Origin of the sequence: Streptomyces sp. C1-1 (assembly GCF_050214755.1) — a bacterium.
Classification (GTDB): Bacteria; Actinomycetota; Actinomycetes; order Streptomycetales; family Streptomycetaceae; genus Streptomyces.
Map to the genome: position 1 here is coordinate 3,124,665 of NZ_CP189826.1, position 57,671 is coordinate 3,182,335.

Annotated in this window: 35 protein-coding genes, 1 tRNA gene and 3 rRNA genes (1 of these 39 only partly in view); 15 read left to right on the forward strand and 24 right to left on the reverse strand. The window is 68.6% G+C overall.

Annotation, left to right across the window (positions count from 1 at the left end):
- Positions 1 to 27: 27 nt before the first annotated feature.
- The 9 genes from ACQF4J_RS14090 to ACQF4J_RS14130 all read right to left on the reverse strand — a co-directional run bounded on the left by ACQF4J_RS14090 (position 28) and on the right by ACQF4J_RS14130 (position 14,260).
- The gene (locus ACQF4J_RS14090) at positions 28 to 498 is read right to left on the reverse strand and encodes a Dps family protein (protein WP_351577645.1); all 471 of its coding nucleotides are present in this window, start codon (positions 496 to 498) and stop codon (positions 28 to 30) included.
- A gap of 164 nt (positions 499 to 662) precedes the next feature.
- Positions 663 to 1,031: a helix-turn-helix domain-containing protein gene (locus ACQF4J_RS14095; protein ID WP_058922588.1), complete on the reverse strand. Its 369-nt coding sequence runs from the start codon at positions 1,029 to 1,031 to the stop codon at positions 663 to 665.
- 109 nt (positions 1,032 to 1,140) lie between these two features.
- On the reverse strand, positions 1,141 to 1,686 hold the full coding sequence (locus tag ACQF4J_RS14100) for a CinA family protein (RefSeq protein WP_351577648.1): 546 nt from the start codon (positions 1,684 to 1,686) through the stop codon (positions 1,141 to 1,143).
- The gene (gene pgsA / locus ACQF4J_RS14105; RefSeq protein WP_351577651.1) at positions 1,683 to 2,405 is read right to left on the reverse strand and encodes a CDP-diacylglycerol--glycerol-3-phosphate 3-phosphatidyltransferase; all 723 of its coding nucleotides are present in this window, start codon (positions 2,403 to 2,405) and stop codon (positions 1,683 to 1,685) included. The genes ACQF4J_RS14100 and pgsA overlap by 4 nt, the downstream gene beginning before the upstream one ends.
- Positions 2,402 to 3,871, reverse strand: coding sequence for a 30S ribosomal protein S12 methylthiotransferase RimO (gene rimO, locus ACQF4J_RS14110; RefSeq protein WP_351577659.1), 1,470 nt, complete (start codon positions 3,869 to 3,871; stop codon positions 2,402 to 2,404). The genes pgsA and rimO overlap by 4 nt, the downstream gene beginning before the upstream one ends.
- A gap of 84 nt (positions 3,872 to 3,955) precedes the next feature.
- Positions 3,956 to 4,795, reverse strand: coding sequence for a helix-turn-helix domain-containing protein (locus tag ACQF4J_RS14115; RefSeq protein ID WP_351799239.1), 840 nt, complete (start codon positions 4,793 to 4,795; stop codon positions 3,956 to 3,958).
- Between the two features lie 244 nt (positions 4,796 to 5,039).
- Positions 5,040 to 7,736, reverse strand: a complete 2,697-nt coding sequence (locus ACQF4J_RS14120; RefSeq protein WP_351577665.1) for a DNA translocase FtsK — start codon at positions 7,734 to 7,736, stop codon at positions 5,040 to 5,042.
- 124 nt (positions 7,737 to 7,860) lie between these two features.
- On the reverse strand, positions 7,861 to 8,544 hold the full coding sequence (locus tag ACQF4J_RS14125) for a response regulator (protein ID WP_427165734.1): 684 nt from the start codon (positions 8,542 to 8,544) through the stop codon (positions 7,861 to 7,863).
- A 244-nt stretch (positions 8,545 to 8,788) separates the two neighbouring features.
- Positions 8,789 to 14,260 (reverse strand): HAMP domain-containing protein, encoded by a 5,472-nt coding sequence (locus ACQF4J_RS14130; protein WP_351577671.1) that lies wholly within the window; start codon positions 14,258 to 14,260, stop codon positions 8,789 to 8,791.
- A 376-nt stretch (positions 14,261 to 14,636) separates the two neighbouring features.
- Here ACQF4J_RS14130 and ACQF4J_RS14135 point away from each other — a divergent pair, with 376 nt between their 5' ends.
- A complete protein-coding gene (locus tag ACQF4J_RS14135) occupies positions 14,637 to 17,390 on the forward strand; it encodes a SpoIIE family protein phosphatase (RefSeq protein ID WP_351577674.1) in 2,754 nt (917 codons plus the stop codon).
- A gap of 46 nt (positions 17,391 to 17,436) precedes the next feature.
- On the opposite strand, the gene ACQF4J_RS14140 is transcribed toward ACQF4J_RS14135, so the two are convergent.
- From ACQF4J_RS14140 to dapA, 7 genes are all read right to left on the reverse strand, one after another.
- Positions 17,437 to 17,509: transfer RNA gene (locus ACQF4J_RS14140), tRNA-Thr, on the reverse strand.
- A gap of 76 nt (positions 17,510 to 17,585) precedes the next feature.
- Positions 17,586 to 18,248 (reverse strand): DegT/DnrJ/EryC1/StrS family aminotransferase, encoded by a 663-nt coding sequence (locus ACQF4J_RS14145; RefSeq protein ID WP_351577687.1) that lies wholly within the window; start codon positions 18,246 to 18,248, stop codon positions 17,586 to 17,588.
- Between the two features lie 112 nt (positions 18,249 to 18,360).
- Positions 18,361 to 18,477: ribosomal RNA gene (rrf, locus tag ACQF4J_RS14150) — 5S ribosomal RNA — on the reverse strand.
- Positions 18,478 to 18,547: 70 nt separating this feature from the next.
- Positions 18,548 to 21,669 (reverse strand): 23S ribosomal RNA (locus tag ACQF4J_RS14155).
- Positions 21,670 to 21,971: 302 nt separating this feature from the next.
- A 16S ribosomal RNA gene (locus tag ACQF4J_RS14160) occupies positions 21,972 to 23,496 on the reverse strand.
- Together the 16S, 23S and 5S rRNA genes form the textbook arrangement of a ribosomal RNA operon.
- A 497-nt stretch (positions 23,497 to 23,993) precedes the next feature.
- The gene (locus ACQF4J_RS14165; protein WP_351585030.1) at positions 23,994 to 25,679 is read right to left on the reverse strand and encodes a ribonuclease J; all 1,686 of its coding nucleotides are present in this window, start codon (positions 25,677 to 25,679) and stop codon (positions 23,994 to 23,996) included.
- A gap of 145 nt (positions 25,680 to 25,824) precedes the next feature.
- A complete protein-coding gene (gene dapA, locus ACQF4J_RS14170; RefSeq protein WP_351585032.1) occupies positions 25,825 to 26,724 on the reverse strand; it encodes a 4-hydroxy-tetrahydrodipicolinate synthase in 900 nt (299 codons plus the stop codon).
- Positions 26,725 to 27,059: 335 nt separating this feature from the next.
- On the opposite strand from dapA, the gene thyX reads away from it, so the two are divergent.
- The 3 genes from thyX to ACQF4J_RS14185 all read left to right on the forward strand — a co-directional run bounded on the left by thyX (position 27,060) and on the right by ACQF4J_RS14185 (position 28,937).
- Positions 27,060 to 27,845, forward strand: a complete 786-nt coding sequence (gene thyX / locus ACQF4J_RS14175) for an FAD-dependent thymidylate synthase (RefSeq protein WP_200705311.1) — start codon at positions 27,060 to 27,062, stop codon at positions 27,843 to 27,845.
- 209 nt (positions 27,846 to 28,054) lie between these two features.
- Entirely contained in the window at positions 28,055 to 28,291 is a 237-nt protein-coding gene (locus ACQF4J_RS14180; RefSeq protein WP_351585035.1) for a hypothetical protein, read from the forward strand.
- A gap of 91 nt (positions 28,292 to 28,382) precedes the next feature.
- Positions 28,383 to 28,937, forward strand: a complete 555-nt coding sequence (locus ACQF4J_RS14185) for a PH domain-containing protein (protein WP_351585037.1) — start codon at positions 28,383 to 28,385, stop codon at positions 28,935 to 28,937.
- 71 nt (positions 28,938 to 29,008) lie between these two features.
- On the opposite strand, the gene ACQF4J_RS14190 is transcribed toward ACQF4J_RS14185, so the two are convergent.
- The 7 genes from ACQF4J_RS14190 to eccD form a co-directional block, all read right to left on the reverse strand.
- Complete coding sequence (locus ACQF4J_RS14190) at positions 29,009 to 29,461, reverse strand: hypothetical protein (protein WP_351578460.1); 453 nt, start codon at positions 29,459 to 29,461, stop codon at positions 29,009 to 29,011.
- 12 nt (positions 29,462 to 29,473) lie between these two features.
- On the reverse strand, positions 29,474 to 30,226 hold the full coding sequence (gene dapB / locus ACQF4J_RS14195) for a 4-hydroxy-tetrahydrodipicolinate reductase (RefSeq protein WP_427165735.1): 753 nt from the start codon (positions 30,224 to 30,226) through the stop codon (positions 29,474 to 29,476).
- Positions 30,227 to 30,263: 37 nt separating this feature from the next.
- Entirely contained in the window at positions 30,264 to 31,643 is a 1,380-nt protein-coding gene (locus ACQF4J_RS14200; protein ID WP_351578454.1) for a M16 family metallopeptidase, read from the reverse strand.
- Positions 31,640 to 33,856, reverse strand: coding sequence for a polyribonucleotide nucleotidyltransferase (locus ACQF4J_RS14205; RefSeq protein WP_351578452.1), 2,217 nt, complete (start codon positions 33,854 to 33,856; stop codon positions 31,640 to 31,642). Before ACQF4J_RS14205 ends, ACQF4J_RS14200 begins: the two co-directional genes overlap by 4 nt.
- A 325-nt stretch (positions 33,857 to 34,181) precedes the next feature.
- Positions 34,182 to 34,469, reverse strand: coding sequence for a 30S ribosomal protein S15 (gene rpsO / locus ACQF4J_RS14210; RefSeq protein WP_067301615.1), 288 nt, complete (start codon positions 34,467 to 34,469; stop codon positions 34,182 to 34,184).
- A 177-nt stretch (positions 34,470 to 34,646) separates the two neighbouring features.
- Positions 34,647 to 36,167, reverse strand: coding sequence for a PQQ-binding-like beta-propeller repeat protein (locus ACQF4J_RS14215; protein ID WP_427165736.1), 1,521 nt, complete (start codon positions 36,165 to 36,167; stop codon positions 34,647 to 34,649).
- Between the two features lie 179 nt (positions 36,168 to 36,346).
- On the reverse strand, positions 36,347 to 37,804 hold the full coding sequence (eccD, locus tag ACQF4J_RS14220; RefSeq protein WP_385237525.1) for a type VII secretion integral membrane protein EccD: 1,458 nt from the start codon (positions 37,802 to 37,804) through the stop codon (positions 36,347 to 36,349).
- Positions 37,805 to 38,116: 312 nt separating this feature from the next.
- Here eccD and eccCa point away from each other — a divergent pair, with 312 nt between their 5' ends.
- The 6 genes from eccCa (at position 38,117) to ACQF4J_RS14250 (ending at position 46,716) form a co-directional block, all read left to right on the forward strand.
- Entirely contained in the window at positions 38,117 to 42,061 is a 3,945-nt protein-coding gene (eccCa, locus tag ACQF4J_RS14225) for a type VII secretion protein EccCa (RefSeq protein WP_427165737.1), read from the forward strand.
- A gap of 137 nt (positions 42,062 to 42,198) precedes the next feature.
- Positions 42,199 to 42,585, forward strand: coding sequence for a hypothetical protein (locus ACQF4J_RS14230; protein ID WP_159104135.1), 387 nt, complete (start codon positions 42,199 to 42,201; stop codon positions 42,583 to 42,585).
- A 79-nt stretch (positions 42,586 to 42,664) separates the two neighbouring features.
- A complete protein-coding gene (locus ACQF4J_RS14235; RefSeq protein ID WP_351578439.1) occupies positions 42,665 to 42,958 on the forward strand; it encodes a DUF397 domain-containing protein in 294 nt (97 codons plus the stop codon).
- Positions 42,959 to 43,165: 207 nt separating this feature from the next.
- A complete protein-coding gene (locus ACQF4J_RS14240) occupies positions 43,166 to 45,241 on the forward strand; it encodes an ATP-binding protein (RefSeq protein ID WP_427165738.1) in 2,076 nt (691 codons plus the stop codon).
- 59 nt (positions 45,242 to 45,300) lie between these two features.
- Positions 45,301 to 46,365, forward strand: coding sequence for an SUKH-4 family immunity protein (locus ACQF4J_RS14245; RefSeq protein WP_351806068.1), 1,065 nt, complete (start codon positions 45,301 to 45,303; stop codon positions 46,363 to 46,365).
- A 48-nt stretch (positions 46,366 to 46,413) separates the two neighbouring features.
- Positions 46,414 to 46,716, forward strand: a complete 303-nt coding sequence (locus ACQF4J_RS14250; protein ID WP_351578431.1) for a hypothetical protein — start codon at positions 46,414 to 46,416, stop codon at positions 46,714 to 46,716.
- 21 nt (positions 46,717 to 46,737) lie between these two features.
- Here the strand turns inward: ACQF4J_RS14250 and ACQF4J_RS14255 are convergent, their stop codons facing one another.
- The gene (locus ACQF4J_RS14255) at positions 46,738 to 47,172 is read right to left on the reverse strand and encodes a hypothetical protein (RefSeq protein ID WP_351578428.1); all 435 of its coding nucleotides are present in this window, start codon (positions 47,170 to 47,172) and stop codon (positions 46,738 to 46,740) included.
- Between the two features lie 248 nt (positions 47,173 to 47,420).
- On the opposite strand from ACQF4J_RS14255, the gene ACQF4J_RS14260 reads away from it, so the two are divergent.
- From ACQF4J_RS14260 to ACQF4J_RS14280, 5 genes are all read left to right on the forward strand, one after another.
- A complete protein-coding gene (locus tag ACQF4J_RS14260) occupies positions 47,421 to 47,948 on the forward strand; it encodes a hypothetical protein (RefSeq protein ID WP_427165739.1) in 528 nt (175 codons plus the stop codon).
- 226 nt (positions 47,949 to 48,174) lie between these two features.
- Positions 48,175 to 48,531 carry an LppU/SCO3897 family protein gene (locus ACQF4J_RS14265; RefSeq protein ID WP_427165740.1) on the forward strand — a complete coding sequence of 119 codons (357 nt, stop codon included), beginning with the start codon at positions 48,175 to 48,177 and terminating at the stop codon, positions 48,529 to 48,531.
- A gap of 185 nt (positions 48,532 to 48,716) precedes the next feature.
- Entirely contained in the window at positions 48,717 to 54,230 is a 5,514-nt protein-coding gene (locus ACQF4J_RS14270) for a toxin glutamine deamidase domain-containing protein (RefSeq protein WP_427165741.1), read from the forward strand.
- A gap of 7 nt (positions 54,231 to 54,237) precedes the next feature.
- Positions 54,238 to 56,448, forward strand: coding sequence for an SUKH-4 family immunity protein (locus tag ACQF4J_RS14275; protein WP_427165742.1), 2,211 nt, complete (start codon positions 54,238 to 54,240; stop codon positions 56,446 to 56,448).
- Between the two features lie 259 nt (positions 56,449 to 56,707).
- On the forward strand, positions 56,708 to 57,671 hold the 5' end (the start) of the coding sequence (locus tag ACQF4J_RS14280; protein WP_427165743.1) for an NAD(P)/FAD-dependent oxidoreductase. It continues 1,037 nt past the right edge of the window; the window shows 964 of its 2,001 coding nt (coding positions 1-964); it begins with the start codon at positions 56,708 to 56,710; the stop codon falls past the right edge of the window.

Below are 57,671 nucleotides of genomic sequence, written 5' to 3' on the forward strand. Positions count from 1 at the left end.
GTGGTGTGCCGTCCGGGCGTCGGCTGCTCAGCCGTTCTCCGCCTGGAACATCCAGTGATGCTTCTCGAGATCCGCCGTGATCCCGATGAGAATGTCCTGGCTGACGGGATCCGCCTCCCCGGTGGCCGCCACCCGCTTCCGCATCCTGCCGATCACCGCGCCCAGGGCGTCCACGAGGGTCCTTACCGCGTCCGTGTCCTTGACCCACCCGTCGGACACCGCCCCGATCCCGCTGCCGGCGGCCACCGTGGCGGCGCGCCCGTCGGGCGGTACACCCAGTGCCGAGGCCCGTTCGGCCACCGTGTCGGAGTGGGTCCGCGCGACGTCCACGACCTCGTCGAGCTGGAGATGCACCGAGCGAAAGCGCGGCCCGACCACGTTCCAGTGGACCTGCTTCGCGACGAGGGAGAGGTCGAGGAGGTCGACGAGCGCCCCCTGCAACGCCTCGGAGACGGCCTTCAGGTCCGTGCCGGACAACGGGCTCTTCACGACGTACATCCGCGTGCTCCGATTCTGTGTGCGGCCCCGAGTCCCGTCCCCCGCCTCCCCACCATGCACGAAAGCCCCGTACCGCGCCTCTCCGGATCATCCGGAGAAGCCCCGGTCGGGGCCTCGCACACTTCGTGGTGCGTCGTCAGGTCAAGCGCACATCCGCGTGAACGTCACGCGGCGACCACGTCCACCGCCTCGGCGGGCGCCTTGATGGTCACCCTTTCCGGAGGCACACCGGTCACCGAAACGGAACCCAGCATCGGGCGAACCGGTGCCGGCGAGGCGGCCGCAGCGGACTGGGCCAGCTCGGCGAGTGCGAGTTCGTCGCTCACTTCCCGCATGAGTTCGGACATCCGTACGTCCAGCGCGTCGCAGATGGCGGCGAGCAGCTCGGAGGAAGCCTCCTTCTGCCCCCGCTCCACCTCGGAGAGATAGCCGAGTGAGACTCGGGCGGACGAGGAGACTTCGCGCAGAGTACGGCCCTGGCGTTGGCGCTGCCGACGCAGCACGTCACCCAGCAGGCGACGGAGCAGAATCATCGGTGGCTCCCTCCTCGGACCGCGTAGCCGCATCCTTCACGCCCCACCGTACCGCCTTGCGCCGCGGCCGTGCGGGGAGCGATGTCGTGTTCACTCAGGGCTGCAAACATCAAAACCCCCCGTTCTGTTCCGTATCCTGTGCCCGCTCATTCCCACTGTGTTCGCCCGCAAGCTCCGTCAGGAGCAGTGCGAGTACGCTCCGTACACTCTCTCTACGAATTTCCGCACGGTCGCCGTTCAACCGCAGGGCCTCTACTTTTCCGCCAGAGGCAGAACCGGAACCAGGGCCGAAGGGCCCGTCGACGGCCACGAAAACCGTCCCGACGGGCCGGCCGTCCTGCGGTTCCGGGCCCGCGACGCCGGTCGTCGAAACGCCCCAGTCGGCGCCGAGCGCCTTGCGTACTCCGGCCGCCATCTGGGCCGCGACCTGCGGATCCACGGCTCCGTGCTCGGCCAGCAGGCCGGCGTCCACACCCAGCAGCTCGTGCTTGAGTTCGGTGGCGTACGCCGTCACCGAGCCCCGGAACACCTTGGACGCCCCGGGGACGTCGGTGACCTCCGCCGCGACCAGCCCGCCCGTGAGGGACTCCGCGACGGCGAGGGTCTGCCCCTTCACTGTCAGTAGTCTCACCACGTCAGCGGCCTGGGAACTCACGCTTCCGTCTCCTCCAACGCGGCCTTGCGCTCGGCGATTCCCTGCCTGCGCAGCACAATGGCTTGTCTCACATAGTCGAGTCCGGTCACCACCGTCAGGACGACGGCCGCACCCATCACCCAGAACCTCAGGCTGGCCAGCCATCCCGTCAGCGCCAGGATGTACATCCCGACCGCCACGCCCTGCGTGAGCGTCTTGAGCTTGCCGCCGCGGCTCGCCGGGATGACGCCGTACCGGATGACCAGGAAACGCAGCAGCGTGATCCCGAGTTCCCGGCCGAGGATGACGATCGTCACCCACCACGGCAGGTCGCCCAGCCCGGACAGACAGATCAGCGCCGCCCCCATGATCGCCTTGTCGGCGATGGGGTCGGCGATCTTCCCGAAGTCGGTGACGAGGTTGTAGGTACGGGCGAGGTGGCCGTCGAACAGGTCGGTGATCATGGCGACGGCGAACGCGGCCCAGGCGACCGAGCGCCAGGCCGGGTCGTAGCCGCCGTCGGCGAGCATCAGGACGACGAAGGCGGGGACGAGCAGCAGCCGGAGCATGGTGAGCAGGTTGGCGATGTTCCAGACGCTCGCCTGGTTGACGGCCGCGGCCGCGATCTTCGCGCCCCGCGGCGGCTTCGTGCCGCCTTCCGCTTCGGAAGAGGTGGCCGCGGCCTGCGAGGGACCCGTCTTGGAGGAGCCGTTCGCCGCCGATGCCGGGACTCCGGTCATCTGCCCGCCTCCTCACTGGACCCGAGCGAGCCCGCGAGCGGCTCGGCCACCAGGTCGACACCCTCCGTACCGACCACCTTGGCCTCGACGATACGGCCGACGCGCAGACCCGCGCCGCTCGTGAGCAGCACCTGGCCGTCCGTCTCGGGCGCCTGGTGCGCGCCCCGGCCGTACACACCCTCCTCGTCCACGGACTCCACGAGGACGTGCGCGGTCTCGCCCACGCGCTCCTCGGCCCGCTGCGAGACCAGTTCCTCGGCCAGCCGGGAGATGTGGGCCAGCCGCTCGGCGACGACGTCCTCGTCCAGCTTGTTCTCGTACGTCGCCGCCTCGGTGCCCTCCTCGTCGGAGTAGCCGAAGACGCCGATGGCGTCCAGGCGCGCACCGTTGAGGAACCGCTCCAGCTCCGCGAGGTCGGCCTCGCTCTCGCCAGGGAAGCCGACGATGAAGTTGGAGCGCACGCCCGCCTGGGGGGCCTTGGCCCGGATGGTGTCGAGCAGTTCCAGGAAGCGGTCGGTGTCGCCGAAGCGGCGCATGGCGCGCAGCACGCCGGGCGCGGAGTGCTGGAAGGACAGGTCGAAGTACGGGGCGACCTTCGGGGTGGAGGTCAGGACGTCGATCAGCCCGGGACGCATCTCGGCCGGCTGGAGGTAGCTGACGCGCACCCGCTCGATGCCGTCGACCTCGGCGAGCTCGGACAGCAGGGACTCCAGCAGGCGGATGTCGCCCAGGTCCTTGCCGTAGGACGTGTTGTTCTCGGAGACCAGCATGATCTCCTTGACACCCTGCTCGGCCAGCCAGCGGGTCTCGTTCAGCACGTCGCTGGGGCGGCGGGAGATGAAGGAGCCACGGAAGGACGGGATGGCGCAGAAGGTGCAGCGCCGGTCGCACCCGGAGGCGAGCTTCACCGAGGCGACCGGGGAGCCGTCCAGCCGGCGGCGCAGGGGTGCCCGGGGGCCCGAGGCGGGCGCGAGGCCCTCCGGGAGGTCCACGGGGGCGTGCCCGGGCAGCGCGACCTCGGCCGCGGATTCCTGGCGCTCGGCGGGGCTGATCGGCAGCAGCTTGCGCCGGTCGCGGGGGGTGTGGGCGGCGTGGATGCCGCCGCTGAGGATGGTCTGCAGGCGGTCGGAGATGTCCGCGTAGTCGTCGAAGCCGAGCACACCGTCGGCCTCGGGGAGGGCCTCGGCGAGGTCCTTGCCGTAGCGCTCGGCCATGCAGCCCACCGCCACGACGGCCTGGGTTCTGCCGTGGCCCTTGAGGTCGTTGGCCTCCAGGAGGGCGTCGACGGAGTCCTTCTTGGCGGCCTCGACGAAGCCACAGGTGTTCACGACCGCGACGTCCGCGTCCGCGGCGTCCTCCACGAGGTCCCAGCCGTCCGCCTCCAAGCGGCCTGCGAGCTCCTCCGAGTCCACCTCGTTACGGGCGCAGCCAAGAGTGACGAGTGCGACGGTACGGCGTTCAGGCATGGGCTCAAGACTACTTTGTCCCGCTGACGGTCCACGTCGAAGGGCCCGGCCGATCCCGGCCGGGCCCCTCGGTGCTGTGTGCGGTCAGCCGACCTGGGGGTCGCCCTTCGTGTACGTCAGGCGCTCCACCGCGCCCGGCTGGAAGTCGTCCTCAATCTTCTTGCCGTTGACGTAGAGCTGGATGGCTCCGGCGTCACCGAGGACGAGATTGATCTTCTCGCTGTCCTGGAAGGTCTTGGAGTCGCCCTGGGCGAGGAGCCCGTCGAACAGGAGCCGGCCGTTGTGGTCCTTGGCGGAGATCCAGCTCTTTCCGTCGGGGGCCGTGACGCGGACGGTCACCTTGTCCTGGGGCGCGGCCGCGATGGCGCTGTCCGAGGGGTCGGACTTCGGGGTGGCGGACTTCTTGTCGTGCGGTGTCGGCGAGGCGGACTTGCTCTGCGTGGGCGTCGATCCCTCGGCGACCTGGGCCTTGGCGCCGCCGTCGTCGCCGCCCTTGAACGCCGTGAACCCGACGAAGCCGACCACGGCGACGATCGCGGCGACCATCGCCGCGGTCCAGTTCGGGCCGCGCCGCTCGGGGCGGATGCGTTCCGCCTCGAACAGCGGGGCCGCCGGGGTCGGGGCCGGGCGGCCGCCGTGATCGGCGTCGTACTGCGCGAGCAGCGGGGCCGGATCGAGGTGGACGGCCTTGGCCACGGTCCGGATGTGCCCGCGCGCGTAGACGTCCCCGCCGCAGGGGGCGAAGTCGTCCGCCTCGATGGCGTGCACGATGGCGATGCGGACCCGGGTGGCGTTGCTGACGTCGTCGACGGTCAGCCCGGCGTCGATGCGCGCCTGTTTGAGGGCGCGGCCGACGGAGAGGTGGGCTTGCTCGCGATCGTCTTCGAACGGACGCTCGTCTTCAGGGGAGTTGCCGATGGACACGGGGGCGCCTTTCGAGCGTTTTAGCCACCTGTGCTGGAGGTTCAGTCTATGGGGGGTGCGAAAGGGTGGGGCAACCGGACGGCCGAGGTTGTTAGCCCATCGGTATGGCCGGACACGCCGATGGTCGGGCAAGCGTTTGTCGCTTCCCTCAAGTTGACGTACGGGGAAGGGAAACGGTTGCTCAATGATCCCTTACGCGTGAGTCACGATCGGACATCGGTGGCGCACCCGCTCGGGTCCTTTCTCAAGCCTCCCCACGGATCACCGCGAGCACGCCGTCCAGTTCGTCAGCCTTCACAAGAACGTCACGAGCCTTGGACCCCTCACTCGGCCCAACGATGTTCCGGGACTCCATGAGGTCCATGAGCCGCCCGGCCTTGGCGAACCCGACGCGCAGCTTGCGCTGGAGCATGGACGTCGACCCGAACTGGGTGGACACCACCAGCTCGGCCGCCTGGCACAGCAGGTCGAGGTCGTCGCCGATCTCCTCGTCGATCTCCTTCTTCTGCTTGGTCCCGACGGTGACGTCGTCCCGGAAGACGGGCGCCATCTGGTCCTTGCAGTGCTGGACGATCGCCGCGACCTCCTCCTCGGTCACGAACGCGCCCTGCATACGGGTCGGCTTGCTGGCGCCCATCGGCAGGAAGAGTCCGTCGCCCTTGCCGATCAGCTTCTCGGCGCCGGGCTGGTCGAGGATGACGCGCGAGTCGGCGAGCGAGGAGGTGGCGAAGGCGAGCCGCGAGGGCACGTTCGCCTTGATCAGACCGGTGACGACGTCGACCGAGGGCCGCTGCGTGGCGAGGACCAGGTGGATGCCGGCCGCGCGCGCGAGCTGCGTGATGCGCACGATCGCGTCCTCCACGTCGCGCGGGGCGACCATCATCAGGTCGGCGAGCTCGTCGACGATCACCAGCAGGTACGGGTACGGCTGGAGCTCGCGCTCGCTGCCCTCCGGAGACTTCACCTTGCCGTTGCGGACGGCCTCGTTGAAGTCGTCGATGTGCCGGTAGCCGTACGCCGCAAGGTCGTCGTAGCGGAGGTCCATCTCGCGTACGACCCACTGGAGCGCCTCGGCGGCCCGCTTGGGGTTGGTGATGATCGGCGTGATCAGGTGCGGGATGCCCTCGTAGGCGGTCAGCTCCACGCGCTTGGGGTCGACGAGGACCATGCGCACGTCCTCGGGGGTCGCGCGGACCATGACCGACGTGATGAGGCAGTTGATGCACGACGACTTGCCGGAGCCGGTGGCACCGGCGACCAGGACGTGCGGCATCTTCGCGAGGTTGGCCATCACGTAGCCGCCCTCGACGTCCTTGCCGAGCGCGACCAGCATCGGGTGGTCGTCCTCGGCGGCCGCCGCGAGCCGCAGCACGTCGCCGAGGTTGACCATCTCGCGGTCGGTGTTGGGGATCTCGATGCCGACGGCGGACTTGCCGGGGATCGGGCTGATGATCCGCACGTCCGGGCTGGCGACGGCGTACGCGATGTTCTTCGTCAGCGCGGTGATCCGCTCGACCTTCACGGCCGGGCCGAGTTCGACCTCGTAGCGGGTGACCGTCGGCCCGCGCGTGAAGCCGGTGACGGCGGCGTCGACCTTGAACTCCGTGAAGACGTTCGTGAGGGAGGCGACGACCGCGTCGTTGGCGGCGCTGCGCGCCTTGCCGGGGCCGCCGCGCGTGAGGAGGTCGAGCGAGGGCAGCGCGTAGGTGATGTCCCCGGACAGCTGGAGCTGCTCCGCGCGCGCGGGCAGTTCGGAGGGCGCCTCCGGCGCGGGCTTGGTGAGGTCGGCGACCTCGACCTTGAGCTTCTCCTGCTTGGGGCGCGCGGCCGGGACCGGCGTCGGCGTGGGCAGCGTCTCCTCGCGGTCGCCCACGCTCACGCCCTGGGTGAGGTCCGCGACGACCGGCGACGGCGGCATCCCGTGCATGACGGCACCGTCCAGCGCGGCCGCGGCGGCCGCCGCGACGTCCACAGCGTCCATCTGACGGCCCATGTCGGGCTGGGGCACCGCGGAGCGCCTGGGGCGGCCCCGCCGCCGGGAGAGGGCCTCCTGCTCCGCGCTGTCGGGGTCGTACGGCTCGGGGGCGGATCCGCGCCGGCGCGCGCGGGCGGGAATCGCCTCGCGCCACTGCTCGTCGTAGCGCTGGTCCTCCTCGGTGGGTTCGCCCACGTACGGGTCGTGGACGATCCCGAGCCGCACCCCGAGCATCCGCAGCCGCTGCGGGATGGCGTTGACCGGGGTGGCCGTGACGACGAGCAGACCGAAGACCGTGAGCAGCACGAGCAGCGGTACGGCGAGTACCTCGCCCATGGTGTACGTCAGCGGGGTGGCCGCCGCCCAGCCGATGAGGCCGCCCGCGTCCCTTATGGCCTGCATGCCGTCGCTGCGGGCCGGCGAGCCGCAGGCGATGTGGACCTGGCCGAGCACGCCGATGGCGAGCGCGGACAGGCCGATGACGATGCGGCCGTTGGCCTCGGGCTTCTCGGGGTGCCGGATGAAGCGCGCGGCGATGACCGCCAGCAGTATCGGCACCAGCAGGTCGAGGCGGCCGAAGGAGCCGGTCACCAGGATCTCGACGAGGTCGCCGACGGGGCCGCGCAGGTCGGCCCAGGTGCCGGCGGCGACGATCAGGGCGAGGCCGAGGAGAAGGAGAGCCACGCCGTCCTTGCGGTGTGCGGGGTCGAGGTTCTTCGCTCCGTTCCCTATACCCCGAAAGACGGCGCCGACGGCGTGCGCGAGGCCGAGCCACAGCGCGCGCACCAGCCTGTAGATACCCCCGGTCGGGCTCGGCGCCGGCCTCGGCGGCGGCGCGGCCTTCTTCGCCGCGGCCTTCTTGGCGGGCGCCTTCTTCGCCGGGGCCCTTTTCGCGGCGGCCTTCTTCGCCGGAGCCGCCGCCTTCTTCGCGGGCTGCTTCTTGGCAGCGGAGGGACGTGAGGCCATAGGTGTGAGGTTACCGGTGGAGACGACGACGGACACGTGTGCCCACCGCTTCACCCGTTCGTGTCGCCCTTGACCGTGCGCGGAACTGACGCGTCCTCATGGGCAACTGCGCCTCACCCGGGCGTCAGTTCTGCGAGGGCACCGAGGGGGTGTTTCCGGCACCCGGCTCCAGCGCGTCCAGCGCCCGCCGCAAACCGGTGAGTTTGCGTTCGAGATGGGCCGCGGTGGCCACCGCCGCCGCGTCCGCCGAATCGTCGTCCAACTGCTTGGACAGCGCCTCGGCCTGCTCCTCGACGGCCGCGAGCCGCGCCGACAGCTCGGCGAGCAGCCCGGCCGGCTCCTTGGCGTCACCGACCGCGGACTTGCCTCCGCCGCCCTCCAACTGCAGGCGCAGCAGCGCCGCCTGCTCCCGCAGCTGGCAGTTCTTCATGTACAGCTCGACGAAGACCGAGACCTTCGCGCGCAGCACCCACGGGTCGAACGGCTTGGAGATGTAGTCCACCGCACCCGCCGCGTAGCCGCGGAACGTGTGGTGCGGGCCGTGGTTGATCGCGGTGAGGAAGATGATCGGGATGTCCCGGGTCCGCTCCCGCCGCTTGATGTGCGCGGCGGTCTCGAAACCGTCCATGCCCGGCATCTGGACGTCCAGCAGAATGACCGCGAAGTCGTCCGTGAGCAGTGCCTTGAGCGCTTCCTCCCCGGACGATGCCCGCACCAGTGTCTGATCGAGCGCGGAGAGGATGGCCTCCAGCGCCAGCAGATTCTCCGGCCGGTCATCGACCAGGAGGATCTTGGCCTTCTGCACCATGGCCCGCCCTCCTCGCCCCGGATGTGCACCGGGCGCCGCCCCTGGGGACGACTCCGTTTCGCCGCCCGTCCTTGTGCCGGTCATCGTAGCCGCACCCCGCCTGTCGCCACACCCTGTCACCGTGATGTCACTGTGCACGTAGCAGAAACGGACCGGGAGACCAGAAGGTTCCCCGTATCCCGTACTTCTACACGGCGTCGGCCACACTGCGTCAGCAACTCCGTGTGAACATCGATGATTCTCGTCACTCCCCCCGCATCCACTGCTCCATCACCGTCAGCAGGTGATCGGGGTCGACCGGCTTGGTCACGTAGTCGGAGGCGCCCGACTCGATCGCCTTCTCCCGGTCGCCCTTCATCGCCTTCGCCGTCAGCGCGATGATCGGCAGGCCCGCGAACTGGGGCATCCGGCGGATCGCGGTGGTCGTCGCGTACCCGTCCATCTCGGGCATCATGATGTCCATCAGGACGACCGCGACGTCGTCGTGCTGTTCCAGGACCTCGATGCCCTCGCGGCCGTTCTCGGCGTAGAGCACCGACAGACCGTGCTGCTCCAGGACGCTGGTCAGCGCGAACACGTTACGGATGTCGTCGTCGACGATCAGCACCTTCTGCCCACCGAAGCGGATGCCCCGGTGCACCTGCGGCTGCGCGGCCTGCTCGTCGGCCGGCCACTGCTCCGCCGCCACCGAGCCCTGGCCGGCGTCGAGCGCGTGCCTGCGGCGGCGCCTGAACAGGGCCGCGGCGCCGTTCTGGGCATGCTGGTACGACTTCACCTCCGCCGGCGTCTCGATCTCCACGTCGGAGAGCTGGGAGAGGTCCGACGCGGCCACCAGATCGCTCGCCCCGAGGGCCGCCACGGGCTGCTGGTAGCCCTGCGGCGGCAGTTCGCTGGGATGCAGGGGCAAATACAGCGTGAACGTCGAGCCGCGCCCCGGTTCGCTCTGCGCGTGGATCTCGCCGCCGAGCAGCTGGGCGATCTCCCGCGAGATCGAGAGCCCCAGGCCCGTACCGCCGTACTTGCGGCTGGTGGTGCCGTCGGCCTGCTTGAACGCCTCGAAGATCACTCGCATCTTGCTGGCCGCGATACCGATGCCGGTGTCGGTCACCGAGAAGGCGATCAGGCCGGCGTCCGGATTGCTGAGCGAGCCGGTCTCCAGCAGCTGCTCCCGGATGGCCATGGGCACGTCCGACCCGGCGGGCCGGATCACCAGCTCCACGGAGCCGGAGTCGGTGAACTTCACGGCGTTCGACAGCAGGTTGCGCAGCACCTGCAGGAGACGCTGCTCGTCCGTGTGCAGCGTGGCCGGCAGCTCCGGCGAGACCCGTACGGACAGGTCCAGCCCCTTCTCCGCGGTCAGCGGCCGGAAGGTGGCCTCCACGTAGTCGACGAGCTGGACGAGCGCGATGCGCGTCGGGGAGACGTCCATCTTGCCCGCCTCGACCTTCGACAGGTCCAGGATGTCGTTGATCAGCTGCAGCAGGTCCGAGCCGGCTCCGTGGATGGTCTCGGCGAACTCGACCTGCTTGGGCGTGAGGTTGGCGTCCGCGTTGTCGGCGAGCAGCTTGGCCAGGATCAGCAGCGAGTTCAGCGGCGTCCGCAGCTCGTGCGACATGTTGGCCAGGAACTCGCTCTTGTAGCGCATCGAGACGGCCAGCTGCTCGGCGCGCTCCTCCAGGACCTGCCGCGCCTCCTCGATCTCGGTGTTCTTCACCTCGATGTCGCGGTTCTGCTGGGCCAGCAGCTCGGCCTTCTCCTCCAGTTCGGCGTTGGACGCCTGCAGGGCCTTCTGCCGGTTCTCCAACTCGGCCGACCGCTCCCGCAGTTGCTCGGTGAGCTCCTGCGACTGCTTCAGCAGCTGCTCGGTCTTGGTGTTCACCGAGATGGTGTTGACGCTGGTCGCGATCATCTCGGCGATCTGGTTGAGGAAGTCCTTCTGGATCTGCGTGAAGGGCGTGAAGGAGGCCAGCTCGATGACGCCGAGGACCTTCCCCTCGAACAGCACCGGCAGGACGATCACCTGGGCGGGCGGTGCCTCGCCGAGACCGGAGGAGATCTTCAGGTAGCCGCTGGGCGCGTTCTCCACCAGGATCGTGCGCTTCTCCTGGGCGGCCGTCCCGATCAGCGCCTCGCCGGGCCGGAACGACGTCGGCATGGAGCCCATCGAGTAGCCGTACGAGCCCAGCATCCGCAGCTCGTACTGGTCCTCGGCGTCGGCGCTCAGGTCCTGGCCGTCCATGAGCGGCATCGTCAGGAAGAACGCGCCGTGCTGGGCGGAGACCACCGGCGTCAGCTCGCTCATGATCAGCGAGGCGACGTCCTGCAGGTCGCGGCGGCCCTGCATCAGCGCGGAGATACGGGCCAGGTTGCCCTTGAGCCAGTCCTGCTCCTTGTTGGCGATCGTGGTGTCGCGCAGGTTGGCGATCATCTTGTTGATGTAGTCCTGCAGTTCCTGGATCTCGCCGGAGGCGTCGACGTCGATCTTCAGGTTCAGGTCGCCCCTGGTCACCGCGGTGGCCACGCGCGCGATGGCACGCACCTGCCGGGTGAGGTTCCCGGCCATCTCGTTCACGGACTCGGTGAGGTCGCGCCAGGTGCCGTCGACGTCACGCACGCGTGCCTGACCGCCCAGCTGGCCCTCGGTGCCCACCTCGCGGGCGACTCGGGTGACCTCCTCCGCGAAGGACGACAGCTGGTCGACCATCGTGTTGATCGTCGTCTTCAGCTCCAGGATCTCGCCCCGGGCGTCGATGTCGATCTTCTTGGTCAGGTCGCCCTTGGCGATGGCCGTGGTAACCATGGCGATGTTGCGCACCTGACCGGTCAGGTTGGACGCCATCTGGTTCACGGACTCGGTCAGGTCCTTCCACGTACCGGCCACACCCGGTACGTGCGCCTGGCCGCCGAGGATGCCGTCCGTGCCCACCTCGCGGGCCACCTTGGTGACCTGGTCGGCGAACGAGCTCAGCGTCTTCACCATCGTGTTGAAGGTGTCGGCGAGCTGCGCGACCTCGCCGCGCGCCTCGATCGTCACCGTCCGCGTCAGGTCGCCGTTGGCGACCGCGTTGGCCACCTGGGAGATGTTGCGCACCTGCATGGTCAGGTTCTTGGCCATCAGGTTCACGTTGCCGCTGAGGTCCTTCCAGATGCCCGTGACACCCGGCACGTGCGCCTGGCCGCCCAGGATGCCCTCGGTGCCCACCTCACGGGCCACCCGGGTCACCTGCTCGGCGAAGGACGACAGCTGGTCCACCATCGTGTTGACGGTCGTGACGAGTTCGAGGATCTCGCCCTTGGCGTCGACGGTGATCTTCTTGGACAGGTCGCCCTTGGCGACCGCGGTCGTGACCTCGGCGATCTGGCGCACCTGGATGGTCAGGTTGTTCGCCATGAAGTTCACCGACTGCGTGAGGTCCTTCCAGGTGCCGGAGACGCCCTGCACCTCGGCCTGACCGCCGAGCTGGCCCTCCGTACCCACCTCGCGGGCGACCCTGGTGACCTCCTCCGCGAACGACGACAGCTGGTCCACCATCGTGTTCAGGGTGTTCTTCAGCTCCAGGATCTCCCCGCGCGCGTCCACGGTGATCTTCTGGGACAGGTCGCCTCGGGCCACCGCGGTGGCGACCTGGGCGATGTTGCGCACCTGGGCGGTGAGGTTGCCCGCCATGCCGTTCACGGAGTCGGTCAGGTCCCGCCACACGCCGGCCACGCCGGGCACCTGCGCCTGACCGCCGAGGCGGCCCTCGGTGCCCACCTCGCGGGCCACGCGGGTCACCTGGTCGGCGAATCCGGAAAGCTGGTCGACCATCGTGTTGATGGTGTTCTTGAGCTCCAGGATCTCCCCGCGCGCGTCCACGTCGATCTTCTGGGACAGGTCGCCCTGGGCGACCGCGGTCGTCACCTGGGCGATGTTGCGCACCTGGGCCGTCAGGTTGCCGGCCATGCCGTTGACGGAGTCGGTGAGCTCCTTCCACGTACCGGCCACACCCGGTACGACCGCCTGACCGCCCAGCCGGCCCTCGGTGCCCACGTCCCGGGCCATCCGCGTCACCTGGTCGGCGAAGGACGACAGCTGGTCCACCATCGTGTTCACGGTGTTCTTCAGCTGGAGCATCTCGCCGGAGACGTCCACGGTGACCTTCTGGGAGAGGTCGCCGTTGGCCACGGCCGTCGTCACCTGGGCGATGTTGCGCACCTGGCCGGTGAGGTTGCGGAACGCGGTGTTGACCGAGTCGGTCAGGTCCTTCCAGGTACCGGCCGCGCCCGGCACCTGGGCCTGGCCGCCCAGCTCACCCTCGACACCGACCTCGCGGGCCACGCGCGTGACCTCGGAACCGAAGGACTGCAGCTGGTCCACCATCCCGTTGACGGTGTTCTTCAGCTCCAGCATCTCGCCGGCCACGTTGACGGTGACCTTCTGGGAGAGGTCACCGTTGGCCACGGCCGTCGTCACCGCGGCGATGTCCCGCACCTGGATGGTGAGGTTCCGGAAGACCGTGTTGACGGAGTCGGTGAGGTCCTTCCAGGTACCGGCCGCGCCGGGAACGTTCGCCTGCCCGCCCAGCTGCCCCGCGGCACCGACCTCGTTGGCCACACGCGTGACCTCGTCCGCGAAGATCCGCAGCGTCTCGGTCATCTGGTTGATCGTGTCCGCGAGCTGCGCGACCTCGCCGCGCGCCGAGACGGTCACCTTCTGCGACAGGTCGCCGTTGGCGACCGCGGTGGTGACCTGGGAGATACCGCGCACCTGGGCCGTCAGGTTGCCGGCCATCAGGTTCACCGAATCGGTGAGGTCCTTCCACACGCCGGCCACACCGGGCACCTGCGCCTGACCGCCGAGCTCGCCCTCCGTGCCCACCTCGCGCGCGACCCGGGTCACCTCGGAGGAGAACGACGACAGCTGGTCCACCATCGTGTTGACGGTGTTCTTCAGCTCCAGCATCTCGCCCGCGACGTGAACGGTGACCTTGCGCGACAGATCGCCCTTGGCCACCGCCGTCGTCACCAGGGCGATGTCCCGCACCTGGGCCGTCAGCCGGTACGCCATCGTGTTGACGGAGTCCGTGAGGTCCTTCCACGAACCCGACATGCCACGCACGCGTGCCTGGCCGCCCAGCTTGCCCTCGGTGCCCACCTCGCTGGCCACGCGCGTGACCTCGTCGGTGAACGTCGACAGCTGGTCGACGAGGTTGTTCACCGTCCGCCCGACCTTCAGGAACTCGCCGCGCAGCGGATGCCCCGTCCCGTCCGGCGCCTGCGTCCGCAGCTCCATCCGGGGCGAGAGATCACCCTCGGCGACCGCGGAGAGCACCCGCCCGACCTCGGAGACGGGCCGTACGAGGTCGTCCACGAGGGCGTTGGAGGCCTCGATGGCGGCCGCCCAGGAACCCTCGTAGGCACCCGTCTCCAGGCGCTCGGTGAGCTTGCCCTCGCGGCCCACCATGCGCCGTACCCGGGACAGCTCGCCCGTCAGATGCAGATTGCGGTCGGCCACCTCGTTGAAGACGGCGGCGATCTCCGACATCACGCCGTCGCCGGACACGGTCAGCCGTTTCCGGAAGTTCCCGTCACGCATCGCCACGAGGGCCGCCAGCAGTCGGTTCAGGGCCGCCGTGTCCACCGCGGTGCTGCCACCGCGTGGTGAGCGCTGGTTGTCCAGGGACTGTCCGCCTTTCGCGCGCGTCTTAGTGCCCCGCGTCGCTGCGCCAGACTCCACTGTGTCCCTCCCGCAGGGGTCGACCGTTACTGCTGTGCTCCGCCACTACTGCTCGCGGTTCCCGTTACTGCTGCGTATTTCTGCCGGATATACCAGGCCGCACCCCGGGCTGCTGCCCACTGCATACGGAAGTCACTCGGCCTGCCCGGACCTTCACAAGAAGCTTGCCCAGTGTTTCACCCTGGCTGAACCCGGCCATAACAGTTCGGCAGCTTCGCACATCGTCCGCACACCCTCTGGGCGGAAACACTGCAGACCGGCATCCGCACGGCCGTCGAAGGTAAGTAACCTTGCATGCGGCTGTCCAGCCGCGCCGGTCCGTCCGGCCTGGGCGGTGGTACGAGAACGAGCGGGCATCGGAGGGACGGCCGGACACATGACCACCGGACTGATCCCCGGGGGACAGCCCCCGGAGCGGCCGACGGGCACGCGCATGCCGCATCAGCGGGGCGAGCCGGTCGGCCACGGAGCCCTGCACGTCGACAACAGGCCGAGGAGTTCTGTGATCACCGCGCGCGCGGCCGCCAGCTTCGAGCCCGTCGGGCGATCCGTAGCGACCGCCCGCTCCTTCGTCCGCGACACCTTGCAGGGCTGGGGGTTCGCCGACATCGTCGACGACGCCGTCGTCCTCACCAGTGAGCTGGTGACCAACGCGGTGGTGCACGCGGGCACTTCCGCCGACGTCCTGTGCCTGCGCACCGACGAAGGCGTACGGGTCGAGGTGGCCGACCACTACCCGGAACGCGAGATCCCCCTCCAGGGCTCCCCGGTCAACATGGGCAGCCCCGACCGCGAGGGCGGCCGCGGACTCCAGCTGTGCGCGGCGCTGGCGGGCCGCTGGGGCGTGGAGTACACGCCCACCCACAAGCAGGTCTGGTTCCAGCTCGACCTCCCCGAGCGCGCCGTGGGCACCCGCGCGGCGGGCCCCTCGCTCCCCGCCGACCTCCTCCCGCTCGCCGACGGCAGAGTCCGGGTCGCGGTCGTCCAGATCGACCGCACCGGCTCCATCTCGTCCTGGAACGAGGACGCGGAGGAGCTCTTCGGCTACCCCGCCGAACAGGTGATCGGAAAGCCTCTCACCGATCTCGCCGCCTGGCCGCACACCCCCGGCACCAGCACCGGCATCGCGGAAGCGCTCCAGCTCTCCCGCTGGGAGGGCAGCTACGGCATAAGGGGCGCCAACGGCCGTGTGACCCCGGTCTACGCCTCCCACCTCCGCGTCCGCGACACGGGCGGCGAACCCTCCACCGTCTGTCTCCTGGTCCGCGACCACGAGCGGGCCGTCCTGCAGACGCCGCTGCGCGTTCCCTCCTCCGACTCCGTCACCCACGCCGAGGGCCAGAGCACCGACCCCTTCGAGGTGTTCATCGGCTCCCCCGCCCCGGACGACCTCGACGGCCTCCTGCAGCGCACGGTCGAGCGGGCCCGCGACATGCTCGACGCGGACTCGGCCTTCCTGCTCCTCGCTACCGACGACGAGACGGAGCTGGAGGTCCGCGCCTCGACCGGCCTGCCCTCCGCCCGGCAGCGCTTCGCGCGCGTGCCCGTCGAGGCGGGCCCCGGCCGCTACGGCTCGGCCCGCATGCCGGCGGTCCACGACGACCTGACGGCCGTCCCCGGCGCCGTACCGCTGCTGAGCGGCACGGGCATGCGCTCGGTCGTCACGGTACCCCTGAAGGTCGAGGGCCGCCTGACCGGCTCCCTGGGCGTCGCGGCCGAGTCCCCCGGCAGATACTCCAACGAGGAGGCCCTGCGCCTGCAGTTCGCGGCCGACCGCATCGCGCTGGCCGTCGAGTCGGCGCGTCTGGGCGAGCTGGAGCGGCTGCGCAGGGGCTCGCTCAGCTTCCTGGTGGAGGCCTCCGACCTGCTGGCCGGCACCCTGGACCGCGACCAGACCCTGGCCCTGATGGCCCAGATGACGGTTCCCACCCTGGCCACCTGGTGCGCGGTCTACACGATCGCCGACCAGGCCTCCGAGCCGTACCTCTCCTACGTTCTGCACGAGGACGAGGAACTCATCGACGGCATCAAGTCGTTGCTCTCGAAGGTCCCCCCGCCGGACCCGGTGCCGACCCCGGGCGCACGCGTCTGGTCCGCCCCCGGCGAGGTCGCCCACCAGGCGGCCCTGCGCAGCTCCATGCGCAGCCTCGGCCTGTCCGGCGGCCCGACCCGCCAGGTCGCCTCCGGGATCGGCCCCACGCTCGCCACGGCGTCCGCCGTGGGCGGCGAGACGGTCGTCCTGCCGCTGGTGGCCCGCAACCGCGTCATCGGCATGCTGACGCTCGGCAAGCCCACCGACGAACACTTCCGCCAGGAAATCCTGGAACTGGCCGAGGACTTGAGCCGACGGGCCGCCCTGGCGCTGGACAACGCCCGCCTGTACTCGGAGCGCACGGCGATCAGCCAGTCCCTCCAGCGCAGCCTCCTGCCGCCCGAGCTCCCGGAGATCGACGGCGTCGAGGTCGAGGTCATCTACCGCGCGGCCGGCGAGGGCAACGAGGTCGGCGGCGACTTCTACGACCTCTTCCCGATCAGCGACGGCGCCTACGGCTTCGCCATCGGCGACGTCTGCGGTACGGGCCCGAACGCGGCGGCCGTCACGGGCCTGGCACGCCACGCCCTGCGGCTGCTCGCCAGAGAGGGTTTGAGCGGCCCGGCGGTCCTGGAGCGCCTCAACTCGGCGATCCTCGACGAGGGAGCCCGCAGCCGCTTCCTGACGCTGCTCTACGGCGAGCTGCGCCCCCAGGAGGACGGCAGCGCGGAACTGAAGGTGGTCTGCGCCGGCCACCCCCTGCCGCTCCGCCTGCGCCAGGACGGCACGGTCGAACCGGCCGCCGAGCCCCAGCCGCTGCTGGGCGTCATGGAGGACCTGGACCTGTACGAGGAGACCATCACCCTCGACCCCGGTGACGTCCTGCTGTGCGTCACGGACGGCGTCACGGAGCGCCGCGAAGGTACGCGCATGCTGGGCGACGACGGCCTCACCGACGTCCTCACGACCTGTACGGGTCTGACGGCGGGCGCGGTCGCCGCACGCATCATGCGCGCCGTCGAGCGCTTCGCGTCGGACGCCCCGTCCGACGACATGGCGATCCTGGCGATGCGGGTCCCGGGCCTCCACAAGGACTGAACGCGAAAGAACCCCCGCCCGAAAGGGCGGGGGTTCTTTTTGTCGGAGCCCCCTAACGGAATCGAACCGTTGACCTTCTCCTTACCATGGAGACGCTCTGCCGACTGAGCTAAGGGGGCCTGTTGCCTTTTCGGGGTCTCCCCCGCTGCAACGGAATAGATCATACCCCGAACACTCGCGTGCTCCCAACCACGCTCAGAAGGCCGGCTGCAGCAGCCCACCCAGCGCGTTGCACGCGCCCACGATGCGCTGCATGTCCCGCTTCGTCAGCGCGGCGTCCACGGGCAGCGCGAGTGTCTCGTCCGCGGCCCGCTCGGTCTCCGGCAAGGACACGCAGCGCCGGAACTCCGGCAGCCGGTGCACCGGTGTCTTCACCGGCACCCGGCACTCAACTCCGCGTGCCCGCAAGGCCCGTGCGAAGGCGTCCCGGTCCGGTCGCCCGTTTCCCGGCACCCGCACGACGTACTGCTGGTAGGTGTGCCCGTCACCGCCATCGGGCGTGCGCACTCCCCGCAACTTGGCGTCGAGATAGGCGGCCCGCTCCCGGCGCTGCGCGATCTCGTCGTACGGCGCCTCGGACTCGCCCTGCTCCAGCACCAGAAGACCGTGCCGCTGACCGACGGCGTGCAATCGCGTGATGTCGGCGGGCCGTCCGAAGCGGTGTACGACAACGACGGCCGCGGTACGCGGAGTTGTCGCCGCCTCCACCGCGGACGCGTCGAGGCAGTAGGTGACCGGATCTATGTCGGCGAACACCGGCAGCGCTCCGGCCATGGCAACGGCCTCGGCGACCTCGACGTTCCCGAAGGCCGGCACGACGACTTCGTCACCGAGTCCGACACCGGCGGCCCTGAGCATTGCAGCAGTACCCATGCTGTGGATGCTCGTTGCGCAACGTGAACTTCAAGTGACGTGAAACAAAAAAGGGTTGGTCCCGGAACGTAAGTTCCGGGACCAACCCTGAATGATTGTTCGGCGGCGTCCTACTCTCCCACAGGGTCCCCCCTGCAGTACCATCGGCGCTGTAAGGCTTAGCTTCCGGGTTCGGAATGTAACCGGGCGTTTCCCTCACGCTATAACCACCGAAACACTATGAAGTTAGACCGGAAAAAAACACGGTCGTTGCCTCAGAACTAACACAGTGGACGCGAGCAACTGAGGACAAGCCCTCGGCCTATTAGTACCGGTCACCTCCACACGTTACCGTGCTTCCAGATCCGGCCTATCAACCCAGTCGTCTACTGGGAGCCTTACCCCATCAAGTGGGTGGGAGTCCTCATCTCGAAGCAGGCTTCCCGCTTAGATGCTTTCAGCGGTTATCCCTCCCGAACGTAGCCAACCAGCCATGCCCTTGGCAGGACAACTGGCACACCAGAGGTTCGTCCGTCCCGGTCCTCTCGTACTAGGGACAGCCCTTCTCAAGACTCCTACGCGCACAGCGGATAGGGACCGAACTGTCTCACGACGTTCTAAACCCAGCTCGCGTACCGCTTTAATGGGCGAACAGCCCAACCCTTGGGACCGACTCCAGCCCCAGGATGCGACGAGCCGACATCGAGGTGCCAAACCATCCCGTCGATATGGACTCTTGGGGAAGATCAGCCTGTTATCCCCGGGGTACCTTTTATCCGTTGAGCGACGGCGCTTCCACAAGCCACCGCCGGATCACTAGTCCCGACTTTCGTCCCTGCTCGACCCGTCGGTCTCACAGTCAAGCTCCCTTGTGCACTTACACTCAACACCTGATTGCCAACCAGGCTGAGGGAACCTTTGGGCGCCTCCGTTACTCTTTAGGAGGCAACCGCCCCAGTTAAACTACCCATCAGACACTGTCCCTGATCCGGATCACGGACCCAGGTTAGACATCCAGCACGACCAGACTGGTATTTCAACGACGACTCACCGCGAACTGGCGTCCGCGTTTCAAAGTCTCCCAGCTATCCTACACAAGCCGAACCGAACACCAATATCAAACTGTAGTAAAGGTCCCGGGGTCTTTCCGTCCTGCTGCGCGAAACGAGCATCTTTACTCGTAGTGCAATTTCACCGGGCCTATGGTTGAGACAGTCGAGAAGTCGTTACGCCATTCGTGCAGGTCGGAACTTACCCGACAAGGAATTTCGCTACCTTAGGATGGTTATAGTTACCACCGCCGTTTACTGGCGCTTAAGTTCTCAGCTTCGCCCCACCGAAATGGAGCTAACCGGTCCCCTTAACGTTCCAGCACCGGGCAGGCGTCAGTCCGTATACATCGCCTTACGGCTTCGCACGGACCTGTGTTTTTAGTAAACAGTCGCTTCTCGCTGGTCTCTGCGGCCACCCCCAGCTCGAACAGCAAGTGTTCTCACCAGGTGTGGCCCCCCTTCTCCCGAAGTTACGGGGGCATTTTGCCGAGTTCCTTAACCATAGTTCACCCGAACGCCTCGGTATTCTCTACCTGACCACCTGAGTCGGTTTAGGGTACGGGCCGCCATGAAACTCGCTAGAGGCTTTTCTCGACAGCATAGGATCATCCACTTCACCACAATCGGCTCGGCATCAGGTCTCAGACACATGAGCGGCGGATTTGCCTACCACTCGTCCTACACCCTTACCCCGGGACAACCACCGCCCGGGATGGACTACCTTCCTGCGTCACCCCATCACTCACCTACTACCAGCTCGGGTCACCGGCTCCACCACTCCGACCTCGTCCGAAGACTCAGCCGGCGGCTTCACGGGCTTAGCATCACTGGATTCAATGTTTGACGCTTCACAGCGGGTACCGGAATATCAACCGGTTATCCATCGACTACGCCTGTCGGCCTCGCCTTAGGTCCCGACTTACCCTGGGCAGATCAGCTTGACCCAGGAACCCTTAGTCAATCGGCGCAAACGTTTCTCACGTTTGTATCGCTACTCATGCCTGCATTCTCACTCGTCAACCGTCCACAACTACCTTCCGGTGCTGCTTCACCCGGCAGACGACGCTCCCCTACCCATCACAGCGGGCGTTGGCCCTCATGCTGCAATGACACGACTTCGGCGGTACGCTTGAGCCCCGCTACATTGTCGGCGCGGAATCACTAGACCAGTGAGCTATTACGCACTCTTTCAAGGGTGGCTGCTTCTAAGCCAACCTCCTGGTTGTCTCTGCGACTCCACATCCTTTCCCACTTAGCGTACGCTTAGGGGCCTTAGTCGATGCTCTGGGCTGTTTCCCTCTCGACCATGGAGCTTATCCCCCACAGTCTCACTGCCGTGCTCTCACTTACCGGCATTCGGAGTTTGGCTAAGGTCAGTAACCCGGTAGGGCCCATCGCCTATCCAGTGCTCTACCTCCGGCAAGAAACACACGACGCTGCACCTAAATGCATTTCGGGGAGAACCAGCTATCACGGAGTTTGATTGGCCTTTCACCCCTAACCACAGGTCATCCCCCAGGTTTTCAACCCTGGTGGGTTCGGTCCTCCACGAAGTCTTACCTCCGCTTCAACCTGCCCATGGCTAGATCACTCCGCTTCGGGTCTTGAGCGTGCTACTAAAACGCCCTGTTCGGACTCGCTTTCGCTACGGCTACCCCACCCGGGTTAACCTCGCAACACACCGCAAACTCGCAGGCTCATTCTTCAAAAGGCACGCAGTCACGAGAACAAGGCAAGCCTTGTTCCGACGCTCCCACGGCTTGTAGGCACACGGTTTCAGGTACTATTTCACTCCGCTCCCGCGGTACTTTTCACCATTCCCTCACGGTACTATCCGCTATCGGTCACCAGGGAATATTTAGGCTTAGCGGGTGGTCCCGCCAGATTCACACGGGATTTCTCGGGCCCCGTGCTACTTGGGTGTCTCTCAAACGAGCCGCTGACGTTTCGACTACGGGGGTCTTACCCTCTACGCCGGACCTTTCGCATGTCCTTCGCCTACATCAACGGTTTCTGACTCGTCCTGCCGCCGGCAGACGACAGAAGAGAGATCCCACAACCCCCACGACGCAACCCCTGCCGGGTCTCACACGTCGTAGGTTTGGCCTCATCCGGTTTCGCTCGCCACTACTCCCGGAATCACGGTTGTTTTCTCTTCCTGCGGGTACTGAGATGTTTCACTTCCCCGCGTTCCCTCCACTTGCCCTATGTGTTCAGGCAAGGGTGACAGCCCATGACGACTGCCGGGTTTCCCCATTCGGACACCCCCGGATCAAAGCCTGGTTGACGACTCCCCGGGGCCTATCGTGGCCTCCCACGTCCTTCATCGGTTCCTGGTGCCAAGGCATCCACCGTGCGCCCTTAAAAACTTGGCCACAGATGCTCGCGTCCACTGTGCAGTTCTCAAACAACGACCAGCCACCCATCACCCCGAGCTTCCACTCGAGTTCACTGGGGCCGGCGACTGAGGAAAAACCATTCCCTCAGACACCCAACAGCGTGCCCGGCCGGCTCCCGCCCGGAGATCATGCGTTCCACGCTCTTGCGAGCAGTACTAGCAGCCTCCGACCCAGAACCCGGCCGAATAGTCAACGTTCCACCCATGAGCAACCAGCATCAGACATTCGCCGATGTACTGGCCTCTGACCGAGCGAACTCGGTAAGAAGTGCTCCTTAGAAAGGAGGTGATCCAGCCGCACCTTCCGGTACGGCTACCTTGTTACGACTTCGTCCCAATCGCCAGTCCCACCTTCGACAGCTCCCTCCCACAAGGGGTTGGGCCACCGGCTTCGGGTGTTACCGACTTTCGTGACGTGACGGGCGGTGTGTACAAGGCCCGGGAACGTATTCACCGCAGCAATGCTGATCTGCGATTACTAGCGACTCCGACTTCATGGGGTCGAGTTGCAGACCCCAATCCGAACTGAGACCGGCTTTTTGAGATTCGCTCCACCTCACGGTATCGCAGCTCATTGTACCGGCCATTGTAGCACGTGTGCAGCCCAAGACATAAGGGGCATGATGACTTGACGTCGTCCCCACCTTCCTCCGAGTTGACCCCGGCGGTCTCCCGTGAGTCCCCAGCACCACAAGGGCCTGCTGGCAACACGGGACAAGGGTTGCGCTCGTTGCGGGACTTAACCCAACATCTCACGACACGAGCTGACGACAGCCATGCACCACCTGTACACCGACCACAAGGGGGCGCCCATCTCTGGACGTTTCCGGTGTATGTCAAGCCTTGGTAAGGTTCTTCGCGTTGCGTCGAATTAAGCCACATGCTCCGCCGCTTGTGCGGGCCCCCGTCAATTCCTTTGAGTTTTAGCCTTGCGGCCGTACTCCCCAGGCGGGGAACTTAATGCGTTAGCTGCGGCACCGACGACGTGGAATGTCGCCAACACCTAGTTCCCACCGTTTACGGCGTGGACTACCAGGGTATCTAATCCTGTTCGCTCCCCACGCTTTCGCTCCTCAGCGTCAGTAATGGCCCAGAGATCCGCCTTCGCCACCGGTGTTCCTCCTGATATCTGCGCATTTCACCGCTACACCAGGAATTCCGATCTCCCCTACCACACTCTAGCTAGCCCGTATCGACTGCAGACCCGAGGTTAAGCCTCGGGCTTTCACAATCGACGTGACAAGCCGCCTACGAGCTCTTTACGCCCAATAATTCCGGACAACGCTTGCGCCCTACGTATTACCGCGGCTGCTGGCACGTAGTTAGCCGGCGCTTCTTCTGCAGGTACCGTCACTTTCGCTTCTTCCCTGCTGAAAGAGGTTTACAACCCGAAGGCCGTCATCCCTCACGCGGCGTCGCTGCATCAGGCTTTCGCCCATTGTGCAATATTCCCCACTGCTGCCTCCCGTAGGAGTCTGGGCCGTGTCTCAGTCCCAGTGTGGCCGGTCGCCCTCTCAGGCCGGCTACCCGTCGTCGCCTTGGTGAGCCATTACCTCACCAACAAGCTGATAGGCCGCGGGCTCATCCTTCACCGCCGGAGCTTTTAACCCTCACAGATGCCTGCGAGAGTGTTATCCGGTATTAGACCCCGTTTCCAGGGCTTGTCCCAGAGTGAAGGGCAGATTGCCCACGTGTTACTCACCCGTTCGCCACTAATCCCCACCGAAGTGGTTCATCGTTCGACTTGCATGTGTTAAGCACGCCGCCAGCGTTCGTCCTGAGCCAGGATCAAACTCTCCGTGAATGTTTTCCCGTAATCGGGATGAACACCACGAGAGCGGAACAGTCGAGCGGAATAGGCCCGACCGTTCACAGCGTCCTCGCTGTGTTTTCTTCAAAGGAACCTCGCCACCAGGAAATCCCGGTGTCGGGGTATCAACATATCTGGCGTTGACTTTTGGCACGCTGTTGAGTTCTCAAGGAACGGTCGCTTCCTTTGTACTCACCCTCTCGGGCTTTCCTCCGGGCGCTTCCCTTCGGTCTTGCGTTTCCGACTCTATCAGATCTTTTTCCGATCCGATTTCCTCGGTGCTTTCCAGGTTCCCGCTTTTGTTTCGCGGTTTCCTTTCCGGCGGATCCGACTTTATCAGAAGTTCTGAGTCGGTTTTCCCGCCCCTCCGGGTCTGCTCCGGACACACGAAGCGTCCGGGTTCCCTTGCTGGCGGAGCCGTAAACGTACTGGAGCGGGGCGCCCGGATGCAAATCGAGGCGCCCCGCTCCCAGTTCGTACCGGACGAGGTGTCAGACCTCCACCACGACCGGCAGGATCATCGGCCTGCGTCGATACGTGTCGGAGACCCACTTGCCGAGGGTCCGGCGGATGAGTTGCTGCAGCTGGTGCGGCTCCACCACGCCGTCCTGGGCCGAGCGTTCGAGGACTTCGGCGATCTTCGGGATCACCGCGCCGAAGGCCGAGTCCTCGATGCCCGAGCCACGGGCCTGGATGTGCGGACCGCCCGTGATCTTGCCGGTGGAGGAGTCCACGACGACGAAGACCGAGATGATGCCCTCGTCGCCCAGGATCTTCCGGTCCTTCAGGGCCGGCTCGCCCACGTCACCGACGGACAGGCCGTCGACGTAGACGTAACCCGCCTGGACCTTGCCCGAGATCTTGGCCTTGCCTTCGACGAGGTCGACGACGACGCCGTCCTCGGCGATGACGATCCGGTCGTGCGGGACGCCGGTGAGCGCGCCCAGCTCGGCGTTGGCCCGAAGGTGGCGCCATTCGCCGTGCACCGGCATCAGGTTCTTCGGGCGGCAGATGTTGTAGAAGTACAGGAGCTCGCCGGCGGACGCGTGGCCCGAGACGTGCACCTTGGCGTTGCCCTTGTGGACGACGTTGGCGCCCCAGCGGGTCAGGCCGTTGATCACGCGGTAGACCGCGTTCTCGTTGCCCGGGATCAGCGAGGAGGCGAGGATCACGGTGTCGCCGTCGACGATCCGGATCTGGTGGTCGCGGTTGGCCATCCTCGACAGCGCCGCCATCGGTTCGCCCTGCGAGCCCGTGCAGACCAGGACCACTTCGCTGTCCGGGAGGTCGTCGAGCGTCTTGACGTCGACCACCAGGCCCGGCGGGACCTTCAGATAGCCGAGGTCCCGCGCGATGCCCATGTTGCGGACCATCGAGCGTCCGACGAAGGCCACCCTGCGGCCGTACTCGTGGGCCGCGTCCAGGATCTGCTGGATGCGGTGGACGTGGCTGGCGAAGCTCGCCACGATGATCCGCTTGCGGGCGCTGCCGAAGACCTGGCGCAGGACGTTGGAGATGTCCCGCTCGGGCGGGACGAAGCCCGGCACCTCGGCATTCGTCGAGTCGGCGAGCAGGAGGTCGATGCCCTCCTCGCTCAGCCGGGCGAACGCATGCAGGTCCGTGAGGCGGTTGTCCAGCGGGAGCTGGTCCATCTTGAAGTCGCCGGTGTGGACGACCATGCCCGCCGGGGTGCGGATGGCGACCGCGAGGGCGTCCGGGATGGAGTGGTTGACCGCCACGAACTCGCAGTCGAAGGGGCCGACCCGTTCGCGGTTCCCTTCCGCCACCTCGAGGGTGTACGGGCGGATGCGGTGCTCCTGGAGCTTGGCCTCGATGAGCGCGAGGGTCAGCTTGGAGCCGATCAGCGGGATGTCCGGCTTCTCCCGGAGGAGGAAGGGGACACCGCCGATGTGGTCCTCGTGGCCGTGGGTGAGGACGATGCCCTCAATATCGTCGAGGCGGTCCCTGATGGACGAGAAGTCCGGCAGGATCAGGTCGATTCCGGGCTGCTCCTCCTCGGGGAAGAGCACGCCGCAGTCGACGATCAGCAGGCGGCCACCGTACTCGAAGACCGTCATGTTCCGGCCGATCTCGCCGAGGCCGCCGAGCGGGGTGACCCGTAGGCCGCCCTCGGGAAGCGGCGGGGGCGAGCCGAGTTCAGGATGCGGATGACTCAAAAGACTCTCCTCACCACGCGCGCCACGTACCGGTAGGCACGTGGCGCGCATGACGTTCGTGCGTGTAGCAGTTGTCGTTGTGGAGTGCAGGCGCGCGGTGGCCCTGCCTATTCAGTTGTGAAGCCCGGTGGTGCCAAGTCTGGTGTTAGAGCTGTACCCCGCCCGCGGCAAGATCGATCTTGAGCTGCTCGATCTCTTCCGGCGTGCACTCGACCATCGGTGCGCGCAGGGGGCCCGCCGGGAGGCCCTGGAGGGTGAGGGCGGCCTTCGTCGTCATGACGCCCTGGGTGCGGAACATACCCGTGTAGACGGGGAGCAGCTTCTGGTGGATCTCGGTGGCCTTCTGTACGTCGCCCGAGACGAAGGCGTCCACGAGGGCGCGCAGGTCGGGGGTGACGACGTGGCCGACGACCGAGACGAAGCCGACCGCGCCCACGGAGAGCAGCGGGAGGTTCAGCATGTCGTCGCCGGAGTACCAGGCGAGGCCGGAGCGCGCGATGGCCCAGCTGGCGCGGCCGAGGTCGCCCTTGGCGTCCTTGTTGGCGACGATGCGCGGGTGCTCGGCGAGACGGACGAGCGTCTCGGTGTTGATCGGGACCCCGCTGCGGCCCGGGATGTCGTAGAGCATGACCGGCAGCTCGGCGGCGTCGGCGACGGCCGTGAAGTGCCGGTAGAGGCCCTCCTGCGGGGGCTTGTTGTAGTACGGGGTGACGACCAGAAGGCCGTGGGCTCCGACGCGCTGGGCCTCGCGGGCCAGCTCGATGCTGTGGTGGGTGTCGTTCGTGCCGACGCCGGCGACCACGTGGGCCCGGTCGCCGACGGCCTCGAGGACCGCCCGTACGAGGTCCGATTTCTCCGCATCGCTGGTGGTGGGGGACTCGCCGGTGGTGCCGTTGATGATCAGGCCGTCGTTGCCTGCGTCCACCAGATGAGCGGCGAGCCGCTGCGCGCCGTCGAGGTCGAGTGCGCCGTCCGCCGTGAAGGGCGTGACCATGGCGGTGAGGACCCGCCCGAAGGGGGTCTGCGGAGTCGAGGTCGGAGCCATGGGGAACACGCTACTCGGTGCTCAATGCGAGGTCTGCCCTTGGGGTGCGGGATAAGTCAGGACAAATGCGGAGCCCGGTACTGCCTGCTCGGGGGTTCAAGCAGTACCGGGTCCGTTTGATCAGGCTAGATGAACTTCTCCAAAAGCCGCAATACGGACACCTCTGAGCGCGGTCCGTACAGATGTCCCAGCCCGAGGGGGTGACCTGTCCTTGTGCCTACGATGAGACCCCATCCCGAAGCGGCCCGACCGCTGCCCGCCCCGCCGCCAGAAGCGGGGGTGCCGGCGTGGGAGGGTTACCCCCCTCTGCCCCGTTTTTGAACTGGAGTGATCACATGCACGCGGTCGAACCACAGGTGCATCTCATCGGTCGCCCCGCCCTCGACTACGACGAGATCGCGGCGTACCTGAAGGATGTCGGTGGGGAGAAGTGGCTGGAGCGCATCGACCGCGGTGAGCTGGACGACGCACAGAACCTCGCGGAGTTCGCCGGCCGCATCTGCTATCGCTCCTGGGAGCCCGGACTCAACCCCAACGTGACGCGCATCCGCGCGGACCAGGAGAAGTACCTGCAGAACATCCTGGCCAGCGCCCACGGATCGGTTCTCGAGCACGTCACGTTCAACTTCATCCTGCACAACGTCAGCCGCGTGGCCACCCACGAACTGGTGCGCCACCGGGCGGGTGTGGCGGTGTCCCAGGAGTCCCTGCGCTTCGTGCGGCTGGACGATCTGCCGTTCTGGTTCCCCGAATGGGCGCAGCAGGACGCGGAGTTGATGTCCCGCGCCAACGGGCTCCTGAAGGAGATGGAGGCCTTCCAGCGTTGGATGGCGGACCACTTCGGGCTGGACGAGGAGGGGGTGCCCTTCTCCGAGAAGAAGGCGAAGACCTCCTTCATGCGACGCTTCGCGCCCGAAGGGCTGGGCACCGGCCTGGTCTGGAGCGCGAACGTGCGCACCCTGCGCCATGTGATCGAGAACCGTACGGCGGCCGGGGCGGAGGAGGAGATCCGTCTCATCTTCGGCAAGGTGGGCGAGCTGATGATGAAGGAGGCTCCGGCGCTCTTCGGTGACTACACCGTCGAGGACGGAGCCTGGGTCCCGGGCTGGCGGAAGGTCTGACACCTCCGCCCTCCCCTTGAGCGCTTCCGAGGTGGTCGGGTTGCTCCCCGCGTGGTCGCGGGAGGCGACCCACCACCTTTTCACGGCATACGTCGGCGAATTTCTGTGAATTCGGCGCAAGCGGGCACCTTTTGGGGCACTCGACCGTCTCTGTAGACGACAGTCACACGTTCGACCCCCGCATCCGTGTCAGAAGGAGGCGCACCACCATGTTCCGTCGGCGCGAACCCGTTCCGTTCGCCTTCGTCGCCGAGGCCGACAGGTTCCGCAGCAACGTCACTCCCCCGCCCCGTCAACGGGCGTCCGCCGGTCAGATGGCCGGGCGCTGGCTGTTGGCGCTGACCATCGTCGCCGGGCTGGTGGGCTCGCTGGTCCTCGGGATGCCGGCCCTGTCCGTGAACACCTCCACGCCGACTCAGCAGTCACAGGCGTCCCAGGGGCGCTGACTCCATCCGGACCCCCGAAGGTGGTGAGCGGGGACACAGGCGGATAGCCTCACCGGGCACAGCCCACGCATGGAGCGAGTGAGGACCAGCCGTGCCCCTGCCCTTCCTGACGGCCGACCGTGCTTTCGAGACCGCCGATGACGTCGCGCTGCCGTTCGACGACCGTGACCGCTGGCGGCGCCCGTACCGCCCGGGGCCGTGGCGCGTCGGCACGGCGGCGCTCTGTCTGCTGCTCGCCTCGTTCGTGCTGTTCGCGGCGGTCCTCATCGGCCTCACGGGCTCGGTGTCCGAGGCCGGAGTGATCCTCGGCATCGCGCTGGTCGTCATCGTCGGCGCGCTGCGGCTGCTGCGCATGGGCGTGTGGGTGAGCCCGCGCGGCCTGCGCCACGTCCGCTACTTCGGCACGCGTACGACGCCCTGGGGGCAGGTCGCCGCCGTGCGGACGGTGCAGCAGCCGGTGCGCTGGCTGGGGCTGCCGCGCACGGTGCAGGGACAGGCGCTGATCCTCGTACGAGCCGACCGGGGCGCCCAGGGCGTTCCGTTGCTGATGACCACGCACAACGCGGACTTCCTGGCCCGGACGGGCTCCTTCGACCGGGCGGCGGACACCATCGAGGCCTGGGCGGCGGAGAACCGGCGGGCCTGACACCGGCAGACGCACGCCGAAGGGGCCGGTCCGCACACACTGCGGACCGGCCCCTTCGGCGTGCGTCTGCGCTAGGCCTCGATCGTCCTGCCGTCGTGCAGGGCGATCGCCCGCTGCATCGCCTTGCGGGCCCGCGGGGTGTCGCGGGCGTCGTGGTAGGCGACGGCGAGGCGGAACCAGCTGCGCCAGTCGTCGGGGGCCGCCTCCGTCTCGGCCTTGCGTTTGGCGAAGACCTCGTCCGCCGAGTCACGGTCGATCCGGCCGCCGGGCGTACGCCGCAACTCGTCGACGGGCAGGCCGCCTTCGGCGTCGAGTTCGGCGGCGAGGGCATTGGCCCTGCGGACGAACCGGGTGTTCTTCCACAGGAACCACAGGCCGATCACCGGCAGGATCAGCACCGCGACGCCGAAGGTGACGGTCACGGCCGTGCCGGCCTGGATGAGCATGACGCCGCGGCTGCCGACCAGGACGAAGTAGAACACCAGGACGGCGGCCGTTATGACGTAGGAGATCTTCGCGCGCATGACGTCAGGAGCTCAGTTCAGATCGAGGAAGTGTTCCAGGCCGAAGGTCAGGCCGGGAGTGGACACCACGCGGCGGACGCCGAGCAGGATGCCGGGCATGAAGCTGCTGTGGTGCAGGGAGTCGTGACGGATCGTCAGGGTCTCGCCCTCGCCGCCCAGCAGGACCTCCTGATGGGCGAGCAGTCCGCGCAGGCGGACGGAGTGGACCGGGATACCGTCGACGTCGGCGCCGCGCGCGCCTTCCAGGCCGGTCTGGGTGGCGTCCGGCGCCGGGGCCGTGCCGGCCTGCGCGCGGGCCTCGGCGATGAGCTGGGCGGTGCGCGTGGCGGTGCCCGAGGGGGCGTCGACCTTCTTGGGATGGTGCAGCTCGACGACCTCGACGGACTCGAAGTACGGCGCCGCGATCTGCGCGAACTTCATGTTCAGCACGGCCCCGATGGAGAAGTTGGGCGCGATGAGGACGCCCGTCTCCGGGGAGGCGGCCAGCCAGGTCCTCAGCTGCGCGAGGCGCTCGTCGGTCCAGCCCGTCGTGCCGACCACCGCGTGGATGCCATGCCCCAGGCAGTACTCGAGGTTGGCCATGACCGAGTCGGGGGTGGTCAGTTCGACGGCGACCTGGGCACCGGTCTCGGCGAGGGCCTCCAGCTTGTCGCCCCGGCCGAGGGCGGCGACCAGCTCCAGGTCCTCGGCCGCCTCGACGGCCCGGACCGCCTCCGAGCCGATCCGGCCCTTGGCACCGAGGACCGCCACGCGCAGCTTGCTCATCTCTTTCGCTTCCTCACGCAGTTACCGAAGACGGATTTCAGGCCACGGCCTCTTGCAGCCGGGACGCCTGCTTGTCCTTGAGCGGGCCGATGACCGACAGCGACGGCCGCTGTCCCAGGATGTCGCGGGCGACCGAGCGGACGTCGTCCGGGGTCACCGACGCTATCCGGGCCAGCATGTCGTCGACCGACATCTGCTCGCCCCAGCACAGCTCGCTCTTGCCGATGCGGTTCATCAGCGCGCCCGTGTCCTCCAGGCCCAGGACCGTCGAACCGCGAAGCTGGCCGATGGCCCGGCCGATCTCGTCGTCGGACAGACCGTGCTCGGCGACGTGGTCGAGCTCGTCGCGGCAGATCTTCAGCACGTCGTGGACCTGCGAGGGCCTGCAGCCGGCGTAGACGCCGAACAGGCCGCAGTCGGCGAAGCCCGAGGTGTACGAGTACACGCTGTAGGCCAGGCCGCGCTTCTCCCGGACCTCCTGGAACAGGCGGGAGGACATGCCTCCGCCCAGCGCCGTGTTCAGCACGCCGAGCGCCCAGCGGCGGTCGTCGGTGCGGGCCAGACCCGGCATGCCCAGGACCACGTGGGCCTGCTCCGTCTTGCGGCCGAGCAGTTCGACGCGGCCCGCGGTGCGCAGGGCGCGCCGGCCGTCGCGCGGGGCGATGGGGGCGGCGTCCGTGTTCCTGAAGGCGCCGGCCTTCTCGAAGGCGGCCCGGACCTGTCGTACGACCTTGTTGTGGTCGATGTTGCCGGCGGCCGCGACCACGAGGTGGGTCGGGTCGTAGTGCTTCCGGTAGAAGCGGCGGATGCGGTCCGCTGTGAGGGCGTTGACCGTGTCGACCGTGCCGAGGACCGGGCGGCCGAGGGGGTTGTCGCCGAACATCGTGTGCGCGAACAGGTCGTGCACGCAGTCGCCCGGGTCGTCCTCGGTCATGGCGATCTCTTCGAGGATCGCGCCGCGCTCGACGTTGACGTCCTCCTCGCGGATCAGGGAGCCGGTCAGCATGTCGCAGACGACGTCTATGGCGAGCGGCAGGTCGGCGTCGAGCACGCGCGCGTAGTAGCACGTGTACTCCTTCGCCGTGAACGCGTTCATCTCGCCGCCGACCGCGTCGAGGGCGGCGGAGATGTCCAGGGCCGACCGGCGCTGCGTCCCCTTGAAGAGGAGGTGCTCCAGGTAGTGCGTGGCGCCGTTCAGGGACGGCGTCTCGTCGCGGGAGCCCACGTGCGCCCAGATGCCGAAGGTCGCGGAGCGGACCGAGGGCAGGGTCTCGGTGACGATGCGCAGGCCACCCGGGAGGGTGGTCTTGCGGACCGTGCCGATGCCGTTCTCGCCCTTGATCAGGGTTTGGGTACGGGCGACGGCCCGCGCCTCCGAAGAGGTGCGGGCCGTCACCGTGGCGCTGCTCGACGTCACTTGTCGGTGTCGTCCTTCGTCTCTGCGTCGTCTTCGCCCTCGATCACGGGGACGAGCGAGAGCTTGCCGCGGGAGTCGATCTCGGCGATCTCGACCTGGACCTTCTGGCCCACCCCGAGGACGTCCTCGACGTTCTCCACGCGCTTGCCGCCGGCCAGCTTGCGGATCTGCGAGATGTGCAGCAGACCGTCCTTGCCCGGCAGGAGGGAGACGAAGGCGCCGAACGTCGTCGTCTTCACGACCGTGCCCAGGTAGCGCTCGCCGACCTCGGGCATCGTCGGGTTGGCGATGCCGTTGATGGTCGTACGGGCGGCCTCGGCGGACGGGCCGTCGGCGGCACCGATGTAGATGGTGCCGTCGTCCTCGATGGTGATCTCGGCGCCGGTGTCCTCCTGGATCTGGTTGATCATCTTGCCCTTGGGGCCGATGACCTCGCCGATCTTGTCCACGGGGATCTTCACGGTGATGATCCGCGGGGCGTTGGGGGACATCTCGTCCGGCGTGTCGATCGCTTCCATCATCACGTCGAGGATGTGGAGGCGGGCGTCACGGGCCTGCTTCAGGGCGGCGGCCAGGACCGAGGCCGGGATGCCGTCCAGCTTGGTGTCGAGCTGGAGCGCGGTCACGAACTCCTTGGTGCCGGCGACCTTGAAGTCCATGTCACCGAAGGCGTCCTCCGCACCGAGGATGTCGGTGAGGGTGACGTAGTGCGTCTCGCCGTCGATCTCCTGGGAGATCAGGCCCATGGCGATACCGGCGACGGGGGCCTTCAGCGGCACACCGGCGTTCAGCAGCGACATGGTGGAGGCGCAGACCGAGCCCATGGACGTCGAGCCGTTGGAGCTCAGCGCCTCGGAGACCTGGCGGATCGCGTAGGGGAACTCCTCGCGGGTCGGCAGGACCGGCACCAGGGCGCGCTCGGCGAGGGCGCCGTGGCCGATCTCGCGGCGCTTGGGGGAGCCGACGCGGCCGGTCTCGCCGGTGGAGTACGGCGGGAAGTTGTAGTTGTGCATGTAGCGCTTGCGGGTCACCGGCGAGAGGGTGTCCAGCTGCTGCTCCATACGGAGCATGTTGAGGGTGGTGACGCCCAGGATCTGGGTCTCGCCACGCTCGAACACCGCGGAACCGTGCACGCGCGGGATGGCCTCGACCTCGGCGGCCAGGGTGCGGATGTCGGTGACACCGCGGCCGTCGATGCGCTTCTTCTCCTTGATGACGCGCTCACGGACCAGGGTCTTGGTCAGCGAGCGGTACGCGGCGGAGATCTCCTTCTCGCGGCCCTCGAACTCCGGCAGGAGCTTCTCGGCGGCGAGCGCCTTGACGCGGTCCAGCTCGGCCTCGCGCTCCTGCTTGCCGGCGATGGTCAGCGCGGAGGCGAGCTCCGGCTTGACGGCGGCGGTGAGGGCCTCGAGGACGTCGTCCTGGTAGTCCAGGAAGATCGGGAACTCGCCGACCGGCTTGGCGGCCTTGGCGGCGAGGTCGGACTGCGCCTTGCACAACACCTTGATGAAGGGCTTCGCGGCCTCGAGACCGGCGGCGACGACCTCCTCGGTGGGGGCCTCGGCGCCGCCCTTGACCAGCTGGATGGTCTTGTCGGTGGCCTCGGCCTCGACCATCATGATCGCGACGTCGCCGTCCTCCAGGGTGCGGCCCGCGACGACCATGTCGAAGACGGCGTCCTCGAGCTCGGTGTGCGTCGGGAAGGCCACCCACTGGCCGTTGATCAGCGCGACGCGGACGCCGCCGATCGGGCCGGAGAAGGGCAGACCGGCCAGCTGCGTGGACGCGGAGGCGGCGTTGATCGCCACGACGTCGTACAGGTGGTCGGGGTTGAGGGCCATGATCGTGCAGACGACCTGGATCTCGTTGCGCAGGCCCTTCTTGAAGGACGGGCGCAGCGGGCGGTCGATCAGACGGCAGGTGAGGATGGCGTCCTCGGAGGGACGGCCCTCACGGCGGAAGAAGCTGCCGGGGATCTTGCCGGCGGCGTACATCCGCTCCTCGACGTCCACCGTGAGGGGGAAGAAGTCGAGCTGGTCCTTGGGGTTCTTGGAGGCGGTGGTGGCCGACAGCACCATGGTGTCGTCGTCCAGGTAGGCCACGGCGGAGCCGGCGGCCTGCTTGGCCAGGCGGCCCGTCTCGAAGCGGATGGTGCGGGTGCCGAAGGAGCCGTTGTCGATGACGGCCTCGGCGTAGTGGGTCTCGTTCTCCACTAGCGTTTTCTCCGTTACTTTTCGTCTTTTGTCCCGTCCGCCCGTGTGGCGGTGGGACGTGAGCGGAGAAGCGCTCCTTCTGGTGCGGGCCGGTCTTCGATCGAAGCACCCGGGGTTCGCATCGCCCGGGGGCCACTACCGAGGACCGGCGGCGGCGAGGTGCACTTCTCCTCGTGGTGCCGCGTGTGCGGCACTGCGTTGTGCTACCACACTACAAAGTGGGTGTGATACCGCGCACGTTTCCGTACGTACGGCAAAGGTTTCCGCACGTACGGCAAAGGGAGCGATCCCCGATCGTTTCGGGAACCGCTCCCTTCGTCATGTCTTACTTGGCGCCCGCAGCACCGCGGCGGATGCCGAGGCGGTCGACCAGCGTACGGAAGCGCTGGATGTCCTTCTTGGCGAGGTACTGCAGCAGGCGGCGGCGCTGACCGACCAGGATCAGCAGACCACGACGGGAGTGGTGGTCGTGCTTGTGGGTCTTGAGGTGCTCGGTCAGGTCCGAGATGCGGCGCGAGAGCATGGCGACCTGGACCTCGGGGGAGCCGGTGTCGCCCTCCTTCTGGCCGAACTCGGTGATGATCTGCTTCTTCGTAGCGGCGTCGAGCGACACTCGTACTCCTCGTGATCTGTGGTTGCCGCCGAGTGCCCCTGGTCTGCTACTCAGGGGAGCTTCCGTGACTCGGGAGGCGGGGACCCGTTGGGCGCAGTCTCCGGACGAACCGGGGACGCGTACACAAACGGCCGTTACACAGCGTACCAGGCGGCCGGGGCCGCTTTCGCCGCGGTCCTATCGCACCGCCATGCTCTCGACGCCGAGGACGAGGTAGACCCATCGTGGCTGCCCCTTGGCCGGTCCGTCGACCTTCTTGACGCCGAAGAAGATGCGGCCGTCCTGGACGACGATGTCGTTGTACTCCGTCGTCGTCATGAAGTCGGCCTCCTGGGGGAGGTCGAAGTAGAGGTACGGGGTCTCCGCACCGGTCCGCGGGTTCAGGGCGACCAGTCCCGTGGGCATGACGTGCTGGTCGGTCACGCGGACGGCGAGGAGTGCGTCGCCGCTCATCCGTACGGGGTACAGCAGCGAGCCGGGGCCGGACTCGAACTTTCTGGTGGTCTTTCCGGTCGCCAGGTCGAAGCCGATGATCCAGTTGGAGTTGATCAGCTCACCCGAGTCCTTGCTGCGCAGGAAGACCTGGCCGGCCCCGACGGCGATGGTCGGGCAGTCCTCGGTGGACAGGTAGTCGTCGTACGAGCACTCGCCCACGTAGGTGCCGTTCTGGAGGCGGATCACGGCCCGGGTCCCGCCCCTGGCGTCGAGGGAGAGCATCTCGGAGATGCCGATCTCGCCGGCCTGGACGGCGAGGACGGGCGGTTCGGCGGAGGGGATGTCGAGATCACGGATGCCCTTGGCGGCGGAGTACGTCCACAGCGTCTCGCCGGTCTTCGGGTTCACCTTGCGTGCCTTGTAGGTGGTGGCGTCCGTGGAGTCGGCGGGTGCCTTGTCGTTCCAGCACTGCTCGCGCACGAGCAGTGCGCCTCCGCCCGCGGCGCCCATGTCCTGGCAGGCGCCGGTCGCCGTCGTCTCCCACGCGCGCGTGCCGTCCTTCATGCGGTACGCGTCCGTGCCGCCGCCCCAGGTCACGACGACCGTGCCGTGGACGAGGGTCACGCTCGGGGTGTCCTGTTCGTCGCCGCCGGTCGCCATGCCGTGGCCGTCGCCGAGCTGGGAGACCGGGAAGTCGGCGTCCCAGATCTCCCGGCCGTCGTCGAGGTCGAAGAAGGCCACGTGGTTGCAGAAGGCGTTGCCGCGGTCGTTGGCCCGGAACAGGACGGCCGTGCGGTTGTCGCCGGTGACGCGGCGGGTGTAGCCGCAGATCGGGCCGTCGAGGGGAAGTTTCCACTTCTCGTCGCCGGGTGAGGCGTCGTCGCCGATGCGCAGGCCGACGACCGTCTTGTTGATGCCCTTGGCGAGGATTTCGTCCGTGGCCCACATGCCGGGGAGCTCGTAGTGCTCACCGGGGCTCATGTCGTCCACGGAGAAACGGAAGGCCATCTTTCCGGTGGGGTTCACGGGCTTCTTCTCGACGGTCTCCCGGACGTCGAGGGGGCCATGTGCGGCGGTCGGGGCGCCCGAGGTCTTCGTACCGTCCGTGCCGGTGCCCCACAGGTACCAGCCGCCCGTGCCGAGGGCGGCGACCAGGACGAGCGCGAGCAGGGCCGGCGGCCACCTGGGGCGGCGCTTCGCGGCGGGGGGCTGTGCGGGCGGGGCGGGGGGCGTGTACATCGATGGCGGCGGGCCGAAGCTCACGCGAGGGTCCCTTTCGTATGGACGGCCTTCCGGTGACGGCCTTCCGCCGGCGGAGCGTTTCTGCGACGGGGGCTTGGATTCCGGTCAGGCGGAAACGGAGACGCCCCACACTCCGGGAGCGGAGCGTGGGGCGGTTCGGCTGTCGTCCCGGGCGGACGACGGGGCTTTCGGCGCACGCCCTACACGCCGCCGCGGACCTTGCCGTAGATGTCGAGGACGGCCAGGCAGACCGGCACCAGCGACAGCAGGACCAGCGAGTCCGCGAGGTCGAGCATGCGGCCCCAGAAGGGGGACAGGCCCTTCTGCGGGACGATCAGGGCGATCGCGATCAGCAGCAGCACACCGACCGCGACCGAGGCGCCGAGCCACAGGGTCCGTACGTTGACCGGGCCGGAGTTGCCCTGGAGCATGTCCATGATGATGCCGGCCGGCGGCGAGATCGCGAGGCCGAGGACCAGCAGGGCGAGCGTGACGACGCCGGCCACGAACAGGCAGGTGACCTGGGCGGTGTAGCGGAACAGACGGGCCCGCAGCATCGCGGCCAGGCCGGTGCACAGGGCGAGCAGCTGGGCCCAGCCGGAGTCGCTGAAGCCGAGCACCGCGCCGCCCGCGCCGACGACGACCGCGGCGCAGCCGCCCACCAGGCCGAGCAGCAGCTCGTGGCCGCGGCTGGTCTGGGCGACGATGCGCTGGACGTCGACGGCCTCGAGGTCGCCCTCGCGGCCCTCGCGCCGGGCGCGGGCCAGGTCCTCGGGGTTGCGGAAGCCGATCGGGAGCTTGGCGAACCGGGCCGACCAGCCGGGCAGGAATCCGACGACGGCCAGGGCGACGACGGCGGTGCCGGCGGCGATCTCGCGCGGCGCGGCGTCGGTGAGCACCCCGGCGAACACGGCGAGCGTGCCGATCGCGGAGGCCAGCGCGGCGGCCACGAACGGCGCGTCGCCCTGCGGCAGCAGCATGATCAGCACGACGGAGAAGAGCAGTACGGCGACACAGCCGACGAGGAACTGGATCCGGCCCGGCCCCTCGTGCGCGTCCTGGGGGATGACGCCGGAGCCCGCGATGAGCGCGTGCGGCAGCGCCGAGATGCCGAGCGCGACAGCGGCGCCCCGGTCGTCGTACACCCGTGCGCGGACGCCGGCGAGTGCCGTCAGGGCGAGCGCGGTGACGCCGGCGAGGACGCCCCGCAGGCCGTGCATGTCGTGGCGGATCGGGTCGGCGAACCAGAAGACGAAGCCGAGCATGACCAGCAGCAGCGATCCGGCGACCAGGCCGGCGACCCGCATCAGGTTGTCGTTCCAGCTGCGGGTGTCCTGCTTGACCGCGGCGGCGATCGCGTCGACCACGTCGTCGTGCACGGCCGGCGGCAGCGAGTCGGCGAACGTGCGCAGCAGCAGCACGTCGCCGTCGCGGACGCGGTGCTCCAGCAACGAACGGCTCGCGTCGAGCACTTGGCCCTCACGCGTCACGAGGTGGTAGCCGGCGAGACTCGTGTCCGACTGGACCAGGCCGGAGAGCCTGACGATCTCAGGGAAGAGGTCCTGGATCGGAAGGTCCTCGGGCAGCGCCACATCGACCCGACTGTCCGGCGCTGCGATGGTGATTCGGCAGAAACCTGTCGAAGTCCCCGTGCTCACCTGGTGATCCCCCTGCTAGACAACTTCTAGACGACTGCCAGACGCGACTGCCGGACGACTGCCGAAGTCGCGTCCTCGCGTCGCTCGTACGACGCGGAGCGCCACCCTATCCGTTGTCGCACCCACGACAGGCCCTGCCTCCCTCATTCCTCCCAGGACCTGCGCCGCATCTCCATGCGCCTGGCTCCCTCGGTCACCTTGGCCATCAGTAGGATCGTCGCCTACGCGAACGACGCCTGCGCGAACAAGAACGTCGCGGTACACGGGGGCGTCGGTGCCAGGACGTATCAATCGCGAAGGATGAGTGCATCGGTGAGCGTCGTCATCATCAAACGACCACCGCGGACAGTGCCCCCGGCCGTGCCCGAGGGCGAGGTGAGGCTCGAGACGCCGCCCGAGCTGCCCCGCGAGGGCGACGAGAGCATGCTGATGAACCTGCTGCCCATGATGGGCATGCTGGGTTCCGTCGGTTTCTTCTTCATGCCCAACCTGCCCTCGTACATGAGGGTGGTGGGCGGGCTGATGCTGGCCTCCACGCTGGCCATGGCCATCGCCCAGTACGCCAAGTCCCGGCAGGGCGGCGGCGCGGGGATGGCGCAGGACCGGCGTGACTACTTCCGCTATCTGGAGCAGGTCCGCAAGGACGTGCACAAGACCGCAGAACTTCAGCGGCACAGCCAGTTGTTCCAGCACCCCGAGCCGGACCAGCTGTGGGCGGTGGCCGCCGACGGCAAGCGGCTGTGGGAACGTCGCCCGACCGACGCGGACTTCGCCTCCGTACGGATCGGCCGCGGCGTGCAGCAGCTCAACACCCCGCTCGTCGCGCCGGACACGGCGCCCAAGGAGGAACTGGAGCCGCTGACGGCGGCGGCCATGAAGGCGTTCCTCGACGCGCACGGCTCGCTCAACGACCTGCCCGTCTCCGTGTCGCTGCGCGCCTTCTACCACGTGACGGTATGCGGCGAGAGGGACACGGTGTACGCCAACGCCCGTGCCACGCTCGCCCAGTTGGCGTCGCTGCACTCGCCCGAGGACCTGATGGTCGCGGTGGTGGCGCACCCCTCCGCGGCGGCCGACTGGGACTGGATCAAGTGGCTGCCGCACAGCCAGCACCCGAAGGCCAAGGACGGCGCGGGCTCGGCCCGGCTGCTCTTCGACGACCTCGGTGAGCTGGAGGAGGCGCTGGCCGACCAGCTGGACGACCGTCCGCGCTGGAACCGGGACGCCAACCCGGTCTACGACCAGCCGCACCTGATCGTCATCCTCGACGGCGGCACCGTACCCCCGGACTCCGAACTCGCCAGCGCCGAGGGCCTGCAGGGCGTCACCTTCCTGGAGATCGCCCCGGGCGAGTTGGAGGAGGAGCTGCGGGCCGGCCTCACGATCTTCGTGAAGCCGGAGCGGATGCGCCTGTTCGTCGGCCACGAGTCGGCGTACACGGGCAGACCGGACGTGCTCAGCCCCGAGCAGGCGGAGTCCCTGGCCCGGCAGCTCGCGCCCTTCCGGGTCGGTTCGGCCGAGGAGGGCGAACCGCTGCTGTCCAACCTGGACTTCACCGACCTCATGGGCATCGGCGACGCCGGTTCCGTCGACGTCTCGCGCACCTGGCGGCCGCGCACGCTGCACGAGCGGCTGCGTGTGCCGATCGGTGTCGGCGAGAACGGCGAGCCGGTCATGCTGGACCTCAAGGAGGCCTCCCAGGAGGGCATGGGCCCGCACGGCCTGTGCGTCGGCGCCACCGGTTCCGGCAAGTCGGAGCTGCTGCGCACGCTGGTGCTCGGCCTCGCGGTGACGCACTCCTCGGAGACGCTGAACTTCATCCTCGCGGACTTCAAGGGCGGTGCGACGTTCGCCGGTATGGCGGACATGCCGCACACCGCGGCCGTCATCACCAACCTCGCCGACGACCTCACCCTCGTCGACCGCATGCGGGACGCGATCACCGGTGAGATGCAGCGCCGCCAGGAACTGCTGCGCACCGCGGGCAACTACGCCAACCTGCACGACTACGAGAAGGCCCGGGCCGCCGGCGCCGCCCTCGAACCGATGGCGTCGCTGGTGATCGTGCTCGACGAGTTCTCCGAACTCCTCACCGCCAAGCCGGACTTCATCGACATGTTCATCCAGATCGGCCGTATCGGCCGTTCGCTGGGTGTGCACCTGCTGCTGGCCTCGCAGCGCCTGGAGGAGGGCAAGCTGCGCGGCCTGGACACCTATCTGTCGTACCGGATCGGTCTGCGCACCTTCTCCGCCGCCGAGTCCCGTACGGCGATCGGCGTCCCGGACGCCTACCACCTGCCGTCGATCCCCGGTTCCGGTTACCTGCGCTACGACACCGACACCATGGTCCGCTTCAAGGCGGCGTACGTGTCGGGCGCGTACCACGGCGAGGGTCCCTCCCGGGTGCACCGCTCGACGCAGCTGCGGCCCGCGCTGTTCACGGCGGAGCACGTGGCGCTGCCGCCGCAGCCGGTGGTCGAGGAGCCGGAGGCCGACAACCGCGTCGACGACGCGCTCGCCGACACCGTCCTGGACGTCATCGTCGGCAAGATGGTCAACCAGGGTCCGCCCGCCCATCAGGTGTGGCTGCCCCCGCTGGACGAGGCGCCCTCGCTGGAGCAGCTGCTGCCGCAGCTCGCCGTCACCCAGGACCGCGGCCTGACCGCGCCCGACTACACGGCGCTCGGCCGGCTGAACGTGCCGGTCGGCCTGGTGGACAAGCCGTTCGAGCAGCGGCGCGACGTGCTGTACCGGGACTTCTCCGGCGGCGCCGGTCACGGTCTGTTCGTCGGCGGCCCGCAGTCCGGCAAGTCGACGCTGCTGCGCTCGCTCATCGCGTCGTTCTCCCTCACCCACACCCCGGCCGAAGTGCAGTTCTACTGCCTGGACTTCGGCGGTGGCGGTCTGATCGCGATGGAGGAGCTGGCGCACGTCGGCGGCGTCGCGAACCGGCTGGACGCCGAGAAGGTGCGCCGTACCGTCAGCGAGGTCGAGGGCATCCTCAACGCGCGCGAGGAGTACTTCCGCACCAACAACATCGACTCCGTCCAGACCTACCGTCAGCGGCGGGCCGCAGGGCATCTGCCGGACCAGCCCTGGGGTGACGTCTTCCTCGTCATCGACGGCTGGGCCACCTTCAAGACGGACTACGAGCTGCTGGAGTCCACGGTCACCGAGATCGCCACGCGCGGCCTCGGCTTCGGCGTGCACGTCATTCTGACCGCGTCCCGCTACACCGAGGTGCGGCCCGCGCTCAAGGACATGCTGCAGAACCGCATCGAGCTGCGGCTCGGCGACCCGACGGAGTCGGAGATCGACCGCAAGGTCGCGCAGAACGTGCCCGCCGGCATCCCGGGCCGCGGTCTGACCCAGGACAAGCTGCACTTCATGACGGCGCTCCCCCGCGTCGACGGCTCCTCCTCGACCGAGGACCTGTCCGAGGCGACGCAGATCCTCATCCGCGGCGTCAACGACAACTGGCAGGGCAACCAGGCACCGGCCGTCCGGCTGCTGCCGACCATGCTGGCGGCGGACCGGCTGCCCAAGGGCTTCGAGCACCCGGACCGCGGTGTCGCCATCGGCATCGACGAGTCCTCGCTGTCGCCGGTGTTCGTCGACTTCGAGACCGACCCGCTGTTCATCGTGTTCGGTGAGAGCGAGTCCGGTAAGTCGGCGCTGCTGCGGATGCTGGTCAAGCAGATCACCGAGCGCTACACGCCGGACCGGGCGAAGATCGTCATGGGTGACTACCGGCGGGCCCACCTGGAGGGCGTGCCCGACTCGCACCTGTCGCGGTACTGCGCCTCGGCGCCCGCGCTGACCGAGACGCTGGAGGGCCTCGCCGGCTCGATGCACCGCCGGATGCCGGGCCCGGACGTCACGCCCGAGCAGCTGCGCAACCGCAGCTGGTACAGCAGCCCGGACGCGTTCGTCATCGTCGACGACTACGACCTGGTCGCGACCGGCGTGAACCCGCTGGCGCCGCTGCTCGAGTACCTGCCGTTCGCCCGTGACATCGGTCTGCGCATCATCATCGCGCGGTCCTCGGGCGGTGCGAGCCGGTCGCTGTACGAGCCGGTGATGCAGCGGATGCGTGAGCTCGGCGCCCAGGGCGTCGTGCTCTCCGGCGACCGTTCGGAGGGCCAGCTGCTCGGCAACATCACGGCCTCGCAACTCCCGCCCGGGCGCGGGTACTTCCACACGCGGCGGCGTGGTGGGCAGCTCATCCAGACGGGCTGGCTGCCGGCCCGGTTCTGAGCCTCGGCTGCCGAGCTCGGCACGGTCACGGGGGCGGTACCCGCACGGGTGCCGCCCCCTTGTGTCAGTGGCGGCCGCTATGGTGACGTTGCAAGAGAAAAGACGAGCCACGGGGGGCAGTTGTGTCGTCGGACTACATGGATTCCGATCCCCAGGTCCTCAAGACCGAGGGCTTCAACATGTTCACGGTCGGCCAGAACTTCTCGAAGGCCGTGACCGCCCTGCAGAACGGGCTGAGCGCGCAGGAGCAGGGCCAGACCCCGCCGTGGGGCGACGACGACATCGGCGAGAAGTTCGGCGTCGTCTACGAGGGCCTGCGCGACGGCATGTACCAGTCGATGGGCAGCCTCGCGGAACGGCTCGCGGGCATGGGCCTGGCCTTCACCAAGATGGGCGTCGCCCACGAACAGAACGAGGCCGACCAGGTCGACATCTGGCAGAAGACGACATCCGAGTACGACGGCCAGGTGAAGCTTCCGCCCGGTGCGGCGCAAGGCACGTTCACGAAGGTGGAAAACGCCTGATCCGCGGGCGGATGCGCGGCACCCGCCAGTAGGGTGAGCCGCGTACTTCGTTCGCGCGTGAGGAAGAGGGCCCCGCAGCATGGCCGAGACGGAAGAGCAGATCAAGGCGCGCAAGGAGCGGGAGCGGGACGAGCTGTACGCGCTCGACATCTCGGACGCCGAGTGGCACAGCGCGCCCGGCACCGAGGAGCACGAGGAGCGGGTCGAGATCGCCTACCTGCCCGGGGGCGCGGTGGCGATGCGGTCGTCCCTCGACCACGACACGGTCCTGCGGTACACCGAGGCGGAGTGGCGGGCGTTCGTGCTCGGGGCACGGGACGGGGAGTTCGATCTGGAGTCGGCGCCGGGGAATGGCGGGGTGGCGGCCGAGTAGACGGCCCGTGTCGTCCGCGGCTTGCCGGCCGCGCCCCTTCAGGGACGTGACCGGGCCGTCGGCCGCGACCGTCCCCGCCACCGCCCCCGCGCCCGGTGCCTAAGATCGACGTCGCATGTCGTATGAACATGGCATGTCTGGTGAAGAGGCATCCGTGACGGAGCCATCCGTGACGGATGCATCCGTGACGGCGGAGGACGGGGAAGCATGACCGGGGTCACCGAGGACTACGCACCGCACCCTCACATAGGCGGTCGGGTCGCAGCGCTGCGTGCGCTCGCCGCGTGGCGTACGGCCGCGCCCGGCGCTCCCCGTGTGGTCGTGCTGACCGGCCGCTCCGGCAGCGGGCGTTCCCGGCTGATCACCGGGTTCCTGATGCTGTGCGAACCGGACTACCGCAAGCGGCTGCCGCTGGAGGAGATGGACCCGTCGACGGTGCCCCCGGAGCTGCCGGCCCCCGCGGTGCCGGCCCCCGACGGGCTCACCGCTGCCCAGGTCCTCTGGCTGCTCGCCGAGCACTACGAACTGACCGCCACCAGCACCGAGGGCGTCTATGCCGAACTGGCCGCGCGCGCGGAACCGGTGACCGTCGTCGTGCCGGACGTCGACCGGGCCGGCCCGGTGCGGGCCGCGGACGAGCCCGCGCGGCTCGTCCGGGAAGTGCTCGCGCCCCTGGCCGCCACCGAGACGGTCCGTCTGCTGGCCGAGGTGCCCAGGCCGCTGGCCGCCGAACTGGCCGGGAGCCTGCCTCCCGGTGCGGTGCAGGTCATCGATCTCGACGAGCCTGAGTGGGCCGACCCCGAGGGTCTCGTGCTGCACGCCCAGGCCGCCCTCGACCCGGAGTTCGGGGCGCCCGAACTGCCCTTCACCGTCGATCCCGCCGCCCGGCTCGCCCTGGGAGCCGCCATCGGCCGACGGGCCGGAACCAGCCCGCTGGTCGTCCAACTCGCCGTCAACTGTGCCCTGATGGCCCCCGAGGGCTTCGACCCGGCCGACGAGCGTCATCTACCGACCTCGGTGGGCGAGGCCCTCGACCTGCACGCCCGCCGGCTGGGCGCCGATCCGCGGACGCTGCGGATGTTGCTGGCACCGCTCGCCCTGGCCGAGGCCGACGGCATCCCTGTCCAACTGTGGCCGCGGCTGGCGAGCGCGATCGCCGGACAGGACATGAGCCAGGCCTTCGCGGACGGAATGCTGCTCGTCGGGCCGTTCGTGCAGCCGGAGGAAGCCGGCGAGGACGGCGGGCGCACACTGGTGCGGCTGTTCCACCCGGCCGTCGGCGACGAGATCCGCGCCGGCCTGCCCAACGTCCGGGCCGCCCAGACCCAGGTCGCCATGGCTCTGCTGGAAGCCGTGCCGGACCAGGACTGGAGCAAGGCCGACCCGTACGTCCGCGACCACATCGCCGGGCACACCCTGGAGGCGGGCCTGCTGCCCCAACTCCTCACCGATCCGGGGCTGTTCGTCCATGCCGACCCGGTGTCGCTGCGCGCCGCCGTCGAGGCGGTCCCGGCCGGGGAACTCGGCGCTCCGGCCCGTACCTACCTGCGTACGGCACCGCTGCTCACGCGGACGCAGGCGGAGGTGGTGCTGCGCGCCGCCCTGCTGGAGACGGCGTTCGTGGAGGACGGCCTGCCCGAGTACGCCGACGCCGTCCACGGCCGGCTGGGCCTCGACCTGCCCTGGCGGACGTTGTGGAGCCTGCCGGTCACCGGAGTCCACGCCGTCACGGTCGGCAGCGCGCCCCGGCCCGAGGGGCCGCCGGTACCGGTCGCCGCCCTCGTCGTGCCGGCGGGGACGCCGGGGGCGTGGCTGGTCGGTGGGACTGCGGGGGCGCCGGAAGATGAGGCGGCCGGCGAGGCTGCGGGGACGCCGGCAGGGGAACCGGTCGGTGCGGCTGCGGGGACGCCGGAAGATGACGCGGCCGGCGAGGCTGCGGGGACGCCGGGAGGACAGCCGGCCGGCGAGTCCTCGGGCGCGGCCGGGGCGGCGGCGGTGCTGGTGCGCGGCCTCATGGGGGGAGAGGATCTCTCTGACGTCGATCCCGCCCGCATCCTGCGCCCCTCCGAGGAGGAGCGGGCCGCGGCACCGCTCGGTCTGAGCCGCGGCGCCGACTACCTGCGCGTCTGGGACCGCGCGAGCCAGGAAGTGGTGGCCGCGCTCATCTCCGACACCCCCTTCACCGCCGCCGACGTCTCCCCCGACGGCATCCTCCTCGTCGCGACCGAGCGCGGGGCGAAGGCCCTGCGGATCCGCCCGGCGGACCCGGCGATAGCCTCGTAGCGCACAGCGCCCACCACCGACCTCTCACGTTCGACCAGTCATCCCGAAGGAGCCTCCCCTTGAACAGCCAGGAGCAGGCGACGGCACAGGGCACGGCCGCGGCCCAGGGAGCCCGTCCGGTCACCGGCCCCGGCAACACCGCCGTCTTCACCTACGTCGACCCGGCGAACGGCGAGGAGACCACCCTCTTCCGCAACTCCGGCCCGGGCCTGCCCCCAGCCGAGTACCAGGCGTACGCGGAGCTGCGCCGGATGAACGTGCCCGCCGACAGCGTCCTCGCCGTCCACACCGACCTGCGCCCCAGCCTGCTCCCCGGCGGCTACACGTCCGAGCTGCTGAAGTCCTTCCCGAACGCCGAGCTCTCCTGCTCACAGCCCTACGGCTCCCGTCCCGAGGAGCGCACCGAGGGCGTCCAGGCACTGATCCAGCAGGTCGAGATGCTGCACCAGGTGGCGGGCCAGACGCCGCCGCCCCGCCCGCATCGCGTTCCCGTACCCGCCCAGGTGACGCCCGCGGAGCCGATGCGCGACGTGGCCCTCGGCCAGCACCTCGTCGAGGTGTTCGGCGAGACCGGCGTACGCCGCTACGCCGCCGACGACATCGCCGACAGCCCGCTGCCGGAGACCACGAAGTCCACCCTCACCTGGGCAGGGCTCCCGGCGGACGTCCCGCTCTTCTTCACCGCGGACCGGGCCGACAACCCGCCGCCCGGAGGCCTGTTCACCGACGTCGCCACGAACCTGCGCGAGCGGCAGAGCCCGGCTGGCGAGGAGAAGATCGCTGCCCTGGCGCACCTGGCCCGGATCGGCTTCGACGGGCTCGCGGTCATCGCCGTGCAGTGCCTGCCCGGTACGACGGAGCCGGACGGCCTCGGCGCGCTGTGGGCCGTGGACCCGGTCACCGCGGAGTGCCGTTACGTCAACGTCTCGGCCGCCGCCCTCGCCCGCTCCCTCGCGCTGCTCGCGACGGTACGGCAGCGGATGCGGGGGCTGGATCCGGTCGCGGCGGGCGCGGAAGTGGCGGTTCTGCAGGAGCACTTGGTGGCCCTGGACGCCTCCGCGCTGGCGAACGCCGAGACCTGGTGGTCTCTGATCGTCGAGCAGATGTGGCACGGGCTGTTCTGACCGGCCTCGAAATCCGCACTCAGCGAGTCAGAATCAGGGAGATCTTCTGTGACTTCGGACAACCAGGCAGCGCCGACCACCCCCGAACAGGCCCTCGACATCGTCCGCAGCCGCTTCGCCGAGCCCAGGCTGCCCGATGGCTCTCGCGCCGAGCTCCGCGTCGAGGAGTTCGACATCGGCTACCTGGTGTACGCGGTGTTCCCGCCCGTCACCGACGCCGCCGGGCGGCCTCAGCCGGCGCCGCCCGGCGGCAGCAAGATCGTGGTCTCCAAGGCGACCGGCGAGACCGTCACCGTGCCCAACTACCCGACGCAGGCGGCCATCGACCTGTACCGCCGGCAGCACGGCTGATCCGATCCCCGCGGCGGGTGCTCAGTACAGCGAGAATCCGCCGCTGTGCCGGCCCTGGTTCTTCTTCGCGAAGCGCGAGGGCCGCCCGTCCGCGTCCGGCTTGGCCGGGTCGGACGACTCGCCGGACGGGTCCGCGCCGTCCAGCGGCTCCCCGTGCCTGACCTGGTCGCGCTCCTCCTCCGACAGCGACTCCCACTGACCGCGCAGGGACGCCATGCCGCTGCCCAGGGCGCGGGCGATGCCGGGGTCGTCCATGGCGTCGCGCAGCGCGAGCCGGCCGGAGAGCAGCTTCTTCGCCGCCTCCTGCAAGTCCTTGTCGACGCCGTCGCTCCGGGAGAGCTGGCGCAGGGCGGAGTTCAGCGAACGGATCTGCTCCGGTTCGAGCGCCTCGTCCAGCACACCCCGCTCCGGCGAAGTGCCCTCCGGGGTGGGTGAGTTCTCGGGTCGCCTGGTCATGCCGCTTCTCCTCGCTGGCCCTCGTCTCTCGGACTCAAGAAGTATCTCCCGTCATGGCCGGGTGTCATGCTGGGCCCTCGCTCGCGAAGGGAAGGACCTCGTCGTCATGGCTCAGGCGCAGGGTACTGGGAGGGGCGACGCGGGAGACCGTTCCGCAACCGGCCTCCACGGTCTCGTGGGCGGTGCGCTGGGCCGTCTCGGGTCTGGGGCGGGCTGGTGTTCCTGCTCGCCGGGTTGGCGCTGAGCGGGTGAGGCGCGTACGAAGGGTCGTACGTGGCGGGTGGGGCGCGTACGAGGGCGCGTACCTCGCGGGCTGGGCGGGCACCCACGGCATCCTGACCGTGCGGCAGTGCGAGGTGAGCTACCCGAACAACGCGTCCCGCGGCAGCCGTAAGAACCGTCGGCCGATGCGGTGCGAGGGCGTGTGCGTGTCCGACGGCGGCAGGAGCCGGGACGCGGGGGTCGCGGTGCAGGTGAGGCGGCGGTACGGGGCGGGCACCGAGCTGTCGGTGCAGCGGACGGGCGGCGGGTATGTCCAGAGCGGCCTGGACCGGCCCTGGCGCTACTTCGCCGCGTTCTTCGGGGGCTGGGTGTTGACGGGACTCGGGCTGTTCTGCCTCACGACCGGGTACGCGCCGTCCGGGCGGAGCCGGGTGTCGTACGACGATGCCTGGGAGGCGGCGGGGCGGAACCACACGCGGGCGGTGATCCTCGGGATGATCGGCGTGGGGCTGGTGGGTGGCGCCGTGTCGTTCCTGATCAGTTACCTGATGTGAGCAGGTCCGATTGGAACCCGTCTGACCTCGACATATAACCTGCGCGGGTCACCTTTCTTGTCAACCTCGGGGTCTTACCGGCATGTCGACGCCTCCGCCGCAGTACCAGAACCAACCGCCCTACGGGCAGCCGCAGCAGCCGTACGGCCAGCCTCAACCGCCGTACGGGTACCCGCAACAGCCGCAGGCGCCGCAAGGGCCTGAACGCCCGCGTTCGGGTGGTCCGTTGAGGGTCGCGAAGTCCGCGGCCATCGTGATCGCGGTCTTCGGCGCCCTCGCCTGGTACGTCTGGGACTACAACACCGACCCGAGCGGCGGAAAGGCGAAGGCTGAGGCCGCGGCGTCCGCGCAGGCCTCCGAGGACGCGACGCACGACCCGAACATCGGAGACTGCGTCAAGGTCAAGGACCCGCAGGGCGAGCCGCTGCCGACGATCGTCGACTGCGACTCCCCCGAGGCCGAGTACAAGACGGCCGACAAGCTGCTCGGCAACGACATGAAGTGCGACTCGAAGTACGTCTACGGGATCCAGGTCCGCCAGAGCCACCAGATGGGCTACACCCTGTGCTTCACGAAGGTCTGACCTGTCGGCCGTTCTGCACCAGACCTGCACAGGACCTGCAACGGATTTGTGACGCCAACCCTCTGAAGTTGCTCGCGGGTGATTCCGTAAGCTTTGCGAACGGCTGTACTTCTGCGTGATTTCCCTTGACCGATGAGGGAGTTGTACGGCCGTGTCGGCTTACGGGGGTGCTTTCTGCTGTGGCGATGATGCTGCCGAGCGAGCTCGAATGGGTTCTCGAGATGCTCGGCTACGACTGGCCGACGGCGAACGAGGACAAGCTCAAGGAGTGCGCCAACATCTGGCGGAAGTTCGGTGACGACGTCACCGAACTGCACACCGCTGCGAACACCAGCGCCCGCCAGGTTATGGCGCACAACGCCGGTGAGTCGATCGACGCGTTCACCAAGACGTACGCCAAGTTCGACAGCGGCGGCGACGGTTACCTCGCGAACGCGGCGCAGGCCGCGTACATCATCGCGACCGTGCTGGAGGCCTGCGCCTACATCGTCGAGTTCGCGAAGTGGGCGGTCATCGCCCAGCTCATCGCGCTCGCCATCGAGATCGCCGCCGCGCAGGCCGCCGCGCCGTTCACCTTCGGTCTGTCCGAGGTCGGCGCGCTGGGCGCGACCCAGGCCGCCCGGCTGATCGTGCGCCGGCTCCTGAAGGAGCTCAAGGAGGCGTTGATCGAGGCGATCGTCGAGGCGATGAAGGAGCCCGCGATCTCGGCGATCGAGGCGATCATCACCGACCTGATCCGCCAGACGGTGAACGTCGGTTTCGGCGCCCAGGAGGGCTACGACCTCGCCACGACCGCCAAGCAGGGCGCCAACGCCGGCTGGGACGCCATCAAGCAGAGCCCGCAGACCCTCGCCGAGGGCGTCCGCGACAGCCTCGGCGAGAAGGCCGGTCACCGGGCGCACCACGCGATCGACAGCCGTATCGACGGGCATGGGAGTTCGGGGGACGGGGAGGGGGGTTCGCACTCGTCGGACGGTTCTGAGGGGTCCAACGGCTCCGATGGATCCAACGATTCCGAGGGTTCGGGCGGCGACGGCGGCTCGGACTCCTCGTCCGGTTCTTCCTCGTCCGACTCCGGCTCGGGTTCCTCGTCCGACTCCCACTCCAGCGACTCCCACTCAGGCGACTCGGACACCTCCGGCTCGGACTCCTCGACGTCGACGCGTGCGGGCCACGACTCCGGCGTGAACATCGGCGGCGGGATATCCGCCGACACCGGCGGCAACAACATCGGCGCGCCGGACGTGGGTTCGGGTCCGGGCTCCGACTCGGGGTCGGACTCCGGGTCCGGTTCGGACGCGGGGTCCGGGGCCGATTCCGGGGCCGCGCGGCCGACGGTCTCCCACGCGGGGCCGTCGCTCTCCGACTTCGACGACCCCTCGCCGAGCAGCGCCTCGTCCGGCGGTTCGGACTCCGGCGGCTCGTCCGACGGTCCGAGCGTCTCCACCTCCTCCCACTCCGGCGGCGGTTCGTCCGTGTCCGGCCTCTCGTCGCCGACACCGCACACCGTGGCGGCCTCCGCGTCGTCCGGCGGTACGTCCGCCACACCGTCGTCCGGCGGCCACGGCGGCGGCATCAGTACCAACGTCGACAGCCTGGCCGCGAGCGCGCCCACGCACACGAATGCAGCGCCTGCAGCCACTCCGACGTCGAGCGATCCATCGTCCGGCGGCGGGCGTCCGGACGGCGGCTCGTCCATGCCCACGTCTCCCGTGGCGCCGTCGACGGGCGGTGGCGTGGGGGGCGGCGGCAGCTCGCCGCACAGCGGGAGTTCGTCCGGCGGCACCACGTCGGCCGGTTCGAGCCCGAGCAGCCCGACGCCCAACTCCGGTGCGGCGAGGCCGACTTCGGCCAGTACGTCAGGTACCACCACCACGACCGGGTCGGGGCCGGCCTCCACGCCGAGTCCTACGTCGTCGACGGCACCGCGGAGCACGCCGACGCCGACGGCGTCCGCATCTGCGACGGCTGACGGCCGGGCCTCCGGCGCCGGGGCGGGGGTTCGTGTCTCCGGTACAGGGGACGGGCGTACGCCCGGCACACCGGACGGACGGACCCCAGGCAGCACGCCGGACGGCCGAATACCGAGCCAGCGCACGCCGGGGAGCACGACGCCGGGCGACGGCACGACACCGCGGACCACCCCGGGGACCAGGCCCGGCGACGGGACCACACCCCGTACTTCGACGCCGGGTGACGGTACGACCTCACGCGACACCAACGGCACGCGGCCGGGCGACGGGACGACGTCCCGTAACACCCCGGGACCCGGGAACACCACGCCGGGCGACCGCACCACACCTCGCAATACGACGGACCCGGCCGGCAGCACTCGTACCACCACACCGGGCTCCAACGCGAACACGAGCACCTCGAACCAGAGCCCGTCGTCGTCCCCGCGGACCACGTCGCCCTCCACGAGCAACTCAACGTCGACGCCATCCACCTCGACCGGCTCCGGACCGGACCGCAACTCGACGTCCCCCTCAAGCAACGGCACTTCGGCTTCCTCGAACTCTTCCTCACCGACTGGCCGTACCGACAACCCCACGGCGCAGGGCGGCCCGACCACCACGCCGGGCCGTCAGAACCAGCCGGGCTCCGACACCGGTACGGGCACCACCCCCAACCGGCCCCAGCAGCCCGCGGGCGGCACGCCCAACTCACCCGCCTCCCCGCAGCAGCCGGCGGCCCAGTCGAACAACCCTCAGCAGCAACAGCAACAGCACCAGCAGCAGGTGACGCCGGTCCCGGTACACACGCCGATCCGCACGCCGGGAACCTCGGCGGCGCCGAACCACGCGAACGGCCCCGCCACGCCGAACGCGCCGGGCTCACCGCAGGCCACCCCTGGTGACACCACCTCGCCGAACCACCCCCAGCAGGACAGCCTGCAGGACATCCGCGCCGACCTGGACCACTACCCGGGCGGCCTGACCGACCCCGACCCGGCCGACCAGCAGGCCCTGTCGGACGCCGTCCCGCGCAACGAGGACGGCACCCCGCAGCGCTACCCCGACCCCTTCGACGGCAACTGGTCGCAGCTCCAGAACGACGGCGGCGTCAACGTCCCCGGCCGAAGCAACAACTGCGCCGACTGCTCCCGTTCGTTCCTGGAGACCTGGTACGGCAACCCCCAGGTCTCGGCGCCGCGCACGCTCGACACCGACGCGAACGGCAAGCCGGACCTCTGGTCCCCCGAGGACAACGCCAACGACAACCAGATCCGCTGGACCGGCGCCGCCCACACCTATGCGGGTCCCGGCGGCGACCCCAACACGGCGAACAACATCGCCAGCACCCTCCAGCAGGCGGGCCCCGGCTCGGCGGCCATCGTCCAGGTCGACTGGCCGGGCGGCGGCGGCCACGCCTTCAACGTCGTCAACCACAACGGCAAGATCGTCTGGATCGACACCCAGAGCGGCCAGGTCAGCACCCAGCCCCTCCACATCGACCAGGCCACCCACGTCTGGCACATCCCCCTCGACGCCAACCGCAACCCGATCGACACCAGCCAGCCCCCCACGAACGCGTCCCAGGGGCACGACGCCTCGCAGAACCAGAACAGCTCGCAGAGCCAGAGCAGCTCACAGAACCCCGACGGCGAGACGTCTCAGCCGGAGAACTCCGACCACAACGTCCAGCCCGACAACGGCCAGACCCCACAGGACGGCGCATCCGGCGACACCCAGAAGTCGGACGACAGCCCCGACACGGAAGGCGGCCACCACGAGCCGCGGGCTTCGGTGGACGGCGGTACGTCGGACAACGACGCTGGCGCACACGCGTCGCCGCCCGACACGAGGACGTCACCGACCGCGCCGGACGCCGGTCCGACTCCGGAGAACACCACGCCTGATCCGGCAAAGGTCGAGCACAACCACGATGTCCGGCCCCAGGACGACAGCGGTGCCCCGTCCGTGGCCGACCGACCAGGGGAAGACACCCACTCATCTCCGGCGGGGTCCTCGACGGCGACTGACGACCATCCCGGCGCGGACGGCACGCCGAAGCAGCCTGTCGGCACCAGATCCGACGACGCCCACGCGGGTGCACCGGACGCGGACACGGCACCGACTCGGCCCACAGCGGGAGCCGCGAACGACCCGACGGCAAGTCGGACCACACCCGAACCGGCGGACGGGACGACGGCCCCGCATGCCGCCGCTCAGCGACCGAGCACGGATCCCCGCCCGGTCGATCCGCGCACGTCGCAGACCTCTCGGACGACCTCCCCGCAGCGGACTCCGGGAACTGACGACAACACCACCGGCGGTCGATCCAGGCCCAGCATGCCGACTCATCCCGACGGTCAAGCACCCCAGGCCCCCCAAGCACCCCGCGGGCAGAATCCGCCCGGCGACTCGACACCCGGTGATCCAAACCACGGTGACCCAAACCACGGTGACCCAAACCACGGTGACCCGACTCGAGCGGAACGGAACGCGAGTCTTCCGCCCCCGGAGCACAGGGAGGCTGAGCAACTCGGTCTTTCGCCGGACCAGGCGCAGCAGGAGGTACGCGACCACGAGAACCCCGACCTCGAAGCCCGGGGTCTGGCTGTGCACCGAATCGACCTCGACCCGGTGCACGACAGCCTCAGGAACTGGGCCCAGGACGGCCGCCTCGCTTCAGTGCTGCGCCACGCCTCCGGCAGGATGGACGCGCTGCGGCAGGCGCGCGAGGCCGGAGAGACCGACCTTCCGCCGACCGCGTTCACCCGACGGTTCCTCGAGGAGACGCTCGGGGACGACTTCCGCCGAATGAACGACGGTCAACGATCGGCCGTTGTCGCTTCGCTCGCCAGGCTCAGCCTCACCTACCACGAGAGCCAGGGCGTGGGGCACAGCCCCGAGCATGACCGCGACGGTCGGCCATACAACGACGCAGAACCCCGCGGAGACGGAAGCCCGGACCGCGCAACGGACTCCGAGCGGGCGGTCAGTGCGGACGCGCGAGACCGTGCCAACAGCAACTTCCCTGCCGGGCATCGTTCCGGTGAGGAGACGAAGCGCGACCTCGCTGCGCTGAATGAGCGGGTGAACGGGCCGCGCAGAAAGCCGACGGTCAAGCAACTCGACGCCATCATCGAGGCATCCGGCCACAAGCCGGACTTCTCCGGCAAGAACTATGCGGTGATCGAGGTCGTGGACGCCGACGGAAACAGCATGTACGTCGTGGATTCATCCGTTCCGGCGGATTCATCCGGTGTTTCGCCGAGGCACTCGGAGAAGCACCTCCTCGACTGGTTCGACCGGACCAACACCGGCCCGGACGGGAAGAAATACACATTGGCCGGGCTCTACACGGAGCGCGAACCGTGCGGCAAGGGCGAGGGCCACGCCGACTGCTCGACACGACTGCGCATTCATCCCGACATGAGGAACAACAGGGTTCCTGTCTACTACAGCACCACTTACCGAACCGACCCCGACGGACTGGAGATACGTCACGAGAAAAGAGCGCAGCTCAAGCAGCAGCAGACGGAAGCACTGGACGCGATGGATGACAGCCTTTCCGATGAGGAGAAGGAAAACAAGCTGAAGCAGATGGGCCTGGAGAACGGACAGATCAGCCGGAAGGTAGGAAAACTCACTACGGCCAGGGAGGATGAAATGGCCGGCGAGATGAAGGACCATCTGGACGTGATCGGCGAGGTCTGGGCGAAGACTATGCTGCACATCGTTCCACCCGTTTAGGAGTCCCATGCCCGAGTCGGTCCCTCAACCCGAGTCTCTTTCCGCGACGCAACTGCCGACGCACCTGGTGAACTGGTTTCGTGCGGGGTGCCCTGGCGGGTCCAAACTCCACGTGGTCAGCCGGGTCGGCAGCCACGGCGCGCTCCAGCAGGTGCACGCTCAGGTCGACGAGAGCATTCATCTGGACGCGGCCGGCGCGGACGGAGAAGAGGTGTTTCGCCGCCTGCTCGCGCTCACGGGAGTTCCCGAGGCCGATCTGACACCGTACAGCTGGCGTCGTGCGGCCAAGCGACTGGCCAAGGGCAAGCTCATCCTGATCACGAATGCCTGGCGGGCAGGAGGTACCAGGCGGTCTTCGCAACCTTCCCTCGTACGAGGATATGTCGCCGAGCGATTCGCCCTCTGGGGCGCCGCCGTGGTCGTCGACGCAGGACCGCACGACCCGCAGGGGGAAAGGCCCGCCCGCGGGGTGGTCACGTTGACGCTGGACGAGTCGGCGCCCAGCGAGGGACACGGACGCGTGGACCAGTTGATCAGTGCGGCGATGCATTCACCGGAGATCCGGGCCCTCGCACTCTCCGAGCCGAGGCAGGTGCCCGTTCTCGTATGGAGCCGGCTTGCCGAAGCCCTCAGTGCGCCCCATTCCGATACGCAATCCCTCCTCGGCCTCGTGGAAGAATTCCCGGATCTGCTCACGCTCACGAACGACCGTGTGTCTTTCGTGGATGAAAGCATTCCTGAAGAAGTGCGACGCAGTACGCCGGAGGAGGAGCGTATTCGCGTCAACCGGCACATGACCCGTTGGCTGCGGGAGATCGCTCCGCAGCTGCGGCATCCCGAAGGCTGGGAACAGTCCGGCCCGGTCGGCCGGTACGCGGCTCACGGACTGGCCATGCACGCGGTACAGGCAAACGATTTCGACGCGTTCCTGAGCGAGGGTGACACAGTGGCCGCTCTGCCGCAGAGCGCGCTGATCGATGCCGCGCACTGCGCCTACGACGGGTCGCTGTTCGGCTCGAACCCTGCCGCGGACGCCGTTTTCCTTACGATGAACGGCGTCATGCCGTCCTCCCAGGCGGAATGGGCGAGTTGGCTGCACCTGATGGCGACAGCCAGAGGTGATGCCGAACTGTGCCGGGGCATCGAGGACTCCGGCCTGCGAATGCCCTGGAAGGCCTTGTGGACGCGTTGGTGCCCGCCCGGCGGGTACCACCCCGGCTACCTTCAGCCCGGCCCCGTCTACGAGCTGTTCGCCGTCCGGTGGAACGGGCGGCCCGCGGTGGCAAGCACGGACATGGACGACGCCGTCCGCATCTGGGACCTCGCAACCTCGGAGCCCCTGGCGGGCCCATGGCCCGACGAGGACTTTCCCCTTGCGCAACGGGGGCCTTTGGCCTGGGACCCCGAGGATGTGGAGGGACAGCCTTCGTCCCCGGACGCCGGTCCGATCAACCTGGAGGAGTTGCGTACGCAGGACAGGTCTGTCCAAGGTCCGGGAGAGGGCTACGAGTTCCTGCCCGTTGCCCTGGAACACGGCACCGTCACAGTGGTCGGCGGTGTCGGCGGCCTCCTTGCGGTGCAGAGCACGGATCCTGAACTCCCGCCACGGATAGCGACGTTGACAGGTGGGCCACTGCTGGGCAACCGCACCGCTGCCGGACCCGCCAGGCCGAAGCACGCTCCGGAGACCACCGCGTCCGATCTCGCCGCCCTGTTCCCGGATGCCCCAGCCGTGCGCATCCCCGCGGACCGCATCCCCCCTGGCCTGACGGACGCAACGGCACGCCGTGTACTCACGGACGTCGGTCTGCCGATGGCCGACGGTTCGGGAATCGCCTTCCGACCGAGCGAAGCGGATTTCCTGGAAGAGCTGGCGTGGCCTGCCGGAGTGGAGCAGGCCGAGGAGACCGGCCCGTTCTTTCGACTCGGTGACTGGATGGGTGGCACGATCGTCGTCGACGGCGGATCCGGCCACGTACTCCGCATGCCCCGTGATCCTGACGAGGACGGCCTCGAAGGCGTCCTTCTCGCCCAGAACCTGGATCGGTGTCTGACAATGCTGACGCACTGGGTCACCGGGCTCCGTATCCTGGGACGTCTTGAGAACAGCGACGAGAAGCACCTGCTGCGACAGCACATCGACGACGCCATCTGGGAAATCGATCACGAGGGTGCTCAGGCCGGAGCCTGGACCTACCCGCTGAACAACGAATCGTGAACCACGTGGATCTCTGCCGCTCCGTGGAGTGCTCATGCCGGTCGCGCTGAGACTACGGCGGCCCAGGGCGTCGCTGATGCCCGAAGGCAGTGTGCCCAGGCGCTGTTGTCGCGTCGCCTGCGGACCTGTCTCAGTGCCAGGAAGCAAGTGCCCCATATGTCTCAGGGCGATCCAAAGCGAGAGGAAAGCAGCCCACCTTGAGTGACTTACCGCACCGCCCGGCCCCCCGTGCCGTCGTCATCGGAGGCAGCTGGCCGGGATGCTCGCCGCGGCCGCCGTCGCGGACCTCGTCGGCTCCGTGGAGATCATCGACGCCCACGAGCTGCCGGAAGGCCCCGAACCGCGTACCGGTGTTCCGCAGGCCGTCCACATCCACCTCCTGCAGACCGGCGGCCTCGAGGCCATCGAAGACCTTCTGCCCGGCAGCATCGATCTGCTTCTCGCCGCGGGCGCGCATCGCATACCCGTGACCACGAACATGCTCGTGTACGCCCCGGAGGGCTGGTACCGCCGCTGGACCCGGGCCACGCACTCCCTGATCACCGCCAGCCGTGACCTGACCGACTCCGTCGTCCGCGCGCAAGTCCTCAAGCACGCTCGCGTCAGCGCCCGGTCGCACACCAAGGCCGTCGGCCTGCTCGGCGACCGCAATCACGTCACCGGAGTGCGCGTACGCAACTCCGACGGCACGGAATCGGAACTGCGCGCCAAGCTGATCATCGACACCTCCGGCCGCGCCTCCCGGACCCCGCAATGGCTGACCGGCCTGGGCATCAACGGCCTGAGGCAGGACCGCATCGACTTAGGTCTCGTCTACGCCAGCCGCGTCTACCGCGCCCCCGTCCCCACCCGCAACTGGCCCGTCGTCGCCGTGCAAGCCGACCCGAGGCTGCCCCGGCCCGCCAAGTCCGGCGCCATCCTGCCGATCGAAGGAGACCGCTGGCACGTCAGCGTGATGGGCGCTCCAGGCGGCCACCCGACCGGTGACGCCGAAGCCTTCGAGCCCTTCGCCCGCACCCTGAGGCACCCCATCATGGCCGACCTGATCAAAGCGGCCGAACCGCTCACCGACGTCAAGGTGACCCACAGCACCGCCAACCGGCGCCTGTATTACGAACGGCTCTCAACGTGGCCCGAGGGACTTGTAGTCCTCGGAGACTCGGCAGCCGCCTTCAACCCGATCTACGGGCATGGCATGTCCGTAGCGGCACAAGGCGCCCTCG

Excerpts from the sequence above, each read along its gene's own strand:
- ACQF4J_RS14180 (WP_351585035.1), top strand. The coding sequence starts at position 28,055 with ATGTTCCGTCGGCGCGAACCCGTTCCGTTCGCCTTCGTCGCCGAGGCC.
- thyX (WP_200705311.1), top strand. The coding sequence starts at position 27,060 with ATGCACGCGGTCGAACCACAGGTGCATCTCATCGGTCGCCCCGCCCTC.
- ACQF4J_RS14270 (WP_427165741.1), top strand. The coding sequence starts at position 48,717 with ATGATGCTGCCGAGCGAGCTCGAATGGGTTCTCGAGATGCTCGGCTAC.
- ACQF4J_RS14230 (WP_159104135.1), top strand. The coding sequence starts at position 42,199 with ATGGATTCCGATCCCCAGGTCCTCAAGACCGAGGGCTTCAACATGTTC.
- dapB (WP_427165735.1), bottom strand. The coding sequence starts at position 30,226 with ATGAGCAAGCTGCGCGTGGCGGTCCTCGGTGCCAAGGGCCGGATCGGC.
- ACQF4J_RS14255 (WP_351578428.1), bottom strand. The coding sequence starts at position 47,172 with ATGACCAGGCGACCCGAGAACTCACCCACCCCGGAGGGCACTTCGCCG.
- ACQF4J_RS14090 (WP_351577645.1), bottom strand. The coding sequence starts at position 498 with ATGTACGTCGTGAAGAGCCCGTTGTCCGGCACGGACCTGAAGGCCGTC.
- ACQF4J_RS14240 (WP_427165738.1), top strand. The coding sequence starts at position 43,166 with ATGACCGGGGTCACCGAGGACTACGCACCGCACCCTCACATAGGCGGT.
- pgsA (WP_351577651.1), bottom strand. The coding sequence starts at position 2,405 with ATGACCGGAGTCCCGGCATCGGCGGCGAACGGCTCCTCCAAGACGGGT.
- ACQF4J_RS14275 (WP_427165742.1), top strand. The coding sequence starts at position 54,238 with ATGCCCGAGTCGGTCCCTCAACCCGAGTCTCTTTCCGCGACGCAACTG.
- dapA (WP_351585032.1), bottom strand. The coding sequence starts at position 26,724 with ATGGCTCCGACCTCGACTCCGCAGACCCCCTTCGGGCGGGTCCTCACC.
- rimO (WP_351577659.1), bottom strand. The coding sequence starts at position 3,871 with ATGCCTGAACGCCGTACCGTCGCACTCGTCACTCTTGGCTGCGCCCGT.
- ACQF4J_RS14235 (WP_351578439.1), top strand. The coding sequence starts at position 42,665 with ATGGCCGAGACGGAAGAGCAGATCAAGGCGCGCAAGGAGCGGGAGCGG.
- ACQF4J_RS14190 (WP_351578460.1), bottom strand. The coding sequence starts at position 29,461 with ATGCGCGCGAAGATCTCCTACGTCATAACGGCCGCCGTCCTGGTGTTC.
- ACQF4J_RS14120 (WP_351577665.1), bottom strand. The coding sequence starts at position 7,736 with ATGGCCTCACGTCCCTCCGCTGCCAAGAAGCAGCCCGCGAAGAAGGCG.
- ACQF4J_RS14135 (WP_351577674.1), top strand. The coding sequence starts at position 14,637 with ATGACCACCGGACTGATCCCCGGGGGACAGCCCCCGGAGCGGCCGACG.
- ACQF4J_RS14095 (WP_058922588.1), bottom strand. The coding sequence starts at position 1,031 with ATGATTCTGCTCCGTCGCCTGCTGGGTGACGTGCTGCGTCGGCAGCGC.
- ACQF4J_RS14145 (WP_351577687.1), bottom strand. The coding sequence starts at position 18,248 with ATGCTCAGGGCCGCCGGTGTCGGACTCGGTGACGAAGTCGTCGTGCCG.
- ACQF4J_RS14125 (WP_427165734.1), bottom strand. The coding sequence starts at position 8,544 with ATGGTGCAGAAGGCCAAGATCCTCCTGGTCGATGACCGGCCGGAGAAT.